At 67.1% G+C, this 54264-nt stretch carries 63 protein-coding genes (2 of these 63 only partly in view); 48 read left to right on the forward strand and 15 right to left on the reverse strand.

Going from position 1 to position 54264, the window contains the following annotated elements:
- The 29 genes from rplW to truA all read left to right on the forward strand — a co-directional run.
- A protein-coding gene (gene rplW, locus ABH936_RS07160; RefSeq protein WP_006946188.1) for a 50S ribosomal protein L23 crosses the window boundary here: on the forward strand, nt 1–254 show its 3' portion. It extends 46 nt beyond the left edge of the window; the window shows 254 of its 300 coding nt (coding positions 47–300); its start codon lies off the left edge, out of view; it ends in the stop codon at nt 252–254.
- Nucleotides 255–305: 51 nt separating this feature from the next.
- Nucleotides 306–1142: a 50S ribosomal protein L2 gene (gene rplB / locus ABH936_RS07165; RefSeq protein ID WP_006946059.1), complete on the forward strand. Its 837-nt coding sequence runs from the start codon at nt 306–308 to the stop codon at nt 1140–1142.
- A 15-nt stretch (nt 1143–1157) separates the two neighbouring features.
- Complete coding sequence (gene rpsS / locus ABH936_RS07170; protein ID WP_006946113.1) at nt 1158–1439, forward strand: 30S ribosomal protein S19; 282 nt, start codon at nt 1158–1160, stop codon at nt 1437–1439.
- A 46-nt stretch (nt 1440–1485) separates the two neighbouring features.
- Entirely contained in the window at nt 1486–1854 is a 369-nt protein-coding gene (rplV, locus tag ABH936_RS07175) for a 50S ribosomal protein L22 (protein WP_006946292.1), read from the forward strand.
- Nucleotides 1854–2681 carry a 30S ribosomal protein S3 gene (rpsC, locus tag ABH936_RS07180; protein WP_006946142.1) on the forward strand — a complete coding sequence of 276 codons (828 nt, stop codon included), beginning with the start codon at nt 1854–1856 and terminating at the stop codon, nt 2679–2681. The genes rplV and rpsC overlap by 1 nt, the downstream gene beginning before the upstream one ends.
- Complete coding sequence (rplP, locus tag ABH936_RS07185) at nt 2681–3100, forward strand: 50S ribosomal protein L16 (protein ID WP_006946267.1); 420 nt, start codon at nt 2681–2683, stop codon at nt 3098–3100. The genes rpsC and rplP overlap by 1 nt, the downstream gene beginning before the upstream one ends.
- On the forward strand, nt 3100–3336 hold the full coding sequence (gene rpmC, locus ABH936_RS07190; protein WP_006946167.1) for a 50S ribosomal protein L29: 237 nt from the start codon (nt 3100–3102) through the stop codon (nt 3334–3336). Before rplP ends, rpmC begins: the two co-directional genes overlap by 1 nt.
- A 2-nt stretch (nt 3337–3338) precedes the next feature.
- Nucleotides 3339–3629 carry a 30S ribosomal protein S17 gene (gene rpsQ / locus ABH936_RS07195; protein ID WP_038567110.1) on the forward strand — a complete coding sequence of 97 codons (291 nt, stop codon included), beginning with the start codon at nt 3339–3341 and terminating at the stop codon, nt 3627–3629.
- A gap of 188 nt (nt 3630–3817) precedes the next feature.
- Entirely contained in the window at nt 3818–4186 is a 369-nt protein-coding gene (rplN, locus tag ABH936_RS07200; protein ID WP_006946197.1) for a 50S ribosomal protein L14, read from the forward strand.
- Between the two features lie 6 nt (nt 4187–4192).
- On the forward strand, nt 4193–4552 hold the full coding sequence (gene rplX / locus ABH936_RS07205) for a 50S ribosomal protein L24 (RefSeq protein ID WP_038570394.1): 360 nt from the start codon (nt 4193–4195) through the stop codon (nt 4550–4552).
- Complete coding sequence (rplE, locus tag ABH936_RS07210; RefSeq protein WP_006946222.1) at nt 4552–5115, forward strand: 50S ribosomal protein L5; 564 nt, start codon at nt 4552–4554, stop codon at nt 5113–5115. Before rplX ends, rplE begins: the two co-directional genes overlap by 1 nt.
- Nucleotides 5116–5117: 2 nt before the next feature.
- Nucleotides 5118–5303 carry a type Z 30S ribosomal protein S14 gene (locus ABH936_RS07215; protein ID WP_006946078.1) on the forward strand — a complete coding sequence of 62 codons (186 nt, stop codon included), beginning with the start codon at nt 5118–5120 and terminating at the stop codon, nt 5301–5303.
- 91 nt (nt 5304–5394) lie between these two features.
- Entirely contained in the window at nt 5395–5793 is a 399-nt protein-coding gene (rpsH, locus tag ABH936_RS07220; RefSeq protein WP_006946236.1) for a 30S ribosomal protein S8, read from the forward strand.
- Nucleotides 5794–5816: 23 nt separating this feature from the next.
- Nucleotides 5817–6356: a 50S ribosomal protein L6 gene (gene rplF / locus ABH936_RS07225; protein WP_006946061.1), complete on the forward strand. Its 540-nt coding sequence runs from the start codon at nt 5817–5819 to the stop codon at nt 6354–6356.
- A gap of 3 nt (nt 6357–6359) precedes the next feature.
- On the forward strand, nt 6360–6734 hold the full coding sequence (gene rplR, locus ABH936_RS07230; protein ID WP_006946162.1) for a 50S ribosomal protein L18: 375 nt from the start codon (nt 6360–6362) through the stop codon (nt 6732–6734).
- 37 nt (nt 6735–6771) lie between these two features.
- Nucleotides 6772–7419 carry a 30S ribosomal protein S5 gene (gene rpsE, locus ABH936_RS07235; RefSeq protein WP_062258619.1) on the forward strand — a complete coding sequence of 216 codons (648 nt, stop codon included), beginning with the start codon at nt 6772–6774 and terminating at the stop codon, nt 7417–7419.
- On the forward strand, nt 7419–7601 hold the full coding sequence (gene rpmD, locus ABH936_RS07240; protein ID WP_038567114.1) for a 50S ribosomal protein L30: 183 nt from the start codon (nt 7419–7421) through the stop codon (nt 7599–7601). Before rpsE ends, rpmD begins: the two co-directional genes overlap by 1 nt.
- Before the next feature lie 2 nt (nt 7602–7603).
- Nucleotides 7604–8068 carry a 50S ribosomal protein L15 gene (gene rplO, locus ABH936_RS07245; protein ID WP_006946289.1) on the forward strand — a complete coding sequence of 155 codons (465 nt, stop codon included), beginning with the start codon at nt 7604–7606 and terminating at the stop codon, nt 8066–8068.
- A 197-nt stretch (nt 8069–8265) separates the two neighbouring features.
- On the forward strand, nt 8266–9579 hold the full coding sequence (gene secY, locus ABH936_RS07250) for a preprotein translocase subunit SecY (protein ID WP_115296516.1): 1314 nt from the start codon (nt 8266–8268) through the stop codon (nt 9577–9579).
- A complete protein-coding gene (locus ABH936_RS07255; protein ID WP_312294624.1) occupies nt 9579–10157 on the forward strand; it encodes an adenylate kinase in 579 nt (192 codons plus the stop codon). The genes secY and ABH936_RS07255 overlap by 1 nt, the downstream gene beginning before the upstream one ends.
- A complete protein-coding gene (locus ABH936_RS07260; protein ID WP_312294625.1) occupies nt 10157–11107 on the forward strand; it encodes a M24 family metallopeptidase in 951 nt (316 codons plus the stop codon). The genes ABH936_RS07255 and ABH936_RS07260 overlap by 1 nt, the downstream gene beginning before the upstream one ends.
- A 217-nt stretch (nt 11108–11324) precedes the next feature.
- A complete protein-coding gene (gene infA / locus ABH936_RS07265) occupies nt 11325–11546 on the forward strand; it encodes a translation initiation factor IF-1 (RefSeq protein WP_006946284.1) in 222 nt (73 codons plus the stop codon).
- A gap of 88 nt (nt 11547–11634) precedes the next feature.
- Complete coding sequence (gene rpmJ / locus ABH936_RS07270; RefSeq protein ID WP_006592630.1) at nt 11635–11748, forward strand: 50S ribosomal protein L36; 114 nt, start codon at nt 11635–11637, stop codon at nt 11746–11748.
- A gap of 266 nt (nt 11749–12014) precedes the next feature.
- On the forward strand, nt 12015–12389 hold the full coding sequence (rpsM, locus tag ABH936_RS07275; RefSeq protein WP_006946278.1) for a 30S ribosomal protein S13: 375 nt from the start codon (nt 12015–12017) through the stop codon (nt 12387–12389).
- Between the two features lie 65 nt (nt 12390–12454).
- Nucleotides 12455–12862, forward strand: a complete 408-nt coding sequence (gene rpsK / locus ABH936_RS07280) for a 30S ribosomal protein S11 (RefSeq protein ID WP_006946182.1) — start codon at nt 12455–12457, stop codon at nt 12860–12862.
- A 44-nt stretch (nt 12863–12906) separates the two neighbouring features.
- Complete coding sequence (gene rpsD, locus ABH936_RS07285; RefSeq protein ID WP_006946058.1) at nt 12907–13515, forward strand: 30S ribosomal protein S4; 609 nt, start codon at nt 12907–12909, stop codon at nt 13513–13515.
- Nucleotides 13516–13670: 155 nt separating this feature from the next.
- Nucleotides 13671–14690 (forward strand): DNA-directed RNA polymerase subunit alpha, encoded by a 1020-nt coding sequence (locus tag ABH936_RS07290; RefSeq protein ID WP_006946192.1) that lies wholly within the window; start codon nt 13671–13673, stop codon nt 14688–14690.
- Between the two features lie 78 nt (nt 14691–14768).
- Nucleotides 14769–15284: a 50S ribosomal protein L17 gene (rplQ, locus tag ABH936_RS07295; RefSeq protein WP_038567125.1), complete on the forward strand. Its 516-nt coding sequence runs from the start codon at nt 14769–14771 to the stop codon at nt 15282–15284.
- A gap of 90 nt (nt 15285–15374) precedes the next feature.
- On the forward strand, nt 15375–16223 hold the full coding sequence (truA, locus tag ABH936_RS07300) for a tRNA pseudouridine(38-40) synthase TruA (protein WP_131940633.1): 849 nt from the start codon (nt 15375–15377) through the stop codon (nt 16221–16223).
- Between the two features lie 135 nt (nt 16224–16358).
- Here truA and ABH936_RS07305 read toward each other — a convergent pair whose 3' ends face one another.
- On the reverse strand, nt 16359–16928 hold the full coding sequence (locus tag ABH936_RS07305) for a helix-turn-helix domain-containing protein (RefSeq protein WP_404602931.1): 570 nt from the start codon (nt 16926–16928) through the stop codon (nt 16359–16361).
- A 285-nt stretch (nt 16929–17213) separates the two neighbouring features.
- Here ABH936_RS07305 and rplM point away from each other — a divergent pair, with 285 nt between their 5' ends.
- From rplM to ABH936_RS07325, 4 genes are all read left to right on the forward strand, one after another.
- Nucleotides 17214–17663 (forward strand): 50S ribosomal protein L13, encoded by a 450-nt coding sequence (gene rplM, locus ABH936_RS07310; RefSeq protein WP_006946227.1) that lies wholly within the window; start codon nt 17214–17216, stop codon nt 17661–17663.
- Nucleotides 17664–17694: 31 nt separating this feature from the next.
- Nucleotides 17695–18204 (forward strand): 30S ribosomal protein S9, encoded by a 510-nt coding sequence (rpsI, locus tag ABH936_RS07315; protein ID WP_006946115.1) that lies wholly within the window; start codon nt 17695–17697, stop codon nt 18202–18204.
- A gap of 115 nt (nt 18205–18319) precedes the next feature.
- Nucleotides 18320–19675, forward strand: coding sequence for a phosphoglucosamine mutase (gene glmM, locus ABH936_RS07320; protein WP_404602932.1), 1356 nt, complete (start codon nt 18320–18322; stop codon nt 19673–19675).
- A 162-nt stretch (nt 19676–19837) separates the two neighbouring features.
- Nucleotides 19838–21022 carry an aminotransferase class I/II-fold pyridoxal phosphate-dependent enzyme gene (locus ABH936_RS07325; protein WP_404602933.1) on the forward strand — a complete coding sequence of 395 codons (1185 nt, stop codon included), beginning with the start codon at nt 19838–19840 and terminating at the stop codon, nt 21020–21022.
- A 142-nt stretch (nt 21023–21164) separates the two neighbouring features.
- Here ABH936_RS07325 and ABH936_RS07330 read toward each other — a convergent pair whose 3' ends face one another.
- The 3 genes from ABH936_RS07330 to ABH936_RS07340 all read right to left on the reverse strand — a co-directional run bounded on the left by ABH936_RS07330 (nt 21165) and on the right by ABH936_RS07340 (nt 24755).
- Nucleotides 21165–22148, reverse strand: coding sequence for a malate dehydrogenase (locus tag ABH936_RS07330; RefSeq protein ID WP_131940637.1), 984 nt, complete (start codon nt 22146–22148; stop codon nt 21165–21167).
- A 222-nt stretch (nt 22149–22370) separates the two neighbouring features.
- On the reverse strand, nt 22371–22991 hold the full coding sequence (locus tag ABH936_RS07335) for a carbonic anhydrase (protein ID WP_006946116.1): 621 nt from the start codon (nt 22989–22991) through the stop codon (nt 22371–22373).
- Nucleotides 22992–23021: 30 nt separating this feature from the next.
- Nucleotides 23022–24755, reverse strand: coding sequence for a fumarate hydratase (locus ABH936_RS07340; RefSeq protein WP_404602934.1), 1734 nt, complete (start codon nt 24753–24755; stop codon nt 23022–23024).
- A 267-nt stretch (nt 24756–25022) separates the two neighbouring features.
- Here ABH936_RS07340 and ABH936_RS07345 point away from each other — a divergent pair, with 267 nt between their 5' ends.
- Genes ABH936_RS07345 through ABH936_RS07360 form a run of 4 tightly spaced genes read left to right on the forward strand, consistent with a single transcriptional unit; the run spans nt 25023 to nt 29469 of the window.
- Complete coding sequence (locus tag ABH936_RS07345; protein ID WP_259880046.1) at nt 25023–26336, forward strand: extracellular solute-binding protein; 1314 nt, start codon at nt 25023–25025, stop codon at nt 26334–26336.
- 14 nt (nt 26337–26350) lie between these two features.
- Entirely contained in the window at nt 26351–27307 is a 957-nt protein-coding gene (locus ABH936_RS07350) for a carbohydrate ABC transporter permease (protein ID WP_006946255.1), read from the forward strand.
- Nucleotides 27307–28173, forward strand: a complete 867-nt coding sequence (locus tag ABH936_RS07355) for a carbohydrate ABC transporter permease (protein WP_006946055.1) — start codon at nt 27307–27309, stop codon at nt 28171–28173. The genes ABH936_RS07350 and ABH936_RS07355 overlap by 1 nt, the downstream gene beginning before the upstream one ends.
- Before the next feature lie 27 nt (nt 28174–28200).
- Nucleotides 28201–29469 (forward strand): ABC transporter ATP-binding protein, encoded by a 1269-nt coding sequence (locus ABH936_RS07360; RefSeq protein WP_404602935.1) that lies wholly within the window; start codon nt 28201–28203, stop codon nt 29467–29469.
- 259 nt (nt 29470–29728) lie between these two features.
- Here ABH936_RS07360 and ABH936_RS07365 read toward each other — a convergent pair whose 3' ends face one another.
- Nucleotides 29729–30661: a carbohydrate kinase gene (locus tag ABH936_RS07365; protein WP_062258632.1), complete on the reverse strand. Its 933-nt coding sequence runs from the start codon at nt 30659–30661 to the stop codon at nt 29729–29731.
- A gap of 53 nt (nt 30662–30714) precedes the next feature.
- Nucleotides 30715–31719, reverse strand: a complete 1005-nt coding sequence (glpX, locus tag ABH936_RS07370) for a class II fructose-bisphosphatase (RefSeq protein ID WP_006946101.1) — start codon at nt 31717–31719, stop codon at nt 30715–30717.
- 221 nt (nt 31720–31940) lie between these two features.
- Between glpX and ABH936_RS07375 the strand changes: the two genes are divergently transcribed.
- Nucleotides 31941–32468, forward strand: coding sequence for a DUF4245 family protein (locus ABH936_RS07375; RefSeq protein ID WP_404602936.1), 528 nt, complete (start codon nt 31941–31943; stop codon nt 32466–32468).
- 75 nt (nt 32469–32543) lie between these two features.
- Here the strand turns inward: ABH936_RS07375 and ABH936_RS07380 are convergent, their stop codons facing one another.
- Both ABH936_RS07380 and xseA read right to left on the reverse strand, forming a co-directional pair.
- Nucleotides 32544–32885, reverse strand: a complete 342-nt coding sequence (locus ABH936_RS07380) for an exodeoxyribonuclease VII small subunit (protein WP_082740955.1) — start codon at nt 32883–32885, stop codon at nt 32544–32546.
- Nucleotides 32882–34318 (reverse strand): exodeoxyribonuclease VII large subunit, encoded by a 1437-nt coding sequence (gene xseA, locus ABH936_RS07385; RefSeq protein WP_404602937.1) that lies wholly within the window; start codon nt 34316–34318, stop codon nt 32882–32884. The genes ABH936_RS07380 and xseA overlap by 4 nt, the downstream gene beginning before the upstream one ends.
- A gap of 167 nt (nt 34319–34485) precedes the next feature.
- Here xseA and ABH936_RS07390 point away from each other — a divergent pair, with 167 nt between their 5' ends.
- A complete protein-coding gene (locus ABH936_RS07390) occupies nt 34486–35508 on the forward strand; it encodes a 4-hydroxy-3-methylbut-2-enyl diphosphate reductase (protein ID WP_231729596.1) in 1023 nt (340 codons plus the stop codon).
- Between the two features lie 98 nt (nt 35509–35606).
- On the opposite strand, the gene ABH936_RS07395 is transcribed toward ABH936_RS07390, so the two are convergent.
- Together ABH936_RS07395 and ABH936_RS07400 are read right to left on the reverse strand one after the other, a co-directional pair.
- A complete protein-coding gene (locus ABH936_RS07395) occupies nt 35607–36791 on the reverse strand; it encodes a DNA recombination protein RmuC (protein ID WP_038567159.1) in 1185 nt (394 codons plus the stop codon).
- 115 nt (nt 36792–36906) lie between these two features.
- Complete coding sequence (locus tag ABH936_RS07400; protein WP_062258639.1) at nt 36907–37923, reverse strand: DUF389 domain-containing protein; 1017 nt, start codon at nt 37921–37923, stop codon at nt 36907–36909.
- Between the two features lie 84 nt (nt 37924–38007).
- On the opposite strand from ABH936_RS07400, the gene ychF reads away from it, so the two are divergent.
- The 4 genes from ychF to ABH936_RS07420 all read left to right on the forward strand — a co-directional run bounded on the left by ychF (nt 38008) and on the right by ABH936_RS07420 (nt 44361).
- On the forward strand, nt 38008–39081 hold the full coding sequence (ychF, locus tag ABH936_RS07405) for a redox-regulated ATPase YchF (RefSeq protein WP_404602938.1): 1074 nt from the start codon (nt 38008–38010) through the stop codon (nt 39079–39081).
- Between the two features lie 377 nt (nt 39082–39458).
- Nucleotides 39459–40085 (forward strand): hypothetical protein, encoded by a 627-nt coding sequence (locus ABH936_RS07410; RefSeq protein ID WP_404602939.1) that lies wholly within the window; start codon nt 39459–39461, stop codon nt 40083–40085.
- A 6-nt stretch (nt 40086–40091) separates the two neighbouring features.
- Nucleotides 40092–41180: an AIPR family protein gene (locus ABH936_RS07415; protein ID WP_404602940.1), complete on the forward strand. Its 1089-nt coding sequence runs from the start codon at nt 40092–40094 to the stop codon at nt 41178–41180.
- A gap of 1060 nt (nt 41181–42240) precedes the next feature.
- Nucleotides 42241–44361: a DUF262 domain-containing protein gene (locus ABH936_RS07420; RefSeq protein ID WP_404602941.1), complete on the forward strand. Its 2121-nt coding sequence runs from the start codon at nt 42241–42243 to the stop codon at nt 44359–44361.
- A 194-nt stretch (nt 44362–44555) separates the two neighbouring features.
- Here ABH936_RS07420 and ABH936_RS07425 read toward each other — a convergent pair whose 3' ends face one another.
- On the reverse strand, nt 44556–44753 hold the full coding sequence (locus tag ABH936_RS07425; RefSeq protein WP_404602942.1) for a hypothetical protein: 198 nt from the start codon (nt 44751–44753) through the stop codon (nt 44556–44558).
- 359 nt (nt 44754–45112) lie between these two features.
- Between ABH936_RS07425 and ABH936_RS07430 the strand changes: the two genes are divergently transcribed.
- Complete coding sequence (locus tag ABH936_RS07430) at nt 45113–45337, forward strand: ribbon-helix-helix protein, CopG family (protein ID WP_404602943.1); 225 nt, start codon at nt 45113–45115, stop codon at nt 45335–45337.
- On the forward strand, nt 45328–45747 hold the full coding sequence (locus ABH936_RS07435; RefSeq protein ID WP_404602944.1) for a PIN domain nuclease: 420 nt from the start codon (nt 45328–45330) through the stop codon (nt 45745–45747). The genes ABH936_RS07430 and ABH936_RS07435 overlap by 10 nt, the downstream gene beginning before the upstream one ends.
- Before the next feature lie 205 nt (nt 45748–45952).
- On the opposite strand, the gene ABH936_RS07440 is transcribed toward ABH936_RS07435, so the two are convergent.
- Together ABH936_RS07440 and ABH936_RS07445 are read right to left on the reverse strand one after the other, a co-directional pair.
- Nucleotides 45953–47161 carry a cation:proton antiporter gene (locus ABH936_RS07440; RefSeq protein ID WP_404602945.1) on the reverse strand — a complete coding sequence of 403 codons (1209 nt, stop codon included), beginning with the start codon at nt 47159–47161 and terminating at the stop codon, nt 45953–45955.
- Nucleotides 47162–47174: 13 nt separating this feature from the next.
- The gene (locus ABH936_RS07445) at nt 47175–47579 is read right to left on the reverse strand and encodes a hypothetical protein (RefSeq protein ID WP_404602946.1); all 405 of its coding nucleotides are present in this window, start codon (nt 47577–47579) and stop codon (nt 47175–47177) included.
- Between the two features lie 293 nt (nt 47580–47872).
- Between ABH936_RS07445 and ABH936_RS07450 the strand changes: the two genes are divergently transcribed.
- From ABH936_RS07450 to ABH936_RS07460, 3 genes are read left to right on the forward strand one after another with little or no spacing between them, the layout of a single operon-like run.
- Nucleotides 47873–49465 carry a circularly permuted type 2 ATP-grasp protein gene (locus ABH936_RS07450; RefSeq protein WP_404602947.1) on the forward strand — a complete coding sequence of 531 codons (1593 nt, stop codon included), beginning with the start codon at nt 47873–47875 and terminating at the stop codon, nt 49463–49465.
- Nucleotides 49462–51657, forward strand: coding sequence for an alpha/beta hydrolase family protein (locus ABH936_RS07455; RefSeq protein ID WP_404602949.1), 2196 nt, complete (start codon nt 49462–49464; stop codon nt 51655–51657). Before ABH936_RS07450 ends, ABH936_RS07455 begins: the two co-directional genes overlap by 4 nt.
- Nucleotides 51650–52930 (forward strand): amidohydrolase, encoded by a 1281-nt coding sequence (locus ABH936_RS07460; protein ID WP_404602950.1) that lies wholly within the window; start codon nt 51650–51652, stop codon nt 52928–52930. The genes ABH936_RS07455 and ABH936_RS07460 overlap by 8 nt, the downstream gene beginning before the upstream one ends.
- Before the next feature lie 134 nt (nt 52931–53064).
- Here the strand turns inward: ABH936_RS07460 and ABH936_RS07465 are convergent, their stop codons facing one another.
- Both ABH936_RS07465 and ABH936_RS07470 read right to left on the reverse strand, forming a co-directional pair.
- Nucleotides 53065–54129 (reverse strand): acyl-CoA dehydrogenase family protein, encoded by a 1065-nt coding sequence (locus tag ABH936_RS07465; RefSeq protein ID WP_006946075.1) that lies wholly within the window; start codon nt 54127–54129, stop codon nt 53065–53067.
- 3 nt (nt 54130–54132) lie between these two features.
- Nucleotides 54133–54264: the final stretch of an acyl-CoA dehydrogenase family protein gene (locus ABH936_RS07470; RefSeq protein ID WP_006946290.1), read on the reverse strand. The gene runs 1029 nt beyond the window's last position; only the last 132 of its 1161 coding nucleotides appear in the window; the start codon falls outside the window, past its right edge; it ends in the stop codon at nt 54133–54135.

Here is a 54264-nt window from a genome sequence, read left to right on the forward strand (position 1 = left end):
TCGTCTCGGAGAAGTCCTACGCACTCCTCGACGAGGGCAAGTACACGTTCATCGTGGACCCGCGTGCGAACAAGACGGAGATCAAGATCGCCATCGAGCAGATCTTCGACGTCAAGGTCGCGTCGGTGCACACGCTGAACCGCAAGGGCAAGACGCGCCGTACACGTTTCGGCATGGGCAAGCGCAAGGACACCAAGCGCGCCATCGTCTCGCTCACGGAAGGCAACATCGACATCTTCGGTCAGGCCTCCTGACCCTCGATGACGATCGCCGAATCAATCCAAGACTGAGGACGACTTAGACCCATGGCTATTCGCAAGTACAAGCCCACGACCCCCGGTCGTCGTGGCTCGAGTGTGGCCGACTTCGTCGAGATCACTCGCTCCACGCCCGAGAAGTCGCTGGTGCGCCCCCTGACCAAGACCGGTGGCCGCAACGCCTCCGGACGTATCACGACCCGTCACATCGGTGGTGGCCACAAGCGCGCCTACCGTGTGATCGACTTCCGCCGCGCGGACAAGGACGGCATCCCGGCCAAGGTCGCTCACATCGAGTACGACCCCAACCGCACCGCCCGCATCGCGCTGCTGCACTACGCCGACGGCGAGAAGCGCTACATCATCGCGCCGAACAAGCTGAAGCAGGGCGACCGCATCGAGAACGGTCCCGAGGCCGACATCAAGCCCGGCAACAACCTGCCGATGCGTAACATCCCCGTCGGTACCGTCATCCACTGTGTCGAGCTGCGCCCCGGTGGCGGCGCGAAGATCGCCCGTTCCGCGGGTGTTCGCGTCCAGCTCGTCGCGAAGGACGGCCCCTACGCCCAGCTGCGCATGCCCTCCGGTGAGATCCGCAACGTCGACGTCCGCTGCCGCGCGACGATCGGTGAGGTGGGCAACGCCGAGCAGAGCAACATCAACTGGGGCAAGGCCGGCCGCATGCGCTGGAAGGGCAAGCGCCCGACCGTCCGTGGTGTCGCGATGAACCCGGTGGACCACCCGCACGGTGGTGGTGAGGGCAAGACCTCCGGTGGTCGTAACCCGGTGAGCCCGTGGGGCCAGAAGGAAGGCCGCACCCGCCGCCCGAACAAGGACAGCGACAAGCTCATCGTGCGTCGCCGTCGTACTGGCAAGAAGCGCTGATAGGAGCCTTTCGAAATGCCTCGTAGCCTCAAGAAGGGCCCCTTCGTCGACGAGCACCTCGCGAAGAAGGTCGATGCCCAGAACGAAGCCGGCACGCAGAGCGTCATCAAGACGTGGTCGCGCCGCTCGATGATCACCCCGGACATGCTCGGCCACACCCTGGCCGTCCACGACGGTCGCAAGCACGTTCCGGTCTTCGTGACCGAGAGCATGGTCGGCCACAAGTTGGGTGAGTTCGCTCCCACTCGTACCTTCAAGGGTCACGAGAAGGACGACAAGAAGGGTCGCCGTCGCTGACGCGGCGGGGTAACCCAACATGACGAACGAAAGTAAAGGGACAGCGATGGAAGCCAAGGCGCAGGCGCGGCACGTCCGCGTGACGCCGATGAAGGCCCGCCGCGTCGTGGACATGATCCGTGGCAAGCAGGCCGCTGACGCGATCGCTCTGCTGCAGTTTGCTCCGCAGACTGCCAGCGAGCCCGTTCTCAAGACGCTCAACAGCGCCATTGCGAACGCGCGTTTCACGGCGGACAAGAACTCCGCACCCTTCGACGAGAACGCACTGGTCGTCACGACCGCGTTCGTCGACGAAGGTCCGACCATGAAGCGATTCCGCCCGCGTGCCCAGGGCCGCGCGAGCCGCATCCTCAAGCGCACGAGCCACATCACCATCGTTGTGGGCGAGCGCGACTCGAAGGGAGGTAACCGCTGATGGGTCAGAAGATCAACCCGAACGGTTTCCGCCTCGGCATCACGACCGAGCACAAGAGCCGCTGGTTCGCCGACTCGACGAAGCCGGGCCAGCGCTACAGCGACTACGTCAAGGAAGACGTCGCGATCCGCAAGCTCCTGTCCGAGGGCATGGAGCGCGCCGGTATCGCACGCGTCGACATCGAGCGCACGCGTGACCGTGTTCGCGTCGACATTCACACGGCGCGTCCGGGCATCGTCATCGGCCGCCGCGGCGCCGAGGCCGACCGCCTCCGCTCGCGCCTTGAGAAGCTCACGGGCAAGCAGGTTCAGCTGAACATCCTCGAGGTCAAGAACCCCGAGGCCGACGCTCAGCTCGTCGCGCAGGGCATCGCCGAGCAGCTCTCGGCGCGCGTGTCCTTCCGTCGTGCGATGCGCAAGGGCATCATGTCCGCGCAGCGCGCCGGCGCCAAGGGCATCCGTGTCCAGTGCTCCGGTCGTCTCGGCGGCGCCGAGATGTCGCGCTCGGAGTTCTACCGCGAAGGTCGTGTGCCGCTGCACACGCTGCGCGCCAACATCGACTACGGCTTCTACGAGGCTCGTACGACGTTCGGCCGCATCGGTGTCAAGGTCTGGATCTACAAGGGCGACCTGACGGCCAAGGAGCTCGCTCGTGAGCAGGCCGCCGCCCCGCAGCGTCCGGCCCGTGGCCGCCGCAACGACGGCCCGCGCGGCGACCGTGGTGAGCGCGGGCGCGGTCGTGGCCAGCGCGCCGAGCAGACCGCTGTCACCAGCGAGACGACGACCGAGGTCACCGAGCCCGCCAAGACTGAGGGAGGCGAAGCCTGATGCTCATTCCCCGTCGAGTGAAGCACCGCAAGCAGCACCACCCGAAGCGCAGCGGCACCGCCAAGGGCGGCACGCAGGTCACGTTCGGTGACTACGGCATCCAGGCTCTCGAGCCGGCTTACGTCACGAACCGTCAGATCGAGTCCGCTCGTATCGCGATGACCCGCTACATGAAGCGTGGCGGAAAGGTGTGGATCAACATCTACCCGGACCGTCCGCTGACGAAGAAGCCCGCCGAGACCCGCATGGGTTCCGGTAAGGGTTCGCCGGAGTGGTGGGTCGCCAACGTCAAGCCGGGCCGCGTCATGTTCGAGGTCAACGGTGTGTCCGAAGAGGTTGCGCGCGAGGCCATGCGTCTCGCGATGCACAAGCTGCCGATGAAGTGCCGCTTCGTCGCGCGTGAAGGTGGTGACATCTGATGGCCAAGGGTTCGGAAGACCTGCAGCCGAAGGCACTGCGCGAGATGACGGACGAGGTGCTGACGCAGAAGCTCGCAGAGGCGAAGAAGGAACTCTTCAACCTGCGCTTCCAGTCGGCCACCGGCCAGCTCGAGAGCTCGGCCCGTCTGCGTTCCGTTCGCACGGACATCGCGCGCATCTACACGGAGATGCGTGAGCGCGAGCTCAACATCGGCCGTGATGAGAAGGTTGGCTGACCATGACTGACAAGCAGGAGACCGCTGTGACCGAGCAGGCAGAGCGCAACTACCGCAAGACGCGTCAGGGTTACGTCGTCAGCGACAAGATGGACAAGACCGTCGTCGTCGAGGTCGAGGACCGCGTCAAGCACGCCCTGTACGGCAAGGTCATGCGCCGCAGCAGCAAGGTGAAGGCCCACGACGAGAACAACAGCGCCGGCATCGGCGACCGCGTTCTCATCATGGAGACCCGCCCGCTCTCGGCAACGAAGCGTTGGCGCGTCGTCGAGATCCTCGAGCGCGCCAAGTAAGCCGCGAGGCACGCGCGTAGCCGGGAAGTCCACGCCCGTCATCGGTGGGGCGGCGATCTCGTCGTCGCCCCACCGGCGCGGGGGACTCTCCCGGTTTTCGCGTGCGCCGATCGGTGTGAGACCATTAAACGTTCCGCAAGGCTCGCTCAGATCGGGCGAGAACCAGTGAGACGACAGGAGTAGAAACTGTGATTCAGCAGGAGTCGCGACTTCGTGTCGCCGACAACACCGGTGCCAAGGAGATCCTGTGCATCCGCGTGCTCGGCGGTTCTGGCCGCCGGTACGCCGGCATCGGTGACACCATCGTGGCCACCGTCAAGGACGCCATCCCCGGTGGCAATGTCAAGAAGGGTGACGTCGTCAAGGCCGTCATCGTTCGCACCAAGAAGGAGCGCCGTCGTGCAGACGGCTCCTACATCCGCTTCGACGAGAACGCGGCAGTCATCCTCAAGGGTGACGGCGACCCGCGTGGTACGCGCATCTTCGGCCCCGTCGGCCGTGAACTGCGCGACAAGAAGTTCATGAAGATCATTTCGCTTGCCCCGGAGGTGCTCTGAACCATGGTGGCCAAGATGAAGATCAAGAAGAACGACCTCGTCCAGGTCATCAGCGGCCGTTCCGAGAAGAATGGCGGCGACAAGGGCAAGCAGGGCAAGGTCATCGCCGTGTTCCCGGAGACGCAGCGTGTCCTCGTCGAGGGCATCAACCGCGTCACGAAGCACGTCAAGGCCGGTCAGCCCGGTGCCGGCACCGGCGGCCTCACGGTCGTCGAGGCGCCGATCCACGTCTCGAACGTGGCCCTCGTCGACCCGGAGACGAACAAGCCCACCCGTGTGCGCACCCGCGTCGAGCAGGTCGAGCGCGACGGCAAGACCAAGACCGTGCGTACCCGCGTGTCCGTGCGTTCCGGTAAGGACCTGTGATGTCTGAGACCACGAAGACCACCCCGCGTCTGAAGACGCGTTACCAGGACGAGATCAAGGGCCAGCTGCAGGGCGAGTTCAACTTCGCCAACGCGATGCAGGTTCCGGGTGTCGTCAAGGTCGTCGTCAACATGGGTGTCGGCGACGCCGCGAAGGACAGCAAGCTGATCGAGGGCGCCATCCGCGACCTCGAGGCCATCACCGGCCAGAAGCCGGCTGTCACCAAGGCACGCAAGTCGATCGCCCAGTTCAAGCTGCGTGAGGGCATGCCGATCGGCGCGCACGTCACGCTGCGCGGCGACCGCATGTGGGAGTTCCTCGACCGCCTCGTTTCGGTTGCGCTGCCGCGTATCCGCGACTTCCGCGGCCTGTCGCCGAAGCAGTTCGACGGCAACGGCAACTACACGTTCGGTCTGAACGAGCAGTCGATGTTCCACGAGATCGACCAGGACAAGATCGACCGCGTCCGCGGCATGGACATCACCGTCGTGACGACCGCCGCGAACGACGACGAAGGCCGCGCCCTGCTGCGCGCCCTCGGATTCCCGTTCAAGGAGAAGTGACGATGGCGAAGACCGCACTGATCAACAAGGCGAACGCCAAGCCGAAGTTCAAGGTTCGTGGCTACACGCGCTGCCAGCGCTGCGGCCGCCCGCACTCGGTCTACCGCAAGTTCGGCCTGTGCCGCATCTGCTTGCGCGAGATGGCACACGCCGGCGAACTGCCGGGCGTGACCAAGTCCAGCTGGTAAGAACCCACCACTTTCATTAGTTCGTTCTACACCGTAGGTCGACCCAACACACGCGGGTTGAAACCCCGGTGAGGAAGGGCGGAGAAGCCCAATGACCATGACCGACCCGATCGCGGACATGTTGACGCGAGTCCGGAACGCCAACTCGGCGCACCACGACTCGACGTCCATGCCGTTCTCGAAGCTGAAGTCCCACATCGCTGAGATTCTTGAACGCGAGGGTTACATCGCCGGCTGGACCGTCGAAGAAGCCCGCGTCGGCCAGACGCTCACGATCAACCTGAAGTACGGCCCGAACCGTGAGCGCTCCATCGCCGGAGTGCGCCGCGTCTCGAAGCCCGGCCTTCGCGTCTACGCCAAGTCCACCAACCTCCCCAAGGTTCTCGGTGGCCTCGGCATTGCCATTCTTTCCACGTCCTCCGGTCTGCTCACCGACAAGCAGGCGGCGGCCAAGGGTGTTGGCGGGGAAGTCCTCGCCTACGTCTGGTAATCAGGAATTAGGAGGAGAAACAGATGTCACGTATTGGACGTCTCCCGGTTCCTGTCCCGTCCGGTGTCGAGGTGACCATCGACGGCCAGGACGTCACGGTTAAGGGCCCCAAGGGCAGCCTTGACCTGACGGTTCCCGCGCCGATCACCGTCGCCAAGGGCGAGGACGGATCCGTCGAGGTGACGCGACCCAACGACGAGCGCGACGCGCGCGCCCGTCACGGACTGACGCGGAGCCTGATCAACAACATGGTCGTCGGTGTCACCGACGGCTACACCAAGAAGCTCGAGATCCACGGCACGGGTTACCGCGTGACGGCGAAGGGCAGCGACCTCGAGTTCGCGCTCGGCTACTCGCACCCGATCCTCGTGAAGGCCCCCGAGGGCATCACGTTCGTCGTCGAGAACCCGACCCGCTTCTCGGTCTCCGGTATCGACAAGCAGCTCGTCGGTGAGGTCTCGGCCAACATCCGCAAGCTGCGCAAGCCCGACCCGTACAAGGCGAAGGGTGTCCGCTACGAAGGCGAGCACATCCGCCGCAAGGTCGGAAAGGCTGGTAAGTAAGCCATGGCAAAGATCGTCAAGCGTTCGACGAGCAAGTCCGCAGCTCGCGGCCGTCGTCACCTGCGCCTGCGCAAGAAGGTCACGGGGACCGCGGTTCGCCCGCGCCTGGTCGTCTCGCGTTCCAGCCGTCACGTCTTCGTCCAGGTCGTCGACGACACGGTCGGCAAGACCGTCGCGTCCGCGTCCACCATGGAAGCCGACCTGCGCACGTTCGAGGGTGACAAGTCCGCCAAGGCCCGCAAGGTCGGCGAACTCGTGGCCGAGCGTGCGAAGGCCCAGGGCATCGAGGCAGTCGTGTTCGACCGTGGCGGCAACCGCTACGCCGGCCGCGTCGCCGCGATCGCCGACGGCGCCCGCGAAGGTGGCCTGAGCCTGTGATGACCAACCAGAACAACGCCGAGAAGAGGAATGTCTGATGGCTGGACCCCAGCGTCGAGGCGCCGGTACCGCCCAGACGGGCGGCGAGCGCGACAACAACCAGCGTGACAACCGCCGCGATGGCGGTCGTCGTGACGGCGGCCGCGGCCGCGGTCGCGAGGAAGAGCGCAACCAGTACGTCGAGAACGTCGTCACCATCAACCGTGTCGCCAAGGTCGTCAAGGGTGGTCGTCGCTTCAGCTTCACCGCCCTCGTCGTCGTCGGTGACGGTGACGGCACCGTCGGTGTCGGCTACGGCAAGGCCAAGGAAGTTCCCGCGGCCATCGCCAAGGGTGTCGAGGAGGCGAAGAAGAACTTCTTCCGCGTCCCCCGCATCCAGGGCACGATCCCGCACCCCGTTCAGGGTGAGGCTGCGGCGGGCGTCGTCCTGCTGAAGCCGGCATCGCCCGGTACCGGTGTCATCGCCGGTGGTCCGGTGCGCGCCGTCCTCGAGTGCGCGGGCATCCACGACGTGCTGTCGAAGTCTCTGGGCTCCGACAACTCGATCAACATCGTCCACGCGACGGTCGCGGCCCTCCAGGGTCTCGAGCGTCCGGAGGCCGTGGCCGCTCGCCGTGGCCTGCCGATCGACGACGTCGTCCCCGCTGCGATGCAGCACGCGATGGCCGAGAAGGCAGGTGCGTGATGGCTCAGCTCAAGGTGACCCAGATCCGTTCCGAGATCGGTGGCAAGCCGCAGCACCGTGAGACCCTGCGTTCGCTGGGCCTCAAGCGCATCGGCCACACGGTCGTCAAGGAGGACCGCCCCGAGTTTCGGGGCATGGTCCGCGCGGTCGCGCACCTCGTGACCGTCGAGGAGGTTGACTGAAAATGCCTGACACCAAGGCCAACGGGTCGGCCCTGAAGATCCACAACCTGCGTCCCGCCCCGGGTGCCAAGACCGCGAAGACCCGTGTGGGTCGCGGTGAGGGCTCCAAGGGCAAGACCGCGGGTCGTGGTACCAAGGGTACGAAGGCTCGCTACCAGGTTCCCGCTCGCTTCGAGGGTGGTCAGACGCCGCTGCACATGCGTCTGCCCAAGCTCCGCGGCTTCAAGAACCCGTTCAAGGTCGAGTACCAGGTCGTGAACCTGGACAAGATCTCCACCTTGTTCCCCGAGGGCGGCGACGTCGACGTCGCGGCGCTCGTGGAGAAGGGTGCCGTCCGCAAGGGCCAGCCCGTCAAGGTGCTCGGCACTGGCGACATCACCGTCAAGGTGAACGTCACGGCGCAGAAGTTCTCGGCCACGGCCAAGGACAAGATCGAGGCCGCAGGCGGTTCCGTCACCGCTGAGTGACGCGTCTGAGACAGGACCCCGCCGGGGTGCCACGATGTGGTGCTCCCGGCGGGGTTCTTTCGTCGTCGGGACGCGGGGGAGGGTATCGTCTATTCGTTGACGGTGGTCGCCCGCGTCGGGTGCGACGCCGTCGTCGGGGCCACCCGGCAAGCCCTTTACGTATTCAGCCGTGACGCGTCACGGCTCAGGAGGTTTTTGTGCTGACCAGTTTTGGACGCGCCTTCCGGACGCCCGAACTGCGCAACAAGATCCTGTTCACGCTGGCCATCATGGCGTTGTTCCGGCTCGGTTCGCACATTCCGACGCCGGGGATCAGCTTCGATCTCGTGGCCAAGTGTCAGGCCGCGGCCGGTGGTTCGAACAGCCTCCTCGGGCTCGCGAACCTGTTCTCAGGTGGCGCGCTGCTCCAGCTGTCGATCTTCGCGCTCGGCATCATGCCCTACATCACCGCGTCGATCATCATTCAGTTGTTGACGGTCGTCATCCCGCGTTTCGAGACCCTCAAGAAGGAGGGCCAGAGCGGGCAGGCGAAGATGACGCAGTACACCCGCTATCTCGCGATCGCGCTAGCGCTCCTGCAGAGTTCGACGCTCATCACCGCCGCTCGCAGCCCGTGGACGATTCTCGGTGGTAGCCCGACCACGTGTTCGACGATCATGACGGACGACTCGATCCCGACCGTCCTGCTCATGATTCTGACCCTGACGGCCGGCACCGGCCTCATCATGTGGCTCGGTGAGCAGGTGACGGAACGGGGTATCGGCAACGGTATGTCGCTGCTCATCCTGACCGCCGTTGCCGCTCGCGTGCCCCAGAGTCTGTGGGCGATCCACAACCAGGGCTGGGGGCGTTTCATCGCCGTGGTCATCATGTGCTTGGCCGTGACGACCGCCGTCGTTTTCGTGGAGAACAGCCAGCGACGCATCCCCGTCCAATACGCGAAGCGCATGGTCGGACGTCGCTCCTACGGCGGGACGACGACGTACATCCCGCTGAAGGTCAACATGGCCAACGTCATCCCGATCATCTTCGCGACGTCCTTGCTCTCCCTGCCTGTCATGGTTTCGCAGTTCGCGGCGAACAAGACGAATCCGCCCGGGTGGGCGCAGTGGATCAACACCTACCTGGCGCGCGGCGACCACCCCGTCTACATGGCGATCTACACGGTCCTGATCCTGTTCTTCACGTTCTTCTACGTGTCGATCACCTATCAGCCCGACGAGGTGGCGGACAACCTCAAGCAGGCCGGCAGCTTCATTCCGGGAGTCCGCGCCGGCTCCGCGACGGCCAAGTACCTCAGCTACGTCCTGACGCGCATCACCACCGTCGGCGCGATCTACATCGCGTTCCTCGCGCTGCTACCCCTGATCGCGCTGGCGCTCTTCGACGCGAACCAGAACGTTCCGTTCGGTGGCGCGTCCATCCTCATCCTCGTCGGCGTGGGTCTGGAGACCGTCAAGCAGGTCGACTCCAAGCTGCAACAGCACAACTACGAAGGGTTCTTGCGGTAATGCGACTCATCATTCTCGGACCCCCCGGGGCAGGCAAGGGAACGCAGGCGGAGCGTCTGGCCGAAAGCCGGGGCATCCCGCACATCTCGACCGGCGATATCTTCCGCGCCAACATCAAAAACGAGACCGAGCTCGGCCTCAAGGTCAAGGACATCCTGGCCTCCGGTGGGTACGTGACGGACGAGATCACGAACGAGATCGTCAAGAACCGCCTCGACGAGAAGGACGCCGCGAACGGCTTCCTGCTCGACGGGTACCCGCGCACCGCGGGCCAGGTCGTCGCGCTCGAGGAGATGCTCGCGGCGAAGGGCCAGGCCCTCGACGCGGCCCTGGAACTCACCGTCGATGGCGAGGAGCTCGTGCAGCGCCTGCTCAAGCGCGCCGAGACGTCGGGCCGTGCGGACGACACGGAAGAGGTCATCCGCGAGCGTCAGGAGCTCTACGTGCGCGAGACGGCGCCGCTGGCCGCCGCCTACACCGAGCGTGGCCTCCTCCTCCAGGTCGACGGCATGGGCTCGATCGACGAGGTCGAGGCGCGGATCGGCGCGGCACTCGACGAGGTCGCGGCGAAGAACTGATGTTCGGACGCACCCGACTGGATCTCAAGTCGAGTGACGACATCCGCGCGATGCGCCGGGCCGGTCTCGTGACCGGCTCGGCGCTTCGCGCGTCGGCACTCGGAACGCGCGCGGGCATGACGACGAAGGACGTCGACGCCATCGCCCACGCCCACATGCTCGAACGCGGTGCGACGCCGTCGTTCCTCGGGTACAACGGCTTTCCCGCGACGCTGTGCATCTCCGTCAACGACGAGGTGGTCCATGGCATCCCGGGGGAGCGCGTGCTGCAAGACGGCGACGTCGTCTCGCTCGATTGCGGAGCGATCGTCGACGGGTGGCACGGCGACTCGGCGTTGACGTTCGTCGTCGGGGCGGCGAGGGACGACGCGAGCTCGGCGCAGCGCGTGGCGGCGCGTCACGCGGGTGATGAGCCCGCGATCAGACGAGAGGGTGTCGTGGCGTGGGCGCAGGGCGACCTGCGCCGCGCTCTCGTGCTCGCGACCGAGGCGTCGATGTGGGCCGGCATCGAGGCGCTTCAGGTGGGCGAGCGCCTCAACGACGTCGGTGAGGGCGTACAAGACCTGCTCGAGGAGTTCAACGCTCCGGGGCGCCTCGCGGGGTTGCCGCCGGAGATGCCCAGCTTCGAGATCGTCGACGGCTACACGGGCCACGGTGTGGGTCGTGAGTTGCACCAAGATCCAACGGTCTACAACGAGTACGTCAACGAGCGGCTCCCCAAGGTGAAGCCTGGTCTCGTCGTCGCCGTCGAGCCGATGGTCACGCTCGGCACGTACGAGACGCATGAGCTCGACGATGGCTGGACCGTCAAGACCGACGACGGCTCCCTCGCCGCGCACTTCGAGCACACCGTGGCGGTGACGGAGAAGGGCCTGTGGGTGCTGACGGCGCAGGACGGCGGACGTTCGCGTCTCGAGCCGCTCGGGTTGTACGGCGGCCTGGACGACTGAGGGCCCACGCGGACGCGACGCCGTCCGGGTCCCCCAACGCTCGAGCCCCTCTCATCGGAACGGAGGCGGGTCGAGGCGATTTGGGGAAGCCGAGCGCGTCTCGTAGACTGAGGGACGGTCTGTCGTGGTATGTGGCGCTCAGCGTCACGCGACCGGGTAGGCCGGCCAACAGATTCCGTCCATCCGGGACGGTTTCGTGCAGCGAAATGCGGAGGCTATGGCCAAGAAGGACGGTGTCATCGAGATCGAGGGCACGATCGTCGAGGCTCTCCCGAACGCGATGTTCCGGGTCGAGCTCACGAACGGTCACAAGGTTCTCGCTCACATCTCGGGCAAGATGCGTCAGCACTACATCCGGATCCTCCCCGAGGACCGGGTCGTCGTCGAGCTCTCGCCCTATGACCTGACCCGCGGCCGTATCGTCTTCCGTTACCGCTGATTCAACCCAGTTCTCGCTCCCCGCGCTGCGTCCGTATGGTCGCAGCGTGTCGGTGTGTCGAGAGCGCGATCGACAAGACAGCAGGCAGATGAAGGTTCAGCCGAGCGTCAAGAAGATCTGTGACAAGTGCAAGGTGATTCGCCGCAACGGCCGAGTCATGGTGATCTGCGAGAACCTGCGCCACAAGCAGCGCCAGGGCTGATCCACCGAGCACCAGCTCACAGCGTCTTCACCAGGACGCAACACATGAAACTGCAGCACCCGGCCCCACTGGGCTCTGACGAGGATCCGACAGGATGAATCGTCGAGATCTCTCAGAGCGATCTGATCCAGAGACACGCCAGTGGACGTCACCCTCGGCGCGGAGGCCGAGGACCCGCGAGTCCCACCGCTCATCACGACCATCGAGGCTCACGCCATAGCGGGAACGGTGCTGCCCCAGACCTCCGCTCATGATCAGGAGAACACATGGCACGTCTCATCGGTGTCGACCTGCCGCGCGAGAAGCGCGTCGAGGTCGGCCTCACCTACATCTTCGGCGTCGGGCGTACCCGTGCCCAGGAGACGCTGGCCGCGACCGGCGTCAACCCGGACACGCGCGTCCGCGACCTCACCGAGGAAGAACTCGTCAAGCTGCGTGACCACCTCGAGGCAAGCTTCCGCCTCGAAGGTGATCTGCGCCGTGAGATCGCCGCCGACATCCGCCGCAAGGTGGAGATCGGAAGCTACGAGGGTCTGCGCCACCGCCGTGGCCTGCCCGTGCACGGTCAGCGCACCAAGACGAACGCTCGTACCCGCAAGGGCCCGAAGCGCACCGTGGCCGGCAAGAAGAAGGCCAAGTGAGTCGAGCAGCTTCGGCTGATCACGACTACTTCCTCAACTGAGCGTCGAAACAGGAGATTCGAACTATGCCTCCCAAGAGCCGTATGGCCGCGGGCGCCAAGAAGGTGCGCCGCAAGGAGAAGAAGAACGTTGCTGCGGGCCAGGCCCACATCAAGAGCACGTTCAACAACACCATCGTTTCCATCACGGACCCCACCGGTGCCGTGATCTCGTGGGCGTCCGCCGGCCAGGTCGGCTTCAAGGGCTCCCGCAAGTCGACCCCCTACGCAGCGCAGATGGCCGCCGAGGCCGCTGCGCGTCGTGCCATGGACCACGGCATGCGCAAGGTCGACGTCTTCGTCAAGGGCCCGGGTTCCGGTCGTGAGACCGCCATCCGCTCGCTCACCGCGACCGGCCTCGAGGTCGGCGCGATCAGCGATGTCACGCCCACGCCGCACAACGGCGTCCGCCCGCCCAAGCGTCGCCGCGTCTGATCACCCAGACACCGCGAACGAAGACGAACTAGGAGACACCCCACATGGCCCGTTACACCGGCCCGATCACCAAGAAGTCGCGTCGACTCAAGACCGACCTCGTCGGTGGTGACAAGAACTTCGAGATGCGCCCCTTCCCGCCCGGCCAGCACGGCCGCGGTCGAATCCAGGAGAAGGAGTACCTCCACCAGCTGCAGGAGAAGCAGAAGGCCCGCTTCACCTACGGCGTCATGGAGAAGCAGTTCGTCCGGTACTACAAGGAGGCGGCGCGCCGCCCCGGCAAGACCGGTGAGAACCTGCTCATCATCCTCGAGTCCCGCCTGGACAACGTCATCTACCGCGCCGGCCTCGCCCGCACGCGTCGCGCTGCTCGCCAGCTCGTCACGCACGGTCACTTCGAGGTCAACGGCGTGCGCGTCGACGTCCCGTCCTACCGCGTCGAGCAGTACGACATCATCACGGTCCGTGAGAAGTCGCGCGAGGCGTTCCCGATCCAGCTCGCTCGCGAGACGTTCGGCGAGCGTCCCGTTCCGGCGTGGCTGCACGTCGTCCCGGGCACGCTGCAGGTGCTGATCCACCAGCTCCCGACGCGCGAGCAGATCGACAGCCAGCTCACCGAGCAGCTCATCGTCGAGCTCTACTCGAAGAACTGATCCGAGCTTCGCATCGGAAGGTGGCGCTTCGCGCCGCGTGAGGCGCCACCTTCCACCTGCCGGTCCGAGAGACAGAGCTCGCACCGGCGCAGGACTCGATTCCTGCTCGTTCACCCGGCGTCAAATAGTGGTCGCCGTAGGAAAGGACAACGAGAGTGCTCATCGCACAGCGCCCCACGCTCTCCGAGGACGTGGTTTCCGAGAGCCGTTCGCGGTTCGTCATCGAGCCCCTGGAGCCGGGTTTCGGCTACACGCTCGGCAACTCGCTCCGCCGCACCCTGCTCTCGAGCATCCCGGGTGCCGCCGTCACCAGCATCCGCATCGACGGCGTCCAGCACGAGTTCTCGACGATCCCCGGTGTCAAGGAAGACGTCACCGAGGTCATCCTCAACATCAAGGGTCTGGTCGTCTCCTCGGAGCACGACGAGCCCGTCGTGATGTACCTGCGCAAGCAGGGCGCGGGTGTCGTCACCGCTGCTGACATCGCGCCCCCGGCCGGTGTCGAGGTGCACAACCCCGACCTCGAGATCGCGACGCTGAACGACAAGGGCAGCATCGAGATGGAGCTGACGGTCGAGCGCGGCCGCGGCTACGTCTCGGCGGCGCTGAACAAGTCGGCGGAGCAGGAGATCGGCCGCATCCCGGTCGACTCCATCTACTCGCCGGTGCTGGCCGTGACCTACAAGGTCGAGGCCACGCGTGTCGAGCAGCGCACCGACTTCGACAAGCTCATCGTCGACGTCGAGACGAAGAACTCGATGGCCCCGCGTGACGCCATGGCTTCGGCCGGCTCCACGCTCGTCGAGCTGTTCGGTCTCGCGCGCGAGCTCAACGTCGAGGCCGAGGGCATCGACATGGGTCCGTCCCCGACCGACGCAGCGCTCGCCGAGGACCTCGCTCTGCCGATCGAGGACCTCGACCTCACCGTCCGCTCCTACAACTGCCTCAAGCGCGAGGGCATCCACACCGTGGGTGAACTCGTGTCCCGCAGCGAGGCCGACCTGCTCGACATTCGCAACTTCGGTTCGAAGTCGATCCACGAGGTCGCCGACAAGCTGCGCGACATGGGCCTTCAGCTGAAGGACAGCCCGCCCGGGTTCGACGCCAGCGTCATCGCCGACCGCTACGACGAGGACGCCGACGGCGCGGACCTCGCCGAGGACGAGCAGTACTGAGCAGCTTTTCGGTACAGCGGTGAGCCTGCTCGCTGAGTTGAGCATTCTCGCAGCTGACCGGTAGACCAAGGAGAAAACATGCCTACCCCCACGAAGGGCGCCCGCGTCGGCGGCAGCCCGTCGCACGAGCGGCTGATCATGGCCAACATGGCCACTCAGCTGTTCACCCACGACCGCGTCACGACGACGGAGGCGAAGGCCAAGCGCCTGCGTCCGTACGCCGAGCGCCTCATCTCGTTCGGCAAGCGCGGCGACCTCGCCTCGCGTCGACGCGTGATGCGCAAGATCTCGGACAAGTCGGCCGTGCACCGTCTCTTCACGGAGATCGCACCCGACATGGCCGAGCGTCCCGGCGGCTACACGCGCATCACCAAGATCGCGCCGCGCAAGGGCGACAACGCCCCCATGGTCGTCATCGAACTGGTTCGCGAGGCCTACTCCGCGAAGCAGTCGACGGTCAAGGAGGCCGAGGCCGCCACGAAGCGCGCGGTCAAGGAAGACGCTGCGGCCGCTCCGGCAGCGGACGTCACGCCCGAGACCCCTGCCGCGACGGAGACGTCCGGCGGTGCCTCGAAGGCTGACGGCGACGCCTGATCGACCTGTCACGCACGATGCCCGCTTCCCCCTCGGGGGAGGCGGGCATCGTCGCGTCCGTGGTCGAGTTCGCGGGATAGGTTGGGCGGCATGCGTTTCAGGATCGACTTCGCCTACGACGGCACCGACTTCTCGGGGTGGGCCCGCCAGCCCGGACGTCGCACTGTCGAGGGAGAACTGACGGGTGCGCTCACGCGCGTCCTGCGCCGCGACGACGTCCGGCTGACGGTGGCCGGGCGCACCGACGCCGGCGTCCACGCGCGCGGTGGGGTGTGCCACGGCGACATCGGCGCCGACGCGTGGGCTGCGCTGCCGGGGCGAAGCGAGCGTGCGCCCGCGCAGGCGCTCGTCACGCGCCTCAACGGCGTCCTGGCGGGGGACGTCGTCGTCAAGGCCGCCAGTGAGCAGCCCGCGAGTTTCGATGCTCGCTTCTCGGCGCTGAAGCGCCGCTACAGCTATCGCCTGCTCGACGATGCGGCGCGCCTCGACCCGCTTCGCCGGCGCGACACCGTCGTCGTCAAGCGAAACCTGGACGTCGACGCGATGAACGCCGCGTCGGCCCTGCTCGTCGGGTTGCACGACTTCGCGGCCTACTGCAAGCCCCGCGAGGGTGCGACGACGATCCGCACGCTGCTCGACTACGCGTGGACGCGCGAGGCGGACGGCGTGCTCACCGCGCGGTTGGAGGCGGACGCGTTCTGCCACTCGATGGTGCGGGCCCTCATCGGCGGCGTCGTGCCGGTGGGGGAGGGGCGTCGCCCGATCGACTGGCCCGCGCAGGTACTGACTGCGGGGCGACGCGACCCGGGCGTCGTCGTCATGCCGCCGCACGGGCTGTGCCTCGAGGAGGTCAGCTACCCGAGCCCCGATCAGTTCGCGGCGCGCGATGCGGCGTCGCGCGTCATGCGTTCGGCGGCTGACCTCGATGGGGCAACCTGAGCCCATCGCGACCGCTGCCTCGACGTCAGCGCGGCGAATACGAGCGGAGTGGCCGGACGCGAGTGTCAGGACGCACGGATTCGGCCCGTTCGCTCGCATTCATCGGCCGGTCATGGAGCTCGCCTGGGCCGGTGCTCACGTGACGTTCGGCAACGGCAGCGACACGACGGTGACGGCGACCCGTCGCGCACCCGGGGTGCCTGCTCCGGCTCGGCGATACCGCGCAAGAAGCGCCTCCATCTCGGAGCGCAGAGCGCTCATCTGCTCCTCGCTCACGAGGACGGGGGAGTCGAACGCGCGGCACTCGTCCTGCCACACGTAGGGCCAGGCGTCCTGCTCGTCGACCCAGGCGTGGGCGCGCTCACTGACGTGCGTGATGAAGTCGTGCTCGAGCCAGCGCGCGTCTTCGGCGTCGGCGTCGTCGAGGAACTCGAGGGCATCGCTGGGATTCGCGTCATCGGTGTCGTCCGATTCGTCGACGAGAGCCCAGACGCGCGTCTTCGCGTTGCCGAGCCCGGTGTCCTCGACCAGGCCTGCGCTCTCGAGCACGCGCACGTGGTAGCTCGTCGCCCCGGTGTGCGTGCCGAGGGCTCGGGCCAGTTCGGCAGACGTCGAACCGCCGTGCAGACGCAGGTGCGCGAGGATGCGCGAACGCATCGGATGGGCGATGACGCGGTAGGGGTCGCTGCCCGCGGCCGTGTTCATGGCCCGAGGCTACCGGAGTCGATGGCGCGACGACGGAGGCGCCCATTTTGCACAATTGTTGTGCGATCGACCCGGAGGGCGTCGATCAACGGGTGTGGCGATCCGTGAAAGACATTGCGGCGCAAGGGGATACGTCATGACTGCACGATTTCGACCGGTTGTGCATCTGCCGTAGACTGGATGACTGTTGCTTCGTCGCAGCTGGTCGCATGCGGGCTGTCGCCCGGGCGGTGACCGCGCACGAAGTGGCCGCCCATCGTCAACGACAGAACGAAGGGAACGACCGTGCGTACGTTCACCCCCAACCAGGAGTCGGCTCAGGCTGACCGCACCTGGCACGTCATCGACGCCACCGACGTCGTTCTGGGTCGCCTCGCGTCCCAGACTGCATCGCTGCTGCGTGGCAAGCACAAGCCCACGTTTGCGCCGCACATCGACACCGGTGACTTCGTCATCATCATCAACGCCGACAAGGTCGCCCTCACCGGCGCCAAGCTCGAGAAGAAGAAGGCCTACCGTCACTCGGGCTTCCCCGGCGGTCTGACCTCGACCTCCTACACGGAGCTCATGGCGAAGGACCCGGAGAAGGCTGTCGAGAAGGCCGTCCGAGGCATGCTGCCCAAGACGAAGCTGGGCCGCGCCCAGATCGCCAAGCTCAAGGTGTACCGCGGTGCCGAGCACCCGCACGCCGCGCAGCAGCCCAAGCCGTTCGAGATCACCCAGGTCGCGCAGTAATCGCGCGCGCTGCTGAATTCTTAGGAGAACCGTGGCAGACCAGAACGTTGAGCTCGACGTCCTCGAGACGGACGAGCCGCAGCTGACCGAATACACGAGCGAGTCGACCGGCCCCGTCGGCGAGAACGGCGAGGTTCGTCGCCCGTCCGCTTCCGCGCCCGGCGCCGCGACCGGCCGCCGCAAGCAGGCCATCGCCCGCGTCCGCATCGTCCCCGGTACGGGCGAGTGGAAGATCAACGGCCGCACCCTCGAGGAGTACTTCCCGAACAAGGTGCACCAGCAGATCGTCAACGAGCCCCTCACGGTGCTCGAGCTGGACGGTGCGTACGACGTCCTCGTGCGCGTGCACGGCGGTGGCCCCTCGGGCCAGGCCGGTGCCGTTCGCCTCGGCGTCGCCCGTTCGCTGAACGGCGTCGACGAAGAGCTGAACCGTCCGATCCTCAAGAAGGCCGGCTTCCTCACGCGTGACGCACGCGTTCCGGAGCGCAAGAAGGCCGGCCTCAAGAAGGCCCGCAAGGCGTCGCAGTTCAGCAAGCGCTGATCCACGCGCTGCACTGCTCGAATCGCTCCGTATCCGGCCCAGTCGCCGGGTGCGGAGCGATTCGCGTACCGCCGCGTATTGTGGAGAGAGATTCCGAAGACCTCAGGAGGGGCACATGGGCCGCATGTTCGGCACTGACGGTGTGCGTGGCGTCGCCAACCAGGACGTCACGGCAGAGCTCGCACTCGGGCTGTCCGTCGCAGCAGCACGGGTACTCGTCGAGGCCGGGGAGGTCTCGGCCGATCACGAGCGTCCTGTCGCCGTCGTCGGACGCGACCCGCGCGCGTCGGGGGAGTTCCTCGGTGCGGCCACCGTCGCCGGGCTCGCGAGCGCGGGCGTCGACGTCTACGACGCGGGCGTGCTGCCGACGCCGGCCATCGCCTACCTGACGGCGACGATGAACGCCGACCTCGGCGCGATGCTGTCGGCCTCGCACAACGCTATGCCAGACAACGGCATCAAGTTCTTCAGCCGCGGCGGCCACAAGCTGCCCGACGCGCTCGAGGACGCGATCGAGGCGCACCTGCACGAGGAGTACGAGCGTCCGACGGGTGCGTCGGTCGGTCGTGTGCATCCCTACGCCGAGGGCGGTGAGAAGTACATCGGTCACCTGCTCGGCGCGCTTCCGCACCGCCTCGAGGGCCTCAAGATCGTCGTCGACTGCGCGCACGGCGCGGCCTCCGTCGTCGGGCCCGAGGTGTTCCGCCGCGCGGGCGCGGACGTCGTCGTCATCGGTGCGACGCCGGACGGGCTCAACATCAACGACGGCTACGGCTCGACGCACCTGGAGAAGCTGCAGGAAGCGGTCGTCGCGAATGGAGCCGACTTCGGTGTGGCCTTCGACGGTGACGCGGACCGCTGCCTCGCCGTCGACGGAACGGGTGAGGTGGTCGACGGTGACCAAATCATGGCGATCCTCGCGCTCGACCTCAAGGAGCGCGGCGTGCTCGCCGAGGACACGCTCGTCGCGACGGTCATGAGCAACCTCGGCATGATCAAGGCGATGGAGCGCGAGGGCATCGCCGTCAAGCAGACCGGTGTCGGCGACCGCTACGTGCTCGAGGAGATGCGCCGCGGGTCGTACTCGCTCGGGGGCGAGCAGTCGGGGCACGTCATCGCACTCGACCACGGCACGACCGGTGACGGCGTGCTCACGGGCCTGCTCCTTGCTGCCCGCGTGGCCTCGAGTGGGCGCTCGCTCGCCCGGCTCGGCGCCGTCATGCAGCGGATGCCGCAGAAGCTCATCAACGTCAAGGGGGTCGACAAGTCGGCCGTCGATTCGCACGACGGCGTGCAGGCCGCTGTGCGCGCCGCCGAGAGCGACCTCGCCGGCGCCGGGCGCGTGCTGCTGCGCAAGTCGGGCACCGAACCGGTCGTGCGCGTCATGGTCGAGGCCGACACCGCCGAACGCGCGCAGGCCGTCGCGACGCACCTCGCCGACGTCGTCAAGCGCGAGCTGTCGATCGACTGAACTGCCGGCTGCGCGCTTTCGTCCTGCGCCCAGATGCACCCGGGTGCATCTGGGCGCAGTCGTGTGCCTCCCAGTCGTGTGGTGGCCCGGCGAGCTGTCGACGGGAGCTGACGGACAGCGCCGACGGCCGTCACGCGTGCGGGGTGTGTCACAGTGGCAGGCATGAGCCTGCCAGCCGCCCAGCCGAGTGGACGCAGCGACGTCGAGCCGTTCCACGTCATGGAGGTGCTCGCCGCGGCAGCGGAACGTCAGCGTACGCACGGCGACGTCATCAGCCTGTGCGCCGGCCAGCCCTCGACGGGCGCGCCGCGCGCAGCCCGGGAGGCGGCCGTCGCGGCGATCGAGGCCGATGCGCTCGGGTACACCGAGACGGTCGGCATCCGGCCGCTGCGTGAGGCGATCGCCGCGTATCACCGCGACCTCGGCGTCGACGACGTGAGTGCTGACGACGTCATCGTCACGACCGGGTCGTCGGGCGCGTTCACGCTGCTGTTCCTCGCTGCGTTCGACGGCGGCGACGAGGTGTGGATGACCCGCCCAGGCTACCCCGCCTACCGCAACACGCTGCGGGCGCTGGGGACGTCCGTCGTGGAGCTCGCGTGCGGCGCCGAGGTGCGCTACCAACCCACCGTCGCGATGCTCGAGGCGGAACGTGTCCGGCGCGGCGCCGCGCCGAAGGGGCTCGTCGTCGCGAGCCCCGCCAACCCGACGGGCACGATCATCGACGCGGACGAACTCGCAGCCATCGCGCGCTGGTGCGACGCGCACGGCGTGCTGCTCGTCAGCGACGAGATCTACCACGGCATCTCGTTCGGGCGCGCGACGTCGAGCGCGTGGCAGACGTCGCGCCAGGGCGCCGTCATCGGTTCGGTGTCGAAGTTCTTCTCCATGACGGGTTGGCGCGTCGGGTGGATGCTCGTGCCCGCGCACCTGCGCCGACGCGTCGCCATTCTCGCCTCGAATCTCACGATCTGCCCGCCGGTCGTGTCACAGCATGCGGCGCTCGCGGCCCTCGGCGAGGCGGCACGCGGTGAGCTGGAGGGGCACGTCGAGACGTACCGGCGCAATCGTGAGTTGGTGCAGCGGCGCCTTCCCGAGATCGGGGTGACGACCTACGCGCCACCGGACGGCGCGTTCTACGCCTGGTGCGACGTCACGCACCTCACCGACGACTCCGTGCGCTGGTGCGCCGACGTGCTCGCCGCGACGGGCGTCGCCATCACCCCCGGGATCGACTTCGACCCCGTCGACGGGCACCGGTTCATGCGGATGAGCCTCGCTGTCGCGAGCGATGAGCTCGACGAGGCGTTCGACCGGATGGTGAGGTTCGTCGGTAGCTCGTCATGACGCTGTGACGTCCTGCGGTTCACCAGTCGTGCCGGCTACGTCAGACGGCCCCGGTCGCTCGGGCCCTACGGTTCGTGGGATGCACGTCGGCGCGCGTCAGGAACCCCCTGGTCTCCTGACGCGCCGCCGCGAGTCGTTGGGCTCAGATGAGCCCGAGTGCGCGGACGGCGTCGCGCTCGCTCTCGAGCTCGGCGACGCTCGCGTCGATGCGGGCGCGGCTGAACTCGTCGATCGTGAGGTCGGGAACGATCCGCCAGGCGCGCTCGGTGACGGTGACGGGGAAGCTCGACACGAGCCCCTCGGGCACGCCGTAGGAGCCGTCCGACGGCACGGCCATGGAGACGATCCGGTCGGTGCCGAGAGCCCAGTCGCGGGCGTGATCGATCGTCGCGCTCGCGGCGCTCGCCGCTGACGACGCGCCTCGGGCGTCGATGATCGCGGCGCCGCGCTTCGCGACCGTCGGGATGAAGACGTCGTTGAGCCAGGCGTCATCGCCCACCTCGAGGCGCGCGGCACGGCCATGGATCGTCGCGTGCGTGACGTCCGGGTACTGCGTCGCGCTGTGGTTACCCCAGATGATGACGTCGTGGATGTCGGTGACGCTCGCACCCGTCTTCGCGGCGAGCTGCGCGACGGCGCGGTTCTGGTCGAGGCGCGTCAGCGCGCTGAAGCGTTCGTTCGGGATGTCACGTGCCGCATGCATCGCGATGAGGCAGTTCGTGTTCGCCGGGTTGCCGGTGACGGTGACCTGCACTTCATCGGCGGCAGCGTCGTTGAGCGCCTCTCCCTGCGGGCCGAAGATGTGGCCGTTGACCTCGAGCAGGTCGCCGCGCTCCATGCCCGGCCCGCGCGGCTTCGCGCCGACGAGCAGCGCGTGACTGACGCCGTCGAACATGCGGCGCGCGTCGGAGCCGGTCTCCGTGCCTGCGAGCATTGGGAACGCGCAGTCCTGCAGCTCCATGACGGTGCCCTCCAGCTTGCGGAGCGCTTCGTCGACCTCGAGCAGGCGCAGCTCTACGGGCTGGTCGGGGCCGAGCAGTTCACCCGCGGCGATGCGGAAGAGGAGGCTGTAACCGATGGCGCCAGCGGCTCCGCTGACGGCAACGCGAACGGCGGGCTTGGGCATGACGGCTCATTTCGTCGGCGGGTTCCCGGACGAGACGTCGGGTCACCACTGACGGTAGGCCGAGCCGGCCCGCCGCGTCAGGGCCGAACGTCCCTGCGGGCCCTCCCGAGGCCCCGGAGTGTGCGAGTGGCCCGGGAGGGGCGCACAGCAGCCTGTGCGTGCCGCGACATCAGGCGTGCCGCCACCCGCTGGGGATGGCGGCATGGCGACAGCGGCGGACGATCAGGCCGTGATGTCACCCAGGGTGCCGACGACGTGCGCCTCGCCCTCACCGATGTCGTAGTGCACGGCGACGACGGCGAGCCGGCCGGCGTCGATGCGATCACGGATCAGCTGACTGCGCTGGGGGAGGAGCTCGCTCGTCGCCCGGGCATGCTCGGCCTCGAACTGCTCGCCGGTCGTCAGCCCGTGCTTGCGCCCGTGCAGGATCGACGGCATGACGCGCTCGATGATCGTGTGGAGGTACCCCGGCGGCATGTCGCCGGTCTCCTCGGCGGCGAGCGTCGCGTTGATGGCGCCGCAGCTCTTGTGCGCGAGCACGACGACGAGCGGTGCGCGCAGCACCTCGGTGCCGAACTCGATCGAGCCGAGCACGCTGGGGTCAAGCACGTGGCCCGCGGTGCGCACGACGAACAGATCGCCGAGGCCCTGGTCGAAGATCATCTCGGCCGGCACGCGGGAGTCGCCGCACCCGAAGATGACGGCCTGGGGTGCCTGCCCGGCGACGAGCTCGCGCCGGCGCTCGCCGTCACTGTGCGGGCGCTGCGTCGTGCCGGAGACGAAGCGTCGGTTGCCCTCGACGAGGGTGTCCCAGGCCTGCTGCGGCGTGAGGGTGCTGCTCATGGTGGCTCCTTGGTGATGACGTCGGCGCCGTCAGCTCAGGCCGGGGCGGGTGGTGATGGTCATGGCGGTGGGCTTCGCCGTGGCGGCGAAGAAGTCGTTGCCCTTGTCGTCGACGACGATGAACGCGGGGAAGTTCTCGACCTCGATCTTCCACACGGCCTCCATGCCGAGCTCAGGGTATTCGAGCACCTCGACCTTCTTGATGCAGTCGAGGGCGAGACGCGCGGCCGGGCCGCCGATCGAGCCGAGGTAGAACCCGCCGTACTCCTGGCAGGCCTCCGTCACCTGGGCGCTGCGGTTGCCCTTGGCGAGCATCACCATCGAGCCGCCGGCGGCCTGGAACTGCTTGACGTACGAATCCATGCGCCCGGCCGTCGTCGGCCCGAACGAACCGGACGCCATGCCCTCCGGCGTCTTCGCGGGGCCTGCGTAGTAGACCGGGTGGTCCTTGAGGTACTGCGGCATCTCCTCGCCGGCGTCGAGGCGCTCCTTGATCTTCGCGTGCGCGATGTCGCGCGCGACGACGAGCGTCCCCGTCAGCGAAAGGCGAGTCTTGACGGGATGCTCGCTCAGCTCGGCGCGGATCTCGTCCATCGGGCGGCTCAGGTCGATGTCGACGGCGGCGCCCTTGCCGGTCGAGCCCGCGCCGGTTGCCTCGTCGCCGCTCTCGATGAGGTGCGCCTCGGTGACGTCGGGCAGGAACTGCGCCGGGTCGGTCTCGAGCTGCTCGATGAACACGCCCTCGCGCGTGATCTTGCCGAGCACCTGACGGTCGGCCGAGCAGCTGACGGCGATCGCGACGGGCAGCGACGCGCCGTGGCGCGGGAGGCGGACGACGCGCACGTCGTGACAGAAGTACTTGCCGCCGAACTGCGCGCCGATGCCGAAGTTGCGCGTCAGTTCGAGGATCTGCTCCTCGAGCTCCGGGTCGCGGAAGCCGTGGCCGGTGGCGGCGTCACCGGACGTCGGCAGCTCGTCGAGGTACTTCGCGCTCGCGTACTTCGCGGTCTTGAGCGCGAACTCGGCGCTCGTGCCGCCGATGACGACGGCGAGGTGGTACGGCGGGCACGCGGCGGTGCCGAGGCTGCGCAGCTTCTCGTCGAGGAACTCGAGCATGCGCTTGGGGTTGAGGATCGCCTTCGTCTCCTGGTACAGGAACGACTTGTTGGCGCTGCCGCCGCCCTTGGCCATGAAGAGGAACTTGTAGGTGGTCTCGTGGCCCGGCTGGCTGTCGGCGTAGATCTCGATCTGCGCGGGCAGGTTCGAGCCGGTGTTCTTCTCGTCCCACATCGTCAGCGGCGCCATCTGGCTGTAGCGCAGATTGAGTTTCGTGTACGCGTCGTAGACGCCCTTCGCGAGCGACGCCTCGTCGGGAGCGGGGTCGTGCTCGTCACGCGCGACGAGCACCTGCGAACCCTTCTTGCCCATGACGATCGCCGTGCCCGTGTCCTGACACATCGGCAGGACGCCCGCCGCCGCGATGTTCGCGTTCTTGAGCAGGTCGAGCGCGACGAACTTGTCGTTGTTGCTCGCCTCGGGATCGTCGAGGATCTTGCGCAGCTGCGCGAGGTGAGACGTACGCAGGTAGTGCGCGATGTCGTGCATCGCGGTGGCCGACAACGTCTCCAGGGCCGAGGGGTCGACCTCGAGGAAGGTGCGCCCGCCGGGGCCCTCGAGCGTGCGCACCCCGTCGCTCGTCAGCTTGCGGTAGGTGGTCGTGTCCTCGCCGGTGGGCAGCAGGTCGGAGTACGCGAAATCAGCCATGCGTGGAGACTATCGGAGCGCGACGCGGCTGCGGCCCGACGAGCCGGCGGCGCCGCCGTCAGGGCATGCGCGGGTGGGGTGTGAATGCTGACGAAAATCGCAGATGTGGACGCAGATCGCAGGCGGGGAGGGCGAACGTAGCACCCCTGATCGCGCGATCGTGTAACGGCTCAATAACCGTTTGGTCTCCCTGGCGGTGCAAGTATGGCGTCCATCACAGCGTGCGTGGATGATGAGTTGTCGATTAACAAGGATGGAGCGGTGTTCATGAACACATCCAAGTCACGCAGGCGAGTGGCTGCCGCAGCATCGATGGCGATGCTCGCGACGACCGCGCTCGCCGGGTGCGGTGGCGACAGCGGGGGCGGCACGCCCACGCTGACCTGGTACATCAACCCGGACGTCGGCAACTCCGACGCCTCCAAGGGTGGCCAGGCCACACTCGCCGCGAACTGCACGAAGGCCTCCGGCGGCAAGTACAAGATCAAGGTCGAGCTGCTGCCGAACTCGGCCTCCGACCAGCGCACGCAGCTGCTGCGTCGCCTCGCCGCGGGCGACAGCTCGATGGACCTCATGAGCACCGACCCGGCGTTCGTCACCGAGTTCGCTGCTGCGGGCTACCTCGCGCCCGTGCCGGAGTCGATGCAGAAGAACTTCACGGAGGACCGCGTCCAGAGCTCCATCGACGCCTCGATGTACAAGGGCAAGCTGACGTCCGTGCCGTTCTGGGCGAACACGCAGCTGCTCTGGTACAAGAAGTCGGTCGCGCAGAAGGTCGGTCTCGACATGAGCAAGCCGGTGACGTGGGATCAGGTCATCGACGCCGCGAAGAAGACGAAGACGAACGTCGGCGTCCAGGGCAAGCTCTACGAGGGCTACGCCGTGTGGATCAACGCGCTCGTCGCGGGCGGCGGCGGCAAGATCGTCGAGGACCCGAGTGCGACGTACGAGAACATCAAGCTCGGCCTCGACTCGGACGCCGGCAAGAAGGCCGCGTCGATCATCAACAAGGTCGCGACGTCGGGCGTCGGCGGCCCCGCGATCGGTTCGTCCGACGAGACGGCGTCGCTGACGCTGTTCCAGTCGCCGAGCGGCGGTTTCCTCGTCAACTGGCCCTACTCCTACGGTGCCATCCAGAAGGCCGCGCCGAAGGTGGCCGAGGACGTGGCGGCCGCGGTCTACCCGCGCACCGACGCCTCGCACGACGCCGCGCCTCCGTTCGGTGGTATCCAGCTCGCCGTCGGCAAGAACTCGAAGCACACCGACCTCGCCTACCAGGCGGCGGAGTGCATCACGAACGAGAAGAACACGACGGCGTACATGGTTGCCTCGGGCAACCCGAGCAGCCGCAAGGCCTCGTACGACTCGGCGGACGTCAAGAAGGCCTTCCCGAACGGGATCGCCGCCCAGATCCGCACCTCGCTGGACAAGGCCGTGCCGCGTCCGCTCTCGCCCTACTGGGGTGACATCTCCGGGGCTCTGCAGCAGCAGTTCTCGCCGCCGTCGAAGGTGACGCCGAACACTCCGGCCGAGGCCCAGAAGTTCATCCTCGACGTCCTGAAGGGGAAGGCCCTGCTGTGAGTACCGCTGCATCCATGGAGAAGAGTGCGGCCACCGGTGTCGCAACGGGGGCGAAGCGCAAGAAGGCGCCGCTCTCCGATCGCGCACGCGCCGAGCGCAACCTCGGGTGGAAGCTCGCGGGGCCGGCGTTCGTCGTCATGTGTCTCGTGACGCTGTACCCGATCCTCAACGCGCTGTACCTGTCGTTCTTCAAGTACCGCCTCACCGACCCGGCGGGCAAGAAGTTCGTGTGGTTCCAGAACTACGCCTCCGCGCTGAAGGACTCGCTGTTCTGGAACGCCATGGGCACGACGCTCATCATCACGATCGTCACGGTCGTCGTCGAGCTGATCCTCGGCTTCGCCATCGCGATGCTCATGAACAAGATCGTCATGCCACGACGCACGCTGCGCACCGTCGTCCTGCTGCCGTACGCGATCATCACGGTCGTCTCCGCGTTCGCGTGGAAGTTCGGCTTCGACGTCAGCACCGGCTTCGTCAACCACTGGCTGCACACCCTGACGTTCGGCTCGTTCCCGCTCGACTACGACTGGTTCGGTCAGCGGGGCAGCTCGCTGTTCGTCATCTGCCTGTCGGAGATCTGGAAGACGACGCCGTTCATGTCACTGCTGCTGCTGACGGGCCTCGCACAGGTCGACTCCTCGATGGAGGAGGCCGCCAAGGTCGACGGCGCCACCTGGTGGCAGCGCCTCACGAAGGTGATCCTGCCGAACATGAAGGCCGCCATCATGGTCGCCCTGCTGTTCCGCACGCTCGACGCCTTCCGCATCTTCGACAACCCGTACGTCATGACCGGCGGCGCCAATGACACGACGAGCCTTTCGATGCTCGTCTCCCGTGAGGCGATCGATCGCGTGGAGATCGGCATGGGCTCCGCCCTCGCCGTCATCCTCTTCCTCTGCGTGCTCATCATCGCGGCGATCTTCGTCAAGGGCTTCAAGGTCGACCTCGCTGCCGGGAGGAACAACTGATGGAAACCAACGTCTCGAACAAGGCCAAGTGGGGGATGTTCGGTTTCGCCATCCCCGTCATGATCTGGACGCTGCTGCCGCTCGTGTGGATCTTCGCGCTGTCGCTCAAGAGCGACGCCGCCCTCACGGACACGACGGGCAAGGAGAACAGCTTCGGCAACTTCTTCCCGACGCACCCGAGCTGGGACAACTACGAGTTGATCCTCAAGGGCGGGGCGTCCGACCTGTTCATGCCGGCGCTGTGGCACTCGATCGTGGTGTCGCTGCTCGCCACGCTGATCTCTGTCATCCTCGCGACGTTCTGCGCCTACGCGATCGCCCGCCTCGACTTCCCGGGCAAGAAGATGATCCTGACGATGGCGCTCGCCGTCTCGTTCTTCCCCGTCATCGCGATGGTGACGCCGCTGTTCAACATGTGGCGTCAGATCGGGCTGTTCGACACGATCCCCGGCCTCGTCATCCCGTACCTCGCGCTGACGCTGCCGCTGGCGATCTGGACACTGTCCGCGTTCTTCCAGCAGATCCCGTGGGAGATGGAGCAGGCCGCCCAGGTCGACGGTGCGACGTCGTGGCAGGCGTTCCGCAAGGTCATCGCGCCGCTCGCCGGCCCGGGTGTCTTCACGACGGCCATCATCACGTTCTTCACGGCGTGGAACGACTTCGTGTTCGCCATCTCGCTGACGTCGGGCAACGCCCGCACGGTGCCCGCCGCGCTGAGCTTCTTCACCGGCGCCAGCCAGTTCACGCAGCCGACGGGCGCCATCGCCGCGGCCGCCGTCATCGTGACGATCCCCGTCATCATCCTCGTCCTGATCTTCCAGCGTCGGATCGTCTCCGGCCTCACCTCCGGCGCCGTCAAGGGCTGACGCCCGCCTCTTTAGGAGAGACACCTCATGTCCAGCATCCAGCTCAAGAACATCGTCAAGAAGTACGGCGACGGATTCCCGGCCGTCAACGACGTCAGCCTCGACATCGCCGACGGCGAGTTCATGATCCTCGTCGGCCCGTCCGGCTGCGGTAAGTCGACGCTGCTGCGCATGGTCGTCGGCCTCGAGGACATCACCTCCGGTGACCTCGAGATCAACGGCACGCGCGTCAACGACCTCGCACCGCGCGACCGCAACCTCGCGATGGTGTTCCAGAACTACGCCCTCTACCCGCACCTGACGGTGTTCGAGAACATCGCGTTCCCGCTGCGGCTCAACAAGGGCAAGGTGAGCGATGACGAGATCCAGCGCAAGGTGCGCGAGGCGAGCAAGATGCTCGAACTCGACGAGCACCTCGAGCGCAAGCCCGGCAACCTCTCCGGTGGTCAGCGTCAGCGTGTCGCGATGGGCCGCGCGATCGTCCGCGACGCCGACGCGTTCCTGTTCGACGAGCCGCTGTCGAACCTCGACGCCAAGCTGCGCGGGCAGATGCGGACGGAGATCGCGCGCATGCAGCGTCGCCTCGGCATCACGACGATCTACGTCACGCACGACCAGACCGAGGCCATGACCCTCGGTGACCGCGTCGCCGTGCTGAAGAAGGGCGTGCTGCAGCAGTGTGCGAGCCCGCGCGAGCTGTACGAACAGCCCGCCAACCTCTTCGTCGCGGGCTTCATCGGCTCGCCGCCGATGAACTTCGTGCCCGCGCGCGTCGAGGGCACCATGCTGCGCCTGCCGTTCGCGACCGTGCCGATGACGGAGCAGCTTGCCCGCGACGTCGCGGGCAAGGACATCGTCATCGTCGGCATCCGCCCCGAGTACATCAAGGACGCCGAGGTCAACCCGGTCTCCGGTGGCGCGACGTTCAAGGCCGTCGTCGACCAGACGGAGTGGCTCGGCAACGAGCAGTACGCCTACATCCCGTTCGAGCAGGACCCGGCCGCGAAGCAGCACCTCGACGCGCTCGAGAAGGACCTCGACGGTGAGGGCGCTCGCAGCCAGCTCGTCGTCAACCTCGACGCTCGCTCGCAGATCTTCGAGGGCGACGAGGTCGAGTTCGCGTTCGACCCGGCACACATGCACGTGTTCGACCCGGAATCGGGCCACAACTACACGCGCAACGAGGAGAAGGCCACCCAGATCGCGGCGAACTCGGAGAAGCAGCGCAAGGCCGCGCTGCAGCGTGCCAAGGAGCGTGACGCCCGCGGCGCCATCTCCGGAGGAACGGACGTCTGAGCGTTGATGTGAGCCTCATGCTCGGGTTCACCCCGAGCATCGGTTGAGGTCACGCTCCAGTAGAGGTCGAGGGCCCGCATCGGTGACGATGCGGGCCCTCGTGCTGTGTTCGTGCGGCATCCGAATACTGCGCGGTGGGGCTGCGTTGCAAGGACGCTGCCCTCGCAAGGACGGTGCTCGGCATGGCTGTGCTGTGTCGCCGTCGGGCCGTGGTTGTGCGCCGGGTGCACTGGCGCAAGCGTCGAGACCTGGTGCGAGCTCAGAGGCCGGCGATCTCTTCACGCGTGGGCGGGTTCGAGCCGGCGCGCGTCACCGTCGTCGAGGATGTGGCGATGGCGCGCGCGAGGGCGGGGCGCACGTCGTCCTCGCGGGCGTGCGCGAGGCGCTGACGGGCCTCGACACCGCCGAGCAGCCCGAGGTCGAGCAGCCCCGAGATGAGCCCTGACATGAACGAGTCGCCGGCGCCGACGGTGTCGGCGACCTCGACGGAGCGCCCGGCCACCTCGAAGGTGCCGCTCTCGGCGAGGCGGACGTGCGCTCCGTCACCGCCGCGGGTGATGATGACGAGTCGCGGCCCGAGGCCGGCCCACAACTCGGCGATCTCCTCGACGCTGCGGCCCGGGTAGAGCCACTGCGCGTCCTCGTCGGAGGACTTGATGACATCGACGTACCCGCAGAACTGCTCGACGCGCTCGCGCTCGTCGTCGGGGCTGCCCATGAGGGAGGGGCGCACGTTCGGGTCGAACGACGTCGTCGCGGACGCGTGAGCGGCCTTCAAAGCCTCGAAGACCGACGCGGAGCCCGGGGTGAGCGAGGCGCCGATCGAGCCGGTGTGGACGTGCGCGACATCCGTCGGCAGGCCCGTGACCGCCGGCCAGTCGATGGCGAAGTCGTACGTCGCGGCGCCGTCGTCATCGAGGTGGGCCTGAGCTGTCGACGTGGCGTCGAGGTCGAAGCTCGCGACCGTCAGCTCGACGCCCTCGTCGGTGAGCAGGCGCTGGATGCGGTGACCCCGCTCGTCCTCACCGAGGTGCGTGGCGAGGACGGCGGGGTGGCCGAGGCGCGACAGCCCGACCGCAACGTTGAGCGGGCTGCCACCGACGTGTTCCGCGCTCTCGCCGTCGCGAGGATGGACGACGTCGATGAGGGCCTCACCGATGACGAGCGTGGTGGCGGTGTTGGGCTGGGTCATGCGTCGGCTCCTGGCGTCTCGTCGCCGCGGCCGGCGTCATGCGCTGCCCCGACTTACTGGTACTGCTCCGAAGCGTATTCAGCCACCTTGCTCAGGCGGTGCTCGGCCTCGATGGTTCGTACGGTACCGCTCTTGCTGCGCATGACGAGCGAGCTCGTCGTGCAGCCGTTCTCGCGGTAGCGCACACCCTTGAGCAGTTCACCGTCGGTGATGCCCGTCGCGACGAAGAAGCAGTTGTCGCCGCGGACGAGATCGTTCGTCGTCAGCACACGATTGACGTCGTGGCCCGCGTCGAGCGCGCGCTGCTTCTCCTCGTCGTCCTTCGGCGCAAGACGGCCCTGGATGACGCCGCCGATGCACTTGATCGCGCACGCGGTGATGATGCCCTCAGGCGTGCCGCCGATGCCGAGCAACAGGTCGACACCCGTGTTGGGGCGGGCGGCCATGATGGCACCGGCGACGTCACCGTCGGAGATGAACTTGATGCGCGCGCCGGCGTCACGGATCTCCTGCGCGAGCGGCTCGTGGCGCGGGCGATCGAGCAGCACGACCGTGACGCCGTTGTTCGTCGTGTTCTTGGCCTTCGCGATGCGGCGGATGTTCTCGGCGACGGGCAGGCGGATGTCGACGACGTCTGCGGCCTCGGGGCCGGTGACGAGCTTGTCCATGTAGAACACGGCACTCGGGTCGTACATCGAGCCGCGCTCGCTGACGGCGAGGACGGAGACGGCGTTCGGCATGCCCTTCGCCGTCAGCGTCGTGCCGTCGATCGGGTCGACGGCGACGTCGACGTCGGGGCCCGTGCCGTCGCCCACCTGCTCACCGTTGAACAGCATCGGGGCCTCGTCCTTCTCGCCCTCGCCGATGACGACGGTGCCGTTCATGCTCACCGTCGAGATGAGGGTGCGCATCGCCTCGACGGCGGCGCCGTCCGCGAGGTTCTTCTCGCCACGACCCACCCAGGGGCCGGCGGCCATGGCGGCTGACTCGGTGACGCGCACGAGTTCGAGCGCCAGGTTGCGGTCGGGGATCTGGTAGGTGGGCAGCTTCGATGTCACGGTCGGTGTCTCCTCGATGTCGCACTGGTGTGGCGGCTGGCTCCCGCGGTGCTCGAGGCGGCGTGGCCGGGGCGGCGGGCCGCCCCGGTTTCCGCTGACGCAGGTGCGTCGGCGAACATGGGGGAGTGAGTACCCCGCACGAGAAGGCCACGACCACCGAGCCGACACAGCCTGCGTCAGCGCCGGCCATGCCCCCGCCCCCTCCGCCGAAGCGGCGCGGGATGCAGGGAAACGCCAAGAGCATGGTCCTGTCCATGATCGCTTGTATCGCCGGCTGTTTGGTGATTTTGGCCCTCATTCCTCGTCAGGGGGCCACGAAACTGCCCACCGTGCAGGCGTCACAGATCGCGCGCGAGGTGTCGTCGACGAAGCACTGGGACGTCGCCGTCGCCGACGGGCTCGGTTCGCCGTGGCGTGCCGTCAACGTCGCGATCGTGCCGGGCGACAAGGATCACGCGGAGCGTTGGCGGGCGGGCTATCAGGGTGACGGTGAGGACTACGTCTCGATCCAGCAGCGCAAGGACGGCGGCGCAGCTTGGATCAAGGACGTCGCATCCGGCTCTGATGCCGGCAGCGTCGACCTCGGGGGCGTGAGCTGGCGCAAGGTCGAGATGCAGTCGGGCCAGAAGGGGCTCGTGCGCTCGCAGCCGCTCGCCGGGCTCGACACCGTCGTCACCGGCAAGGGCTCGTGGGCCCAGTTGCAGCAGATCGCCGCGGCGGCCAAGCCGTACAGCCAGATCGCGAAGTGAGCCAACGCGAGCGTCGGGAACGCTGAACTCGGACCCGCTGAGGCCGGGCGTGCGCAGTGTCAGATGCGCGGCGCGTTAGGCTCTTTCTCTGCCGTTCTCTCGGCGCGCGACGGATTCTTCGATGCGCGACTGTGCCCCGTCGAGCCACCGCGTGCAGTGATCGGCGAGGGCCTCGCCGCGCTCCCACAGCCGCATGCTCTCCTCGAGCGGCGCGCGACCACCTTCGAGCGTCGTGACGATCTGGGCGAGCTCGTCGCGAGCCTGTTCGTAACCCATGCTCGCGATGTCGGCGTTCGCGGCGTCGGGCGCGCTCGCGGGCACGGTCTCGGGGTTGCCGGCCTGGGCGCCATTGGTCGAGTCGTGGTTCATGACGTCCTCGGACGCCTCGTTCGCGGGTGCCTCGTGCGTGTCGCTCATGCGTCGTCCTCGGTGGTCTCGGATCGGGTGGTGGTGGGCGTCGCATCGTCAGCCGTCGCCGGTGCAGTCTTCTTCTTGGCCTTCGGGGCATCGGACGCGCGGCCCTGCGTCGTCTTCTTAGACGATGCAGCCGTGCGCGCCTTCGTTGTCGCCGGCGTCCCCGCTCGGCGCGTCCGGGGTTTGCCGCTATAGGGCGTGACGGCGAAGTTGCCCTGCGACACGGTCACCTTGAGGATGTCGTCGACGCTGACGTCGTCACGGGCCATGACGAGGGAGCCGTCGGCGTGCTGGACGACGGCGTACCCGCGGTCGAGGGTCTTCTGCGGGGACAGGGCGATCACCTGGGCGCGCCCGTGAGCGATCTGGTCGCGCGCGCGGGTGAGACGTTGCCGCATCGCGTAGGCGCTGCGGTTCGTGAGGCGGTCGACCTCGTCGCGTTGCTGGGTGACGAGGGTGCCCGGTTCGCGCAGCACGGGCCGCCCGACGAGGGAGTTGAGGTGGCGCCGTTCGGCGGCGAAGCGGCCGCGCAGGCCTTGGCTGAGCCGCGTGCGGTGTTGCGCGAGGGCGGCCTGTTCGGCGGCCAGATCCGGTACGACGAGCTTGGCGGCGTCCGTCGGGGTCGAGGCGCGTCGGTCGGCGACGTGATCGAGCAGCGGCGTGTCGACGTCGTGCCCGATGGCGCTGACGACGGGAGTGCGCGCGGCGCTGACGGCCCGCACGAGCGTCTCGTTGCTGAACCCGAGCAGGTCCTCGAAGGAGCCGCCGCCGCGCGCGATGACGATGACGTCGACGTGGTCGAGACCGTCGAGTTCGCGCAGGGCGCCGCTGACGGCGGTGACGCAGTCGGGGCCCTGGACGGGAACGTGGCGGATCTCGAAGTGGGCGGCCGGCCAGCGGCGTCGCGCGTTCTCGACGACGTCGTTCTCGGCTGCGCCCTCACGCCCGGTGATGAGCCCGATGACGCGGGGCAGGAACGGCAGCGGCCGTTTGCGGTCGGGGGCGAACAGGCCCTCTGCGGCGAGCGTGCGCTTGAGCTGTTCGAGGCGCAGGAGCAGTTCGCCCTCGCCGACGGGCCGCATCGTGCGGCCCTCCATCATGAGGCTGCCGCGCTTCGTCCAGAACGTCGGTTTGGCGTGCACGACGACGCGCGCCCCTTCACGAACCGCGGGGCCCATCGCGTTGAGCGTGTTCGTCGGAACGGTGAGGGAGAGGGACATGTCGACGTCGGCGTCCCGCAGCGTCAAATACGCCGTGCGGGCGCGGATGTTGAGTTGCACGATCTGCCCCTCGACCCACAGCGGCGACATGCGATCGACGTACTGCGCGATCTTCATGCTGAGCACGCGCACCGGCCACGGCTGCTCGGCGGTCGTGTCGCCCGCGAGGGCCGGAAGGCCCGCCGGCGTGCCCGTGCCTGGGGGTGTGCTCGTCACGGGGCAACTCTACGGGGGCGAGGCGCCACGCTCGGGTGCGAAGGACGAATGCGGCGGTGAGGTGCGCTCTGCGGGAGCGAACAGTCTGCGGCGCTCGCGTTCGCGACCCCACGACGCGTGATGCCGCTCCCACTCGCTCGGCCTCGGAGGCCGTGGTCGTTACGATGATGGGCGTGGATACCCAGACGAAGCGAGTTCTCCTGGCCGCGCCGCGCGGATACTGCGCGGGCGTGGATCGGGCCGTCATCACCGTCGAGAAGGCTCTCGACCTCTACGGCCCGCCGGTGTACGTGCGCAAGGAGATCGTCCACAACAAGCATGTCGTGACGACGCTCGAGAAACGCGGCGCGATCTTCGTCGACGAGACCGACCAGGTGCCTGAGGGCGCGACCGTCATCTTCTCTGCGCACGGGGTCGCTCCCGTCGTTCACGAGGAGGCGAAGGCGTTGAGCCTCAAGACGATCGACGCCACATGCCCGCTCGTCACGAAGGTGCACCGCGAGGCCACGCGCTTCGCGAGCCAGGACTACGACATCCTGCTCATCGGGCACGAGGGGCACGAGGAGGTCGTCGGCACTGCGGGTGAGGCGCCCGAGCACATCACGCTCGTCGACGGGCCCGACGATGTCGTCAACGTCGAGGTGCGCGACCCGGAGCGCGTCGTGTGGTTGTCGCAGACGACGCTGAGCGTCGACGAGACGATGGAGACGGTGCGCCGGTTGCGCGAGAAGTTTCCGCACCTGCAGGATCCGCCGAGCGACGACATCTGCTATGCGACGCAGAACCGTCAGCTCGCCGTCAAGCAGATGGCGCCCGAGTGCGACCTCATGATCGTCGTCGGCTCGCGCAACTCGTCGAACTCGGTCCGTCTCGTCGAGGTGGCGCTGGAGCACGGTTCGCGCGCCGGGCACCTCGTGGACTACGCCGATGAGCTCGACGAGGCATGGCTCGACGGGGTCACGACCGTCGGTGTGACCTCGGGGGCATCGGTGCCGGAGATCCTCGTGCGGGGCGTGCTCGACTACCTCGCCGCCCGCGGCTATGAGGACGTCAAGCCGATCGTCGCCGCCGAGGAGAGCCTGCTGTTCGCGCTGCCCAACGAACTGCGCCGTGACCTCAAGGCGCGCGGCATGTCCGACTCGATGCGCGGCGGCGAGCAGGTCGTTCAGGGCGCCGACTCGCTTCACTGAGACATGCCGCCACGCTGACGCGTGCGGGCGCCGGGCCCTCGCTCCGTGTCGGAGCGGGGGCCTTCGACATCCCATCCAGCATGCCCGGCCGCGCACCGTCAGCCCCGCTCGTCCGAGGGGTTGCCCGGCGCGGGTTCGGCGAGCACGGGCTCGAGCAGCGCCTCGTGGGTGAGTGGGCGCGGCGTCACGTCGAGGGGCGCGACGCCACGCGGCGGGGTGGCGGAGACGTCGAGGTCGTGCATCCGGCGCGCGGTGACGAGCACGCGGCTCTCGAGCGAGCCGACGAACAGGTTGTACGCCTCGACGCTGCGTCGCAACGAGCCGCCGAGATCGTGGGTGTGCTTGGCGAGCACTCCGATGCGGTCGTAGAGCTCGCGGCCGAGCGTCAGCAGCTCACGCGCGTTCTCCTCGAGCGTCGCCTGCTGCCACATCGCGCTGACGCTGCGCATCGTCGCGATGAGGGTGCTCGGCGAGGCGAGCACGACGTGACGCTCCATCGCCTCCTCGAGCAAACCGGGGTCGGCATTGAGCGCGGACGCGAGAATGGCGTCGCCCGGCACGAAGCAGATGACGAACGCGGGCGCCTGCGGCAGTGCCGTCCAGTAACGCTTCGAGGCGAGCGTGTCGACGTGCGAGCGCAGCTGCTTGGCGTGGCGCCCCAACGCGGCGCTGCGGGCGCGTTCGTCGAGGTCCGCCTCCTGCGCCGCGAGGAACGCACTCAGCGGCGCCTTGGCATCGATGACGAGCGAACGCTCGCCCGGCAGATGGACGACGACGTCGGGGCGCACGTCGTCACCGGTGTCGTTGCGCCCGCGCCACTGCTCGTCGAAGTCGCAGCGACGCAGCATGCCCGACAGCTCGAGGATGCGCCGCAACTGCGATTCGCCCCACTGCCCGCGCACGCTCGAGGCGTTGAGCGAACCGGCCAGCGATGAGGTCTCGCGCCGCAGCTCGTCCGTCGTGGCAGTGACGCGGCGCAGGGCGACGTCGACAGAGCTGAACTGCTCGACACGGTCGCGTTCCAGCGTCGCGACCTGGCGCTCGACGCGGCTCAGGGCGTCACGCAGGGGCCCCAGAAGGGCGGCCGTCTGCGCGTCGTCGCTCACCGTCGCCTCGAGGTCGACGATGCGTTCACGCAGCACGTCGCGCTCGGCCTGCGCCGCGGCGAGCTGTGCGACGTCGTCCGTCGGGGTCACGGCCGTGCGTCGCAGGGCGACCCACATGGCGAGGGCTCCGAGGGCGAGGCCGGCGACGAACGTCACGAAGATGGCTGTTGTCTGCACGGGTGAAACTCAAGCATCTGCCGCCGACAACCCCGGAACGGCGCGGTTTGTCGGTGCGCTGCGTGTGCGGTGGAGGTGCCAGGTCGGTGCCTGTCACCACCGTGCGGTGGCGGGGTCAGTGCTCCCGTGTGGCGACCGCGGCGGGTGAGGTCGGGCTCGGCCCGAGTTGCGCGCGTAGCCACCGTTCGGAGGAACGGTGGCGCATGGCGTCGCTGAGGTGGCGCCAGACGAGGCGTTGCACGACGAGCGTCAGCACGCCCGCGATGATCATTCCGGCCAGGTTCATCCCGAGCTGCGCGGCGGATCCGGTGATCTCGGCCGCGTCGAAGATGGCGAGGCCGAGGGCGAGGTTTCCGGCGGCGGGCACCGTCGTGACGGAGATGAAGACGCCCACCATGGCGCTCGTCTTGTCGGTCGCCAGGGCGAGCACCCCGGCCGTGCCGGCGAGCAGCGCCACGATGAACGACCACAGGTCGGGGCGCCAGATGAAGCCCGTCTGAGGGCGGGGGCGTGTCACGTCGGCGGCCGAGACGACGTCGAGCGATGCCGCGAGCAGGGCGGCGAGCATGATGACGACGATGGCGAACGCGAATGTCCACAGCAGGGTGGCGGCGCTGCGCGCGGCGAGGCGCCAACGTCCGAGGGCGATGCCGGTGCAGATCGCGGCTATGACGGCGAACTCGGGCCCGACGACCATCGCGCCGACGACGAGGACGGCCGAGTCGGTGATGACGGCGATGCTCGCGAGGGCCGTTGCGATGCAGAGGAACACGAGGTAGGTCGCCGTCGGTGAGCTCGCCTTCTCTGCCTCTCGTTCGACGAGGTGCCAGATCACGGCGTCGTCCGGGTCGCCGTGCGCGGCTTCTTCGACGTCGTGCGCGGCGTCGAACGGGGTGCCGAGGGGTTGGCCGATGACGATGCCGCCGCGGTGGCCGAGGCCGACGGCGTTGAGGTCGTCGAGGACGGCGGTGGCGGCTTCGCGGGCGACGTCGGCTTCGAAGACGTCGCCGGCCGGTTTGAGGGACGCGCCGCGCAGGTGGGTGAGGTTGGTGAGGCGGGCGTCGTCGCTCAGGGTGTCGCGGACGGCGTCGGTGAGGTCCGTCGGCACGTTGAGACGCAGGTGCACGAGCATGGCGTCATTGTGTCAGCGCCGCTGATGTCGAAGGCGTCCGTCGGATGAAGCCGGCGCGGGCGGTGGCACGTAGACTCTTCTCTCGTGGCTCTTACCATCGGAATCGTCGGTCTCCCCAACGTCGGCAAGTCGACCATGTTCAACGCTCTGACGAAGAACAACGTGCTCGCTGCCAACTATCCCTTCGCAACGATCGAGCCGAACGTCGGTGTCGTGCCGTTGCCGGATCCGCGGTTGAAGAAGCTCGCGGAGATCTTCGGTTCGGCGGCGATCCTGCCGGCGACGGTGTCGTTCGTCGACATCGCGGGCATCGTCAAGGGCGCCTCCGAGGGGGAGGGGCTGGGCAACAAGTTCCTCGCCAACATTCGTGAGGCTGACGCGATCTGCCAGGTCGTGCGTGCGTTCGTCGACGACGACGTGCACCATGTCGACGGCAAGGTGTCGCCGAGTTCGGATCTGGAGACGATCAACACCGAGCTGATCCTCGCCGATCTGCAGACGCTGGAGAAGGCTGTGCCGCGCCTGGAGAAGGAGGTCAAGGCCAAGAAGACCGAGAAGTCGGTCTATGACGCTGCCCTGGCCGCGCAGAAGGTGCTCGAGGAGGGTAAGACGCTCAGCTCGGTCGACTTCGACACGAGCGAGATCCGCGAGCTCGGGCTGCTGACGGCGAAGCCGTTCATCTATGTGTTCAACGTCGACGAGTCGCAGCTGACGGACGAGGCGTTCCAGGCCGAGATGCAGGCGCTCGTCGCGCCCGCGGAGGCGATCTTCCTCAACGCGCAGCTCGAGTCCGAGGTCGCCGAGCTCGACGAGGACGAGGCGAAGGAGCTGCTCGAGTCGGTCGGTATCACCGAGCCGGGCCTGGAGCAGCTCGCGCACAAGGGTTTCAACACGCTCGGGCTGCAGACGTATCTGACGGCCGGGCCGAAGGAGACGCGCGCCTGGACGATCGGCAAGGGCTGGACGGCGCCCATGGCCGCCGGCGTCATCCACACCGACTTCCAGAAGGGCTTCATCAAGGCTGAGATCATCTCATTCGACGATCTCGTCGAGTGTGGTTCGGTGGCCGAGGCTCGCGCGAAGGGCAAGGCCCGCATGGAAGGCAAGGACTACGTCATGCAGGACGGCGACGTGGTGGAGTTCCGCTTCAACGTCTGAGGTGAGTCCCGTTTCGACGTAGGTCCTGTACGGAATGCGGGTCGAGCCAGCTTCAACCTGTGATGCAACCGTGGCCGGACTGTGGGTTTGTCATCGAGCATTGCTGCACTTTAGTACTCGCGCTGGGGCGGGTCTTTGAAGCTTCTCCCCTTCGTCATTCGCGCGCACTGACCGGAAGCCTCATCGGAGAGGAGGTGCCGGTAACTGCCCGCCCTCATGCGGGATCCGCGCATGACAACGATGGGCACCAGTGTGGGTCTTTCAACCGGGACACTAGCCGACCTGCCGCGAGTGTAGTAGTCGCTTTTCAAGTCAATGAACCGTGGGGAGTTTGCTATGGTGGGGATCACACGCACCGCCATAGTTCGGGAGTCTCCATGCCAGCAGGACAAATTCACCTCACGCGATTTCAGGCGCACCTTGACAGTGAGTATGCGCAATTGCGGGCCGATATCGTCGCAGCTGAGCCGAATCTCTCGGAGGTTGCCATCCGAACACGCTTGTTATTAGGATTCTCGCTCGATCGCCTGGCTGGCTGTCCTCAAGATCAGTTGCTGCGACACATTGTCGATGGCCCAAATGATCGTGGTATCGACGCGTTCTTTTTTGACAGGGTGGGGCGCAAGGCTTTCCTAATTCAGTCCAAATGGGTGGAGCAACCCAGTTCTCCACCCATTTCTGAAGCCGATGCAAAGTCTTTTACGGCCGGCGTCAATGAAGTATTTTCACTTGTCCTGTTCGAGCATGGCAATCCTAAAATTCAGGCGCTTCGCGATGAGATTGTCGAAGCTGTTAATACACCGGGCGTAGATCTATTCCCTGTCCTGGTCTCTACATCGGACCGCGACGTGCCAGATCAGTCGAACAGCATTTTCAAAACGTCATTTGAGATGTCGATGGGGGACCCTGACTCGCTGAGACATACCCGCCTCTCAGATCTCTATCAAATCATTTCCCCTTATGGAGAGGGTGGCGGTACAAGTATTTCCATTACACTAAATTGATTCAACATGGTTGCCGTTCCATTCAATGGCTACTACGGTTGGGTTACCGGCGCTACCCTGGCGGACTTGTTCAATGACCATGGCGAGCGGCTTTTTTCGAAAAATCTACGTTCTGGGCTTGGTGGAACTGAAATTAATGCCGACATCGCAGAAACAGCTCTCCGAGACCCAGAAAAATTCTGGTACTACAATAATGGTGTTACATTTGTCTCCAATGGTGTTGCGCGCACCTTGCGGGGTGGGGCAGCGGCCGAAAACGTAGCTCTCACGATATCGAATGGCTCAATCGTTAACGGTGCTCAGACAACGAGTACGCTCGGTGGTCTTCTAAGCGTGGAGGGAGGCGCGGACGCCTTATCTCGACTGAAGTGCCTGGTTCGCGTCTTGGAAATCCCTGACGATGAAGCAGAATTTGCGGTCAATGTGACTCGCTTCAACAACTCACAAAATGGCATCGGAGCTAAAGACTTCGTGTCCCTTGATCCTTTTCAGCAAGAGCTTCGAAGGGGTCTTGATCGTGACTTCGCCGTAAGTTACGTTATACGTTCGGGCGAAGACTATGCTGAAGCCAGTGTTCCAACCATTTCTCTACAGGACGCGACTGTGGCGCTGGTTTCATGCGGGGTTTCTGTCGACAATGCCGTGCGCGCCAAAGATAAAATTAGCTCACTATGGCGTGACACGCGTACTGAGCCTTACATCTCCATATTCGATCAGGCCCGCGTCACGCCGCTTGCCCTATACAAGGCAGTGGAAGCGACTCGGTACGTTGAGTCCTTTCTTCTCTCTCGAGTTCAAAGCCGGGAAGACGCCGTCCCATCAACTGCGGATCGTGAACGGGCCATCGCGATTCACGGAAACCGCTTGTTCACTTATTATGTTTTGACTGGCACGAACATTTGGCGTGAAGAACAGTCGTTGGCTCAATTTATGGAAAAGGTGAAAGCCTTCGAACTTTCCGGCCCATTTGTGGACTTTGTCGAAACAGTTTTTGACCGCTATGGGACCTCATATAAGGCTCCACTGTTCAAGAATCGAACCAAGTGCTCAGACATAATCTCGGCACTGCCGCGAGTAGATCTAGGAATAGGCTGAGGGAATTTTGCCGTAATGTCAGGCACTTACGATGGAAGTTGCCGCCGTTTTTCTAGATTTGCTGATTGGACTGGTAAACTTCGGTCAAGGACGCTCGATGCGTCTTTCGGATGTGAAAGGTATAAGTGCGCGGGTGGGGGCGAATGATCCATGCCGCGCGCTGCGGGCGTAATGCTAAGGTGGCGTCTTGAGTTGGCGACTTGCGTGATTCGCGATGATCCGGCCCGATTTTTTTTGAGCCACAGTGTGATGCTTTTTTGGGGCCCCCTTGTTCCCTTGTGGGGTGAGGTTTGGGTGCGGCGATCGGGTCGTCGTTTTAGACGGTTTGCGTTACCCCGCTTGGGGTATTCTAGAGCGGCCCATCAGTATGAGATTCTGTCAGCGACGCTCAGGGAATCGCTACATGGTCGGCCGCATAAGGCGGTGCGGACTTGATCGCCCTATGGCCGTGGTCCGGGGGATGCTTGTGTCGCTGGCGTCTCTGCTAGATCAGCGGAGGTCCGCGTGCAGCACCTGCGGACGCGTCGCGGTCACCGCGTGGCGAGCGTGCAACCCGAAGGGGGGCGTCGGTATAGATCTGAAACGCGCGGTAGCCGTCAGCGAGTTCCACGACGGTTACCTGCGCTGGTAACCCGAGTTGCTGGCGTCACGCTTCGTTGATGGTTTCAGTCTCACGACGGGCCATAGGGCCTGCGGGCGAGGCCATGGGATCGGTATGGTGCTTGCGCACCCTGCTTGGCTCCTGAGGTGTGAGGCCGTTCGACGCGAATCGACTGAGCTGGGACAAGACCGGTAACGTTAGTGGTGTCCGATATTTGGTCGAGTTCCGCTTCAATGTCTAGGAGCGCGTGAGATCGGGGAATTTAGCGGCACAACCGTCGTGTCAGATCCCCTCCAGAAAGCCCCCTGGACAACGTCCAGTGCCGCAGACCGTGATCTGCTACTGGACCCGGCCGAATTCCGCCCCACCTTGTGACGCCACGCCCTCGCCAACCGCGACAAGGGGTGGATCTGACGGTGACCCCCCCGTCGGAAGCCTCTTGGCGCCTACGATGCGCTCATGGAACCAGTCGTCAGGACGCCCCAAGAACTGTTCAGCCTCCCTCAACTTCTGGAAGTTCCTCTCTATCAGAGGCCTTACGTGTGGGAAGAGGAGCATCAGTGGCAGCCGCTGTGGGAGGACGTTGTTCGCCTGGCTGAGGTCCGTCGAAGCGAGCCGAGCAAGAGGCACTTCATGGGGGCTGTGGTCACTCAGGTGCGCCCGGCGGCGATGGGTGCAGTAACGACCTTCGAGCTCATCGACGGGCAACAGCGTCTCACCACGCTGCAACTTTTGATGGATGCTGCAGCGCTCATCTTCGAAGAAAGAGGGTTCGTCAACCCGGCTCAGCGTCTCGCGGCGCTCACGCGTAATGCCGCCTTCTATGACCAAAGCGGCGCGGGCGAATTGAAGATCCGTCATCTCAATGATGACGGCCCCGAATTTCGTGCTGCCATGGATGCCTCGGCCACGAGCGAATTCGACGAGATGGACACGAGGATCGCTCGGGCGCACCGTTTCTTCCAGAGCAAGGTAGAGGAGTGGCTCGACGGTGCTGAAGGCGATCCGGCTGCGCGGGCTCAGGAGCTCGCCGTCACGATTGATTCCGGCTTGCAGCTCGTCGTCATCACCTTGGGAGAGCGAGAAGATGCCCAGATCATCTTCGAGACGCTGAACGCCCGTGGTACTCCGCTGAATCAGGGCGACCTGATCAAGAACTTCGTCTTCAAGGGGCTTGTCGACGAGGGCGTTGATGTCGCGACGGTGCGAAGTGAGGTGTGGAGGCCGCTCGAAGAAAGGTGGTGGCGTGCAGAGGCGTCCCTGGGCCGACACAGCCTCGACCGCTTGTCGCTGTTCCTCAACCACTGGTTGGTCGCCCGCACAGGTCGTGAGATCAGCACTCCGCGAACATTCGACGAGTTCCGTCGGTGGTGCGACACAGCGGGGGTCTCGATGGCCGAGATCGTCGTTGATCTAGCGGAAAGCGCCGCCCTGTACCGAGACTGGCTGGAACGGGCAAAGTCCCAGGACGACCTCGACACGTCAGCGCTGTTCACCTATCGGACGCAGGCGGTCGGAGTAGAGGCTGTCAGGCCCATGCAGCTCTTCCTCTACACGGGGGTCTCCGAGGTGCCGCGAGAAACCGCCGACGCAGCCTTGCGGCACGTCGAGAGCTGGACGATGCGCCGAGCATTGCTGCGGCGGGGCTTCAGCGACGCCGGTCGCGTGATTTCGACCCTCATCGGTGAGCTGCTTCTCGTCGCGCCGGAGATGGTCGCCGAGCGCACGCAATCGTATCTGGCCGCACAAACCCGTCCAGGCACCTACTGGCCATCCGATGAGGAGGTGCGCACCTACGTTCGTGAAGCGCCGGCATACCGCGAGCACTCTCGGGCGAGACTCCGCGCATTTCTCGAGACCTATGAGGATGCGCAGCGAGGTTTCACTCGTGGGGGCCGCGCTCAAACAGGAGTTCGCGTTCCGCGCAACCGGCTGCAGGTCGAACACCTCATGCCGCAGAAGTGGCGCGCCCACTGGCCTGTGCCGAACCTCGAGGCTGAGCTCGAGCGAGAGAAGTATGTTCATCGATTTGGCAACCTGACGTTATTGACAGGGTCGCTGAACAGCCAGGTCAGTAACGCTGGCTGGGAGCGGAAGCGGAAGGAGTTCGGCCAATATGAAGTGCTGGTGACTCGCAAGGTGCAGCAGGTCGAGACATGGGACGAGCATGCGATCGATGCTCGCGCTGACGAGATCGCGGACGCCCTCATCCACACGTGGCCCACTCCCTCGGGGCATCACGTCGTGATGTCGGCTGCGCGGGCCACGCTGGAGACAGATTGGATCGACTTCCGGGAACTGGTCGCTGTCGGTCTCGTGCCGGCCGATACCCCGTTGAAGGGGCAGAACGGGACTGAAGCGACTGTGCTCCCTAGTGGCAGGATCAGAGTCGGGGCCCGTGAGTTTGACTCGCCATCCGGGGCCGCCGCGGTCGCAGCGAATCGGAAGACCGCCAACGGCTGGACCTTTTGGCGAGTTCCGGACGGCCGCAGGTTGAGCGAACTGAAGCCGGAGTTCCGCACCATGCGTCAGGAAGCCGAAACGAAAGGAAGCGCGGGAGCCTCGACGAACGTCGATTGACGGGGTGGGGTCCGTCGTTGAATCGCCCGGGCTTTGTCACGAGCGTATTACTCGGGGAATGACACATCCAGGCGATTCACCCCTGCGCCACGGCAGGTTCACCGCGCAGCGCTCCGACGGCGGTCACGACCACGGTGGGGCGCCGGAGGCCCGCTTCGCTGCCAACGTGGGTTCCTTGATTGATTTCCGTGATGTCACCCGAGTTCAGCATCGAGCCAGGCTCTCTCCTCGTCGGTGAGCTCCGGGTTCAGCTCGCATCCCATCGACACCTGCCTCAGGGCACGCAGCGCCCGGTCGACCGTCTGGTCGATGGTCTCGTGCTGCTGCTGAGCCAGCTGTGACAGCCTGTATTGAGTCTGTCGGCTCACACGAATCGTCGTGGTGTCCCGCATGCGCCCAGCGTATTCCCCCGGGTGTGCGGAATTGTTTTCGATGTTCCTGTCCTGGCCGAGCGAGGCCGGCAACGGGCATAGGTGACGGCGGGAGCTCAGATCATCACCCGCACCTCATACCAGTGGGTTTCACGACGTGGTCGAGATTCGCTCCCGCATGTGAGGAAGGCCCGTTCCGGAGCCTGGTTTCAGGACGGGCTGTGGTGACCCGTCGGCGGTGGGACGCACCACCTGCCGACCCTCATGCCGACGGCGTAGGGCTTCTTCGGAGGAGGGAGCCGATCCCTCTGCCCGGGCAGCCGCGAGACGTCCATGCCGTGAAGTGATATCGCGATATCATCCTGGTGGAGGTGGTCGCAATGACGAATGTGCTGATCCGTGGACTGAGTGAGGCTGCCGTCGAGCGCATCGACGCGAGGGCGGCGGCGCTCGGGCTGTCGCGCAACGAATTCCTGCGTCGGCGACTGGAGCAGGACGTCTCTCCGGCGACCCCCGTGAAGATCGGTGCCGATGACTGGAGTCGCTCGGCCGCGGCCTTTGAAGACCTCGGCGACTCCGATGTGATGGATGCCGCATGGCGGTGACCAGCTGGCTGGTGGATAAGTCGGCCTTTGCGCGCATGCAAACTGGGCAGGCGCAGAACATGGCGGAGTGGAATTCCCGCATCGAGAGGGGTCTGCTCCACCTGTCGGCGATGACGCGGCTCGAACTGGGTTTCTCGGCACGTTCGGGTGACGCGGGGCGCGAGGCTTTCGGTCTGCCGCCGCTTTCGCTCATGCCGATCGAACACCTCACACCCGCCATGGAGGATCGAGCTTTCGAGGTGCAGATGCTCCTCGCCGACCATGGCCAGCACCGCGCCCCGTCCATTCCGGATCTGCTCATCGCCGCGACCGCGGAGAAAGTTGGGCTGACCGTCCTGGCGATCGACAAGGACTTCGACCTGATCGCCACGATCACCGGCCAGCCCGTGGAGACGCTCGCCCTTCTTTGATGTGGGGAGGTTCTATCGGCCGCCCCCACATGACTCGACATGCCGACGATCGGTGCCGTGCTACGTTGCCGACCGCTCGGCGCGGCTGGACCGCATCGCCCGACGGGGAGTTGCGGACCTTCCCCCGGCCGAACAGGTGTTGGCGCAGGAACGAACGGCGCGGTGACGCTCATCGTCGACGCCTTCGCGCGGCGTCCGACTGCGCCTACGCCCCCGAGGGGGTCTGGCCGGCTGCGCTCGTCAGTGGCCGCTCCTGAGCGGGCCTACCCGGATCGACGCGGCCGTCCTGCTGCGCCACCTTCGCCAGCGGGCCACTGAGGGCCGCCGTCGCGACGATCGTCACGAGCGCGCCGAGCAGCATCGCCGTGTCCTCGCCAGGTCGCAGCACACCGAGATGCGTCCCCGTCGTCGCGGCTGCCACGGGCACACCCATCTGCGCCGCGGTCGTGACGGCGACCGGCCACGGCTGCTTCGTCACCGCCATCGCGCCGTGCACGACGAGGGCGCTCAACCCCAGCGTCACACCGAGCGCGACGGCGTCCGGGTGCGCCGCGAGGTCACGCAGATTGAGCGACGCCCCGAGCCATACGAAGAAGATCGGCGCGAACAGCCCGTCCGTCAGCGCGAACACCTGCTTCGCGACGCGCTTCGGCTCACCGACACCGGCGACGGCCAACCCCACGCAGAACCCGGCGAGCATGATCGACACGTGCCGCCACTGCGCGAGCGCCGCGACGGCGAACAGGATCGTCAGCGTCACCCGCAGCTCGAGCGCCAGCCCGCGATCCTCCGACACCTCGTGCACCCGCCGTCGATACCCGCGCTGCTCGACGAACCGCAGCACGAAGAACACGACGAGCGACACCGCCACGACCGCCGCAGCGCCGATCGCCGCCCGCGACATGTGCGCCGGATCGATCGCGAACGGCAACGCGACGATGCACGCCGCGTCCGCGAGCGCCAACTGCGGCAGCATCGCGACGATCGAGGGCCCCGTCAGCGGCATACCCTGCAGCGCCGGCATGACGATCGACGCCGAAGAACTCGCCAGCAGCACCGCGTACAGCCCCGCGTGCCCCGTGCCGAACACGTGCGCGATCGCCCATCCTGCGGGCGCGGCGAGCACCCCGACGGCGACCGCCCGCGCCACGCCGATCGACGCACCCGTGCGCAGCGCCTTGTCGCGCACCGGCACGTGCGTGCCGGCGACGAACATGACGAGCGCGAACCCGACGTCCGCGAGAAACGCGAACGTGCCGTCATGCGGGTCGAGCACCCGCGCGCCGGTCTGCCCGAGCGCGAGCCCGACGACAAGCTCGCCGATGACGACCGGCAACCTCACGGCACGCGGCAACGACAACAGCGGCCCGAGCACCGCGACGAGACAGATGAGAGCGAGTTGCGCGAAGTTCACGGCCGTCGCGACCTCAGGCGGAACGGTGCGCGAGGTCGACTATGCGCACAGGCACGTCGGTGTTGTCGTCCGTGTGGTAACTCGCGCAGACGCGGTGGTAGCCGTCGGCGATGATCGCGTCGCGTCCGCTCGCCGCGTCGCCCCGCACGAGCAGCACCGGGCTGAGCGCCATGCCTCCGGCGATCTTCTTCAGATCGGACGTGACGTGCGGGTGGTCCGTCGGCAGCAGAGCCAGGCGCGAGGCGCGCAGGATGTCCTTCGCCTTGAAGTGCGCCGATTCGGCGTGCTCGAACGCCTCGACGGTAGCCGTCACCGTCGCCTCCCCGGCGAGCAGCGACAGATACGACGCCGCCGCCGGATAGTCGTGCGCCTCGGGTGTCTCCTGCCACGCCACCGCGGGCACCTTCGTCTTCGTCATGAGCCCCGACCCTACGACCGCGGCGGCCACAGGGGAATGCCCGACGCCCTCCTCCCAGCAGACGTTCAGCCCGCATTCGGCTGGGTGGCGCTGCGCAGGGGACGCCGGTGGCCCGGTACAGCACCGGCACCGCGACGGCATCGCCCCACGCCGAGACGACACCGCACCGACGGCAAGAGCCCCACGCCGAGCGGCGCGGCGAGCGTCGACACGCGCGTGAATGAACGGCCCCGTAACGCAGGGGAAACGCCAATCGCCTTATGCCGGACACACGCGCGGCGTATACATGAGGAATGAACGCATCGGCCCCGCCGCCCGCCGCCCGCTCGAGTCGGGAATCGTCGCGCCCCAGCGCGATCGATGCCGACGCGAGCGACGAGACGGGCTGCGACGAGGCGCTCGCGGACGACGGCTCACCACGGGCCGCCTATCGCGCTGCCGCTCAACGGTTCTCGAGCCTCGGGGCGGCCGAGTTGCGTACCCGCCAGAAGCAGGCCGAGGCGATCGAACAGGCCGAGGGCATCACGTTCCGCGTCACTGGCGAGGACGAGCCCCGCGTCTTTCCCATCGACCCGTTTCCCCGCATCATCGACCCCGACACGTGGGCGACGCTGAGCGCCGGCCTCGAGCAGCGGGCTCGTGCGCTCAACGCCTTCCTCGACGACGTCTACGGCCCCCGCCGCATCGTCGAGGCCGGCATCGTCGAACAGGCCGACCTCGAACGCTCACCCGGATACGTCGACGAAGGCCGCCTCCAGCCGCCCGGCGCGGTGCGCGCCCACATCTGCGGCATGGATCTCGTGTGCACCGAGGGCGGACGCTGGCTCGTGCTCGAAGACAACCTGCGCGTGCCGTCAGGGCTCGTCTTCTCGCACGTGCTGCGCGAGATCACGCAGGCCGTCCACGCCGACGTCGCCGCGCCCTACGACCTGCACGACCAGCGCGAGGCGTTCGACATGCTGCGCGAGACCCTGCGCGTCGCCGCGCCGCAGCACGCGTCGTCGCTGGAGCAGCCGCGCCTCGCGCTCGTCAGCGCCGGCAGCTCAGACTCGGCCTGGTTCGAGCACCGCCGGATCGCCGAACTCGTCGGCATGCCCGTGTGCACGCCCGCCGATCTGGTCATCACCGACGGCCGCCTCCACCACCGCGACGCCGACGGCACCTACCCCATCGACGTCGTGTACGCCCGCATCGAGAAAGACCTGCTCTTCACCGCCGAGGGTGCTGACGGCGTCGTCCTCGGCCCCGGCCTCGAGATGGCGATCGCGACGGGGCGCGTCGCGTTCGTCAACACCTTCGGCAACGGCGTCGGCGACGACAAGGCCATCTACGCCCTCGTGCCCGAGATGATCCGCTTCTACCTCGACGAGGAGCCGCTGCTCGAGCAGGTGCCGACCGACCGCTGCCACGAGCCGGGCAAGCTCGAACACGTCATCGACCACCTCGCCGAACGCGTCGTCAAACCCGTCGACGGCTACGGCGGATCGGGCATCACCGTCGGTCCGGAGTGCTCGCAGGCCGAACTCGACGAACGTGCCGACGAGCTGCGCGCCCACCCGGAACGCTTCATCGCGCAGGACGTCATCCGTCTCTCGACGCTGCCCACCTACGCCGCCGGAGCTGACGGCGAGTGGGCGCTGCAGCGCCGTCACGTCGACCTGCGGGCGTTCGTCCACGTGCGTCAGGCGCGCCCGGCGCCCGGTCATGACGACACCGACGGGCGCGGGGTTAACGCCGCGAACCTCACGGCCCACACCGTACCGGCGGCCCTGACACGCACGGCGCCGGCCGGATCGCTCATCGTCAACAGCTCGCGCGGAGGCGGCGGCAAGGACACCTGGATCCTGCGCAGCGACGTCGGCGCCGACGACGGCCCCGACGCATGACCGCACCCGACGAGTCGAGCGCCGCGCGAGGCAACCAGGGCGCCCTCGGCCTGGAGGTGTGGGCGCCCGGCCCTCTAGGATTCACAGACGTGACCGAGTCGACCTCCCATCCCGAGCCGAGCGAGACGCACGCCCTCATGACGCATGCCGCACCCGTCGAACGCCGGGAGGCGCCGCGCCCGCGCACGCTGGACCGCTACGTCAAGGACCCTGCGCTCTCGCCCGACGGGCGGCTGCTCGCGTGCGTTGTCGTCGAGCAAGATCGTTTTCCGTTCGCCCTGCAGATGCCGCTCGACGACGACGGGGTTCCGATCGTCGGCGAGGAGCGCGAGGTGCGTCTTCCCGTCGAAGGTGGTGTGCGGCGCGTCCTGTACTCACCCGACGGGCACTGGCTCGCCTGCGAGGTCGCACCCGACGGTGGTGACCGCGAGCAGATCTGGTTCGTCACCTCCGACCCGGACGACGCGAACTCGTACACCGTCGACCTCGCCGCGTACGAGACGGTCGAGCTCGTCAGCTGGGACGACGACTTCGTCGCCGTCTCCGTCTTCGACCGCGAGGGCACCGTCGAGGGCCGCCTTTTCAATCCGGTGACGGGGGAGACGCGCGTCGTCGACCGGCGCACCGGCGGCGCCCTGACGCACTCGCGTGGCAACGTCTCGTTGTTCCGCGTCGGCTCGCGCGGCAACCGTGAGCTCCTGGCCATCGACGACGGTGGCACCTGGCGCCCCCTCATGCCGGTCGACAACGGCTCGACGACCGACCGCGGATTCGTCACGTTCGACGGGGATCGCCCCAGCTTCATCGTGCGCAGCGACCACAGCGCCGAACGGTTCCGACTCCTGCGGCTCACCCCCACCGAGCACGCCCACGACGTCGAGGTGCTCCTCGAACGTGAGGACGCCGACGTCGAGGAGTTCGCCGTCTCCCTCGACGGTTCCGTGGCGGCCGTCCTGTGGAACGACGAGGGGTGGTGCGACCTGCAGATCGTCGACCTGACGGGTGGGCGCGCCCGCGTCGTCGACCTGCCCGAGCTGCCGTCGCTCATCGCGACGACGCCGTCGCTGACGGCGGACGGGTCGCTGTTCGCCCTCACCGTTGCCGGACCCGAGTTTCCGCCCACCGTCGTCGTCTACGACGTGGCCGCCCGACGCTGGGTCGGCGACGAGTTCCGCGCTGTCGCAACGGCGGTCGACGACGCGGTGAGCGACGCCGTCGGTGAGAGCGTGGCCGAGAACCGTCCCCGTGAGAGCGGCTCGGACGACGAGACGGCCGGGCACGCAGCGACCGGTGACGACGTCGGCGCGGGCGGCGCTGACGCACTGGCCGACCAGGACGGCCTCGACACGATGTCACCCGCGCGCCCGACGGACGAACGTGGCCGGCCGGTGTTGTCCGCGTGGGGCGAAGCGGACATCATCCCCGAGCTGCTCCACTACGAGGCGCGCGACGGCATGCGCTTGTCCGGGTGGCTCTACCGGGCCGTCGGGCCTGCGCCGAGCGAGCCCGCCCCGACGATCGTCTACTTCCACGGCGGCCCCGAGGGACAGGCGCGCCCCGACTACAACAACGTGCTGCGCAAGCTCGCGGCGACCGGGCACTCGGTGTTCCTGCCGAACGTGCGTGGCTCAGCAGGACGCGGGCGGCGCTTCTCACAGGCCGACGACCGTTACGGCCGGTTCGCGGCGATCGACGACGCCGAGGACACGCTCGACCACCTCATCGACGCAGGGATCACCCGCGACGGCCAGGCCGTCATCATGGGCCGCTCGTACGGCGGATACCTCGTGCACGCGTCGCTCACCCGGCACGCCGGGCGTTGGGCCGGCGGCATCGCGGCGTGCGGCATGTCGGATCTCGAGACGTTCTACCGTGACACCGACCCGTGGATCGCCTCCGCGGCGATGCCCAAATACGGCGACCCCAAGCTCGACCGGCACCTGCTCGCGCAAGCCTCCCCGCTGCGTCAGTTCTCCCGCGTAGACGTGCCCGTGATGTTCATCCACGGCCAGCTCGACTCGAACGTCCCCGTCTCCGAGGCTTACCAGGCGCTGGGCGTGCTCGCGTCGCGGGGCGTGCCGGCGGAGATGCTGTTGTTCCCCGACGAGGGGCACGAGTTCGAACGTCTCAACAACCGCTGGGACATGGAACAGCGGGTCTTGGCTTTCTGCGAAAGGATCTTCGGTGAGTGACTTCGACAAGAACGACGCGAACACGGGTGGGAAGAACTCCGAGCCCGACGTCGACGCGGCACACGAGGCCGCCATGGCGTACGACGGCATCGACGACGACCTGCGGGACAAGCTCGTCGAGTGGCGCCGCCACCTGCACACCAACCCCGAGCTGAGCTATGAGGAGAAGGCGACGACGGACTACGTCGCCGAACAGCTCGAAGGTCTCGGGTTCGAGGTGCGACGTTTCTCCTTCGGCACCGGCTTGATCTGTGACGTGCCCGCCGCCGACGACGCGACGGCCGACGACCTCGTCGCGTTGCGCGCCGACATCGACGCGCTGCCGATGGATGAGGAGACCGACCTCGAGTTCGCCTCGACGAACGAGGGCGTCAGCCACTCCTGCGGCCACGACGCGCACACGGCGATGCTGCTCGGCGCCGCGACGCTGCTCGCGAAGAACCCGCCGCCGCGCCCCGTCCGCCTCATCTTCCAGCCCGCCGAGGAGCAGATGCCCGGCGGCGCCGTCGACTGCGTCGAGGACGGCGCGATCGAGGGCGTCGACCGCATCATCGCGCTTCACTGCGACCCGCACCGCGTCGTCGGTGACGTCGGTGTGCACGCGGGCGCTATCACGTCCTCGAACGCGAAGATCGAGGTGACGCTGACCTCCGACGGCGGGCACACCGCGCGTCCGCACGAGACCGGCGACCTCATCTACGCGCTCGCGAGCATCGCGACGGGCGCGGCTCAGGTCATCGACCGCCGCATCGACCCGCGCTCGGGCACCGTCATGACGTGGGGCTCGATCCAGGCCGGCGGCAGCGCCGCGAACGTCATCCCGTCGAAGGGGACGCTCGTCGGCACCGTCCGCTCCGCGAGCCGCGACACGTGGGCGCAGCTGCCCGACGTCGTGCCGCCCGCGATCTCGGGCATCGCCGAGCTGTACGGCGTGAAGGCCGAGGTCAACTACGTGCAAGGTGTGCCGCCGGTCGTCAACGACGAGGCGTGCGCGCAGCTCGCAGCCCAGGCGGTCACCGACGTCCTCGGCGAGGACGGCGTCGGCGAGGCCGACCAGTCGTCCGGTGGCGAGGACTTCGGCTGGTACACCGAAGAAATCCCCGGCATCTACCTGCGCCTCGGCGTCTGGGACGGCGACAGCGACGAGACCGACCTGCACCACCCTGCGTTCATGCTCGACGAGCGCGCGCTGCCCATCGGTGCGGCCGTGTTCGACCGGTTCGCGCGACTCGACCGCGATGCCGCGAGCGACGAGTCGTCGAACGCGTCGTGATGACGATCGGCTGACGCTGCGCGGCGGGCCGGATTTGTCGGCGACGAGCGCATGACACACGAACGGCGGGACGAGCTTGAATGCTCGTCCCGCCGTTCGTCATTCGCCGCCCGGCGTTCGTCGTGCGAGCAGTCTCAGACGACGTCGACCGACGTGTGCCCGCCGACGCCGGCCGCCAGGGCCGCGAGGTGCTGACGGGTGTCACCGAAGGTCCGCTCGATCGTCGCGAGGCGCGAGGTGTAGTGGCCGACGGCGTACTCGGCCGTCATGCCGATGCCACCGTGCAACTGGATCGCCTCCTGGCCGACGAGCCGGCCGTAGGTGCCGACGAGGTACTTCGTCCGCGACACGATGGCGTCGAGGTCGAGCGCGTCGTCGCCCTCACCGGGGTCGGCGAGCGCCATCGCCGCGTAGAGCACGGCGCTGCGCGTCAGCTCGACGCCGACGTACATGTCGGCGGCGCGCTGCGTGAGGGTCTGGAACCGCATGATCGGCACGCCGAACTGCTTGCGCGTCTTGAGGTACTCTACCGTCAGTGTGAGCGCGGCTCCCATCGCTCCGAGCGCCTCGCCGCACTGTGCGACGTTGCCCAGTGCGAGCGCAGCGTCGAGCACCTCGCGGCCGCCGAGCCGCGTCGCGGGGGCGCCGTCGAGCGTCACCTTCGGGCCGTCGACGGTGGGGGATTCGACGAGGTAGACCCCGACGTCGTCGCCCGTGCCGGCGGTCGTGACGATGGCGTCCGCCGCCGACAGGTCGGTGTTGCCGCGAGCCTCACCCGCCAGCTCGCTACCCGACGCGGTGCGGGCGCTCGCGGCCGGTGACCACGTCGCACCCGACTCGCCGAACGCGGTGAGCACGAGCTTCTCGCCGCTGATGACGTCGGCGAGCAGCGGCGAGTTCGCCGCGTCGAGGGCCGCCGCAGCCGCCATCGCATCGGCGTAGGGGAGCGTGACGCGAGCCGCGCCGAGCTCGACGGCGGCGAGCGTCACCTCGATGGCCGACGCGCCGAAACCACCCTTGTCCTCGGCGAATGCGAGCCCGAGCAGGCCCATCTCGGCGAGCTTGCCCCAGGCGTCCGCGTCAAACGGCTGCGGGCCGGCGGGGGCGCCGGATCCGGTGTCCTTCGGCGTGAGGCTCGAGGCGAGGTCGCGCACCGCGCTCTGCAACGCGCGCTGTTCTTCGGTGGGTGTGAAGTCCATGATTCAGCCCTTCAGTCCAAGGATGCCGCCGGAGATGATGTTGCGCTGAACCTCGTTGGAACCGCTGTAGATCGACGCCTTGCGGTAGTTGAGATACCGCGGCAGCGTCTCGCTGCCCCACTCGCCCGTGTACCA

Origin of the sequence: Dermacoccus sp. GAS27A, assembly GCF_044909235.1 — a bacterium.
GTDB lineage: Bacteria > Actinomycetota > Actinomycetes > Actinomycetales > Dermatophilaceae > Dermacoccus > Dermacoccus nishinomiyaensis.

What these genes read in the sequence shown, in the direction of transcription:
- rplB (WP_006946059.1), top strand. Translation starts at nt 306, where the DNA reads ATGGCTATTCGCAAGTACAAGCCCACGACCCCCGGTCGTCGTGGCTCG.
- rpsS (WP_006946113.1), top strand. Translation starts at nt 1,158, where the DNA reads ATGCCTCGTAGCCTCAAGAAGGGCCCCTTCGTCGACGAGCACCTCGCG.
- rplV (WP_006946292.1), top strand. Translation starts at nt 1,486, where the DNA reads ATGGAAGCCAAGGCGCAGGCGCGGCACGTCCGCGTGACGCCGATGAAG.
- rpsC (WP_006946142.1), top strand. Translation starts at nt 1,854, where the DNA reads ATGGGTCAGAAGATCAACCCGAACGGTTTCCGCCTCGGCATCACGACC.
- rplP (WP_006946267.1), top strand. Translation starts at nt 2,681, where the DNA reads ATGCTCATTCCCCGTCGAGTGAAGCACCGCAAGCAGCACCACCCGAAG.
- rpmC (WP_006946167.1), top strand. Translation starts at nt 3,100, where the DNA reads ATGGCCAAGGGTTCGGAAGACCTGCAGCCGAAGGCACTGCGCGAGATG.
- rpsQ (WP_038567110.1), top strand. Translation starts at nt 3,339, where the DNA reads ATGACTGACAAGCAGGAGACCGCTGTGACCGAGCAGGCAGAGCGCAAC.
- rplE (WP_006946222.1), top strand. Translation starts at nt 4,552, where the DNA reads ATGTCTGAGACCACGAAGACCACCCCGCGTCTGAAGACGCGTTACCAG.
- ABH936_RS07215 (WP_006946078.1), top strand. Translation starts at nt 5,118, where the DNA reads ATGGCGAAGACCGCACTGATCAACAAGGCGAACGCCAAGCCGAAGTTC.
- rpsH (WP_006946236.1), top strand. Translation starts at nt 5,395, where the DNA reads ATGACCATGACCGACCCGATCGCGGACATGTTGACGCGAGTCCGGAAC.
- rplF (WP_006946061.1), top strand. Translation starts at nt 5,817, where the DNA reads ATGTCACGTATTGGACGTCTCCCGGTTCCTGTCCCGTCCGGTGTCGAG.
- rplR (WP_006946162.1), top strand. Translation starts at nt 6,360, where the DNA reads ATGGCAAAGATCGTCAAGCGTTCGACGAGCAAGTCCGCAGCTCGCGGC.
- rpsE (WP_062258619.1), top strand. Translation starts at nt 6,772, where the DNA reads ATGGCTGGACCCCAGCGTCGAGGCGCCGGTACCGCCCAGACGGGCGGC.
- rpmD (WP_038567114.1), top strand. Translation starts at nt 7,419, where the DNA reads ATGGCTCAGCTCAAGGTGACCCAGATCCGTTCCGAGATCGGTGGCAAG.
- rplO (WP_006946289.1), top strand. Translation starts at nt 7,604, where the DNA reads ATGCCTGACACCAAGGCCAACGGGTCGGCCCTGAAGATCCACAACCTG.
- ABH936_RS07255 (WP_312294624.1), top strand. Translation starts at nt 9,579, where the DNA reads ATGCGACTCATCATTCTCGGACCCCCCGGGGCAGGCAAGGGAACGCAG.
- ABH936_RS07260 (WP_312294625.1), top strand. Translation starts at nt 10,157, where the DNA reads ATGTTCGGACGCACCCGACTGGATCTCAAGTCGAGTGACGACATCCGC.
- infA (WP_006946284.1), top strand. Translation starts at nt 11,325, where the DNA reads ATGGCCAAGAAGGACGGTGTCATCGAGATCGAGGGCACGATCGTCGAG.
- rpmJ (WP_006592630.1), top strand. Translation starts at nt 11,635, where the DNA reads ATGAAGGTTCAGCCGAGCGTCAAGAAGATCTGTGACAAGTGCAAGGTG.
- rpsM (WP_006946278.1), top strand. Translation starts at nt 12,015, where the DNA reads ATGGCACGTCTCATCGGTGTCGACCTGCCGCGCGAGAAGCGCGTCGAG.
- rpsK (WP_006946182.1), top strand. Translation starts at nt 12,455, where the DNA reads ATGCCTCCCAAGAGCCGTATGGCCGCGGGCGCCAAGAAGGTGCGCCGC.
- rpsD (WP_006946058.1), top strand. Translation starts at nt 12,907, where the DNA reads ATGGCCCGTTACACCGGCCCGATCACCAAGAAGTCGCGTCGACTCAAG.
- rplQ (WP_038567125.1), top strand. Translation starts at nt 14,769, where the DNA reads ATGCCTACCCCCACGAAGGGCGCCCGCGTCGGCGGCAGCCCGTCGCAC.
- truA (WP_131940633.1), top strand. Translation starts at nt 15,375, where the DNA reads ATGCGTTTCAGGATCGACTTCGCCTACGACGGCACCGACTTCTCGGGG.
- ABH936_RS07305 (WP_404602931.1), bottom strand. Translation starts at nt 16,928, where the DNA reads ATGAACACGGCCGCGGGCAGCGACCCCTACCGCGTCATCGCCCATCCG.
- glmM (WP_404602932.1), top strand. Translation starts at nt 18,320, where the DNA reads ATGGGCCGCATGTTCGGCACTGACGGTGTGCGTGGCGTCGCCAACCAG.
- ABH936_RS07325 (WP_404602933.1), top strand. Translation starts at nt 19,838, where the DNA reads ATGAGCCTGCCAGCCGCCCAGCCGAGTGGACGCAGCGACGTCGAGCCG.
- ABH936_RS07330 (WP_131940637.1), bottom strand. Translation starts at nt 22,148, where the DNA reads ATGCCCAAGCCCGCCGTTCGCGTTGCCGTCAGCGGAGCCGCTGGCGCC.
- ABH936_RS07335 (WP_006946116.1), bottom strand. Translation starts at nt 22,991, where the DNA reads ATGAGCAGCACCCTCACGCCGCAGCAGGCCTGGGACACCCTCGTCGAG.
- ABH936_RS07340 (WP_404602934.1), bottom strand. Translation starts at nt 24,755, where the DNA reads ATGGCTGATTTCGCGTACTCCGACCTGCTGCCCACCGGCGAGGACACG.
- ABH936_RS07345 (WP_259880046.1), top strand. Translation starts at nt 25,023, where the DNA reads ATGAACACATCCAAGTCACGCAGGCGAGTGGCTGCCGCAGCATCGATG.
- ABH936_RS07350 (WP_006946255.1), top strand. Translation starts at nt 26,351, where the DNA reads ATGGAGAAGAGTGCGGCCACCGGTGTCGCAACGGGGGCGAAGCGCAAG.
- ABH936_RS07355 (WP_006946055.1), top strand. Translation starts at nt 27,307, where the DNA reads ATGGAAACCAACGTCTCGAACAAGGCCAAGTGGGGGATGTTCGGTTTC.
- ABH936_RS07360 (WP_404602935.1), top strand. Translation starts at nt 28,201, where the DNA reads ATGTCCAGCATCCAGCTCAAGAACATCGTCAAGAAGTACGGCGACGGA.
- ABH936_RS07365 (WP_062258632.1), bottom strand. Translation starts at nt 30,661, where the DNA reads ATGACCCAGCCCAACACCGCCACCACGCTCGTCATCGGTGAGGCCCTC.
- ABH936_RS07375 (WP_404602936.1), top strand. Translation starts at nt 31,941, where the DNA reads ATGCAGGGAAACGCCAAGAGCATGGTCCTGTCCATGATCGCTTGTATC.
- ABH936_RS07380 (WP_082740955.1), bottom strand. Translation starts at nt 32,885, where the DNA reads ATGAGCGACACGCACGAGGCACCCGCGAACGAGGCGTCCGAGGACGTC.
- ABH936_RS07390 (WP_231729596.1), top strand. Translation starts at nt 34,486, where the DNA reads ATGGGCGTGGATACCCAGACGAAGCGAGTTCTCCTGGCCGCGCCGCGC.
- ABH936_RS07400 (WP_062258639.1), bottom strand. Translation starts at nt 37,923, where the DNA reads ATGCTCGTGCACCTGCGTCTCAACGTGCCGACGGACCTCACCGACGCC.
- ABH936_RS07410 (WP_404602939.1), top strand. Translation starts at nt 39,459, where the DNA reads ATGCCAGCAGGACAAATTCACCTCACGCGATTTCAGGCGCACCTTGAC.
- ABH936_RS07415 (WP_404602940.1), top strand. Translation starts at nt 40,092, where the DNA reads ATGGTTGCCGTTCCATTCAATGGCTACTACGGTTGGGTTACCGGCGCT.
- ABH936_RS07420 (WP_404602941.1), top strand. Translation starts at nt 42,241, where the DNA reads ATGGAACCAGTCGTCAGGACGCCCCAAGAACTGTTCAGCCTCCCTCAA.
- ABH936_RS07425 (WP_404602942.1), bottom strand. Translation starts at nt 44,753, where the DNA reads ATGCGGGACACCACGACGATTCGTGTGAGCCGACAGACTCAATACAGG.
- ABH936_RS07430 (WP_404602943.1), top strand. Translation starts at nt 45,113, where the DNA reads ATGACGAATGTGCTGATCCGTGGACTGAGTGAGGCTGCCGTCGAGCGC.
- ABH936_RS07435 (WP_404602944.1), top strand. Translation starts at nt 45,328, where the DNA reads ATGGCGGTGACCAGCTGGCTGGTGGATAAGTCGGCCTTTGCGCGCATG.
- ABH936_RS07445 (WP_404602946.1), bottom strand. Translation starts at nt 47,579, where the DNA reads ATGACGAAGACGAAGGTGCCCGCGGTGGCGTGGCAGGAGACACCCGAG.
- ABH936_RS07450 (WP_404602947.1), top strand. Translation starts at nt 47,873, where the DNA reads ATGAACGCATCGGCCCCGCCGCCCGCCGCCCGCTCGAGTCGGGAATCG.
- ABH936_RS07455 (WP_404602949.1), top strand. Translation starts at nt 49,462, where the DNA reads ATGACCGCACCCGACGAGTCGAGCGCCGCGCGAGGCAACCAGGGCGCC.
- ABH936_RS07465 (WP_006946075.1), bottom strand. Translation starts at nt 54,129, where the DNA reads ATGGACTTCACACCCACCGAAGAACAGCGCGCGTTGCAGAGCGCGGTG.